General features: G+C 36.0%; 48 protein-coding genes (2 of these 48 only partly in view). 23 read left to right on the top strand and 25 right to left on the bottom strand.

The window, feature by feature from the left end:
- The 4 genes from AC0608_RS04645 to AC0608_RS04630 all read right to left on the bottom strand — a co-directional run.
- Positions 1–644, bottom strand: partial view of a vWA domain-containing protein gene (locus AC0608_RS04645; protein WP_417959129.1) — the 5' portion only. The gene continues 358 nt to the left of window position 1, outside the view; 644 of the gene's 1,002 nt are visible here — the first part of the coding sequence; it begins with the start codon at positions 642–644; its stop codon lies off the left edge, out of view.
- Positions 644–2,275, bottom strand: a complete 1,632-nt coding sequence (locus AC0608_RS04640) for a hypothetical protein (RefSeq protein ID WP_478288291.1) — start codon at positions 2,273–2,275, stop codon at positions 644–646. Before AC0608_RS04640 ends, AC0608_RS04645 begins: the two co-directional genes overlap by 1 nt.
- Before the next feature lie 114 nt (positions 2,276–2,389).
- Entirely contained in the window at positions 2,390–3,253 is an 864-nt protein-coding gene (locus AC0608_RS04635; RefSeq protein WP_478288290.1) for a DUF58 domain-containing protein, read from the bottom strand.
- A gap of 72 nt (positions 3,254–3,325) precedes the next feature.
- On the bottom strand, positions 3,326–4,330 hold the full coding sequence (locus tag AC0608_RS04630) for an AAA family ATPase (protein WP_417998381.1): 1,005 nt from the start codon (positions 4,328–4,330) through the stop codon (positions 3,326–3,328).
- A 212-nt stretch (positions 4,331–4,542) separates the two neighbouring features.
- Between AC0608_RS04630 and AC0608_RS04625 the strand changes: the two genes are divergently transcribed.
- Both AC0608_RS04625 and AC0608_RS04620 read left to right on the top strand, forming a co-directional pair.
- Positions 4,543–5,415, top strand: coding sequence for an aldo/keto reductase (locus AC0608_RS04625; protein ID WP_478288289.1), 873 nt, complete (start codon positions 4,543–4,545; stop codon positions 5,413–5,415).
- Positions 5,416–5,562: 147 nt separating this feature from the next.
- Positions 5,563–6,315 (top strand): SDR family NAD(P)-dependent oxidoreductase, encoded by a 753-nt coding sequence (locus tag AC0608_RS04620; protein ID WP_478288288.1) that lies wholly within the window; start codon positions 5,563–5,565, stop codon positions 6,313–6,315.
- Positions 6,316–6,442: 127 nt separating this feature from the next.
- Here the strand turns inward: AC0608_RS04620 and AC0608_RS04615 are convergent, their stop codons facing one another.
- A complete protein-coding gene (locus AC0608_RS04615) occupies positions 6,443–7,258 on the bottom strand; it encodes a DUF4382 domain-containing protein (RefSeq protein WP_478288287.1) in 816 nt (271 codons plus the stop codon).
- A 111-nt stretch (positions 7,259–7,369) separates the two neighbouring features.
- Between AC0608_RS04615 and AC0608_RS04610 the strand changes: the two genes are divergently transcribed.
- Complete coding sequence (locus tag AC0608_RS04610; RefSeq protein ID WP_478288286.1) at positions 7,370–8,509, top strand: ATP-binding protein; 1,140 nt, start codon at positions 7,370–7,372, stop codon at positions 8,507–8,509.
- 671 nt (positions 8,510–9,180) lie between these two features.
- Positions 9,181–9,906: a metallophosphoesterase family protein gene (locus AC0608_RS04605; protein ID WP_478288285.1), complete on the top strand. Its 726-nt coding sequence runs from the start codon at positions 9,181–9,183 to the stop codon at positions 9,904–9,906.
- Positions 9,907–10,192: 286 nt separating this feature from the next.
- On the opposite strand, the gene amaB is transcribed toward AC0608_RS04605, so the two are convergent.
- From amaB to AC0608_RS04590, 3 genes are all read right to left on the bottom strand, one after another.
- The gene (gene amaB, locus AC0608_RS04600; protein ID WP_417989730.1) at positions 10,193–11,740 is read right to left on the bottom strand and encodes an L-piperidine-6-carboxylate dehydrogenase; all 1,548 of its coding nucleotides are present in this window, start codon (positions 11,738–11,740) and stop codon (positions 10,193–10,195) included.
- A 197-nt stretch (positions 11,741–11,937) separates the two neighbouring features.
- Positions 11,938–12,477, bottom strand: coding sequence for a 3-hydroxyanthranilate 3,4-dioxygenase (locus tag AC0608_RS04595; RefSeq protein ID WP_417959119.1), 540 nt, complete (start codon positions 12,475–12,477; stop codon positions 11,938–11,940).
- 67 nt (positions 12,478–12,544) lie between these two features.
- On the bottom strand, positions 12,545–13,654 hold the full coding sequence (locus AC0608_RS04590; protein WP_478288284.1) for an endonuclease/exonuclease/phosphatase family protein: 1,110 nt from the start codon (positions 13,652–13,654) through the stop codon (positions 12,545–12,547).
- 267 nt (positions 13,655–13,921) lie between these two features.
- Between AC0608_RS04590 and AC0608_RS04585 the strand changes: the two genes are divergently transcribed.
- The 3 genes from AC0608_RS04585 (at position 13,922) to AC0608_RS04575 (ending at position 16,010) form a co-directional block, all read left to right on the top strand.
- Positions 13,922–14,818 carry a S66 peptidase family protein gene (locus AC0608_RS04585; RefSeq protein WP_478288510.1) on the top strand — a complete coding sequence of 299 codons (897 nt, stop codon included), beginning with the start codon at positions 13,922–13,924 and terminating at the stop codon, positions 14,816–14,818.
- A gap of 68 nt (positions 14,819–14,886) precedes the next feature.
- Positions 14,887–15,246 (top strand): YraN family protein, encoded by a 360-nt coding sequence (locus AC0608_RS04580; RefSeq protein ID WP_478288283.1) that lies wholly within the window; start codon positions 14,887–14,889, stop codon positions 15,244–15,246.
- Positions 15,247–15,353: 107 nt separating this feature from the next.
- On the top strand, positions 15,354–16,010 hold the full coding sequence (locus AC0608_RS04575; RefSeq protein ID WP_417959116.1) for an aspartate kinase: 657 nt from the start codon (positions 15,354–15,356) through the stop codon (positions 16,008–16,010).
- Positions 16,011–16,189: 179 nt separating this feature from the next.
- Here AC0608_RS04575 and AC0608_RS04570 read toward each other — a convergent pair whose 3' ends face one another.
- The 4 genes from AC0608_RS04570 to AC0608_RS04555 all read right to left on the bottom strand — a co-directional run bounded on the left by AC0608_RS04570 (position 16,190) and on the right by AC0608_RS04555 (position 22,034).
- Positions 16,190–16,957, bottom strand: a complete 768-nt coding sequence (locus tag AC0608_RS04570) for an SDR family NAD(P)-dependent oxidoreductase (protein WP_478288282.1) — start codon at positions 16,955–16,957, stop codon at positions 16,190–16,192.
- Positions 16,958–17,058: 101 nt separating this feature from the next.
- Entirely contained in the window at positions 17,059–17,988 is a 930-nt protein-coding gene (locus AC0608_RS04565) for a helix-turn-helix domain-containing protein (protein WP_478288281.1), read from the bottom strand.
- Between the two features lie 82 nt (positions 17,989–18,070).
- Positions 18,071–21,436 (bottom strand): transcription-repair coupling factor, encoded by a 3,366-nt coding sequence (gene mfd, locus AC0608_RS04560; protein WP_478288280.1) that lies wholly within the window; start codon positions 21,434–21,436, stop codon positions 18,071–18,073.
- The gene (locus AC0608_RS04555; protein ID WP_478288279.1) at positions 21,429–22,034 is read right to left on the bottom strand and encodes a hypothetical protein; all 606 of its coding nucleotides are present in this window, start codon (positions 22,032–22,034) and stop codon (positions 21,429–21,431) included. Before AC0608_RS04555 ends, mfd begins: the two co-directional genes overlap by 8 nt.
- Before the next feature lie 359 nt (positions 22,035–22,393).
- Between AC0608_RS04555 and AC0608_RS04550 the strand changes: the two genes are divergently transcribed.
- Together AC0608_RS04550 and AC0608_RS04545 are read left to right on the top strand one after the other, a co-directional pair.
- Positions 22,394–23,344 (top strand): L-threonine 3-dehydrogenase, encoded by a 951-nt coding sequence (locus AC0608_RS04550; protein ID WP_478288278.1) that lies wholly within the window; start codon positions 22,394–22,396, stop codon positions 23,342–23,344.
- A 207-nt stretch (positions 23,345–23,551) separates the two neighbouring features.
- Positions 23,552–24,757 carry an NAD(P)/FAD-dependent oxidoreductase gene (locus AC0608_RS04545; RefSeq protein WP_478288277.1) on the top strand — a complete coding sequence of 402 codons (1,206 nt, stop codon included), beginning with the start codon at positions 23,552–23,554 and terminating at the stop codon, positions 24,755–24,757.
- A gap of 73 nt (positions 24,758–24,830) precedes the next feature.
- Here AC0608_RS04545 and AC0608_RS04540 read toward each other — a convergent pair whose 3' ends face one another.
- The 3 genes from AC0608_RS04540 to AC0608_RS04530 form a co-directional block, all read right to left on the bottom strand.
- Positions 24,831–26,705 carry a M1 family metallopeptidase gene (locus AC0608_RS04540; protein ID WP_478288276.1) on the bottom strand — a complete coding sequence of 625 codons (1,875 nt, stop codon included), beginning with the start codon at positions 26,703–26,705 and terminating at the stop codon, positions 24,831–24,833.
- Between the two features lie 60 nt (positions 26,706–26,765).
- Positions 26,766–28,397 carry a S8 family peptidase gene (locus AC0608_RS04535; RefSeq protein ID WP_478288275.1) on the bottom strand — a complete coding sequence of 544 codons (1,632 nt, stop codon included), beginning with the start codon at positions 28,395–28,397 and terminating at the stop codon, positions 26,766–26,768.
- Positions 28,398–28,473: 76 nt separating this feature from the next.
- The gene (locus AC0608_RS04530) at positions 28,474–29,334 is read right to left on the bottom strand and encodes an MBL fold metallo-hydrolase (RefSeq protein WP_417959102.1); all 861 of its coding nucleotides are present in this window, start codon (positions 29,332–29,334) and stop codon (positions 28,474–28,476) included.
- A gap of 169 nt (positions 29,335–29,503) precedes the next feature.
- Between AC0608_RS04530 and AC0608_RS04525 the strand changes: the two genes are divergently transcribed.
- The 5 genes from AC0608_RS04525 (at position 29,504) to sufD (ending at position 34,045) form a co-directional block, all read left to right on the top strand.
- Positions 29,504–29,833: a HesB/IscA family protein gene (locus AC0608_RS04525; protein WP_417959101.1), complete on the top strand. Its 330-nt coding sequence runs from the start codon at positions 29,504–29,506 to the stop codon at positions 29,831–29,833.
- A 79-nt stretch (positions 29,834–29,912) separates the two neighbouring features.
- Positions 29,913–31,361: a Fe-S cluster assembly protein SufB gene (gene sufB, locus AC0608_RS04520; protein WP_478288274.1), complete on the top strand. Its 1,449-nt coding sequence runs from the start codon at positions 29,913–29,915 to the stop codon at positions 31,359–31,361.
- A 7-nt stretch (positions 31,362–31,368) separates the two neighbouring features.
- Positions 31,369–31,857 carry a flavodoxin family protein gene (locus tag AC0608_RS04515; protein WP_478288273.1) on the top strand — a complete coding sequence of 163 codons (489 nt, stop codon included), beginning with the start codon at positions 31,369–31,371 and terminating at the stop codon, positions 31,855–31,857.
- A gap of 36 nt (positions 31,858–31,893) precedes the next feature.
- A complete protein-coding gene (gene sufC / locus AC0608_RS04510) occupies positions 31,894–32,646 on the top strand; it encodes a Fe-S cluster assembly ATPase SufC (protein ID WP_099714056.1) in 753 nt (250 codons plus the stop codon).
- Between the two features lie 82 nt (positions 32,647–32,728).
- Positions 32,729–34,045 carry a Fe-S cluster assembly protein SufD gene (sufD, locus tag AC0608_RS04505; protein ID WP_478288272.1) on the top strand — a complete coding sequence of 439 codons (1,317 nt, stop codon included), beginning with the start codon at positions 32,729–32,731 and terminating at the stop codon, positions 34,043–34,045.
- Between the two features lie 263 nt (positions 34,046–34,308).
- Here sufD and AC0608_RS04500 read toward each other — a convergent pair whose 3' ends face one another.
- Positions 34,309–35,655, bottom strand: a complete 1,347-nt coding sequence (locus AC0608_RS04500) for a serine hydrolase domain-containing protein (protein WP_478288271.1) — start codon at positions 35,653–35,655, stop codon at positions 34,309–34,311.
- Between the two features lie 185 nt (positions 35,656–35,840).
- On the opposite strand from AC0608_RS04500, the gene AC0608_RS04495 reads away from it, so the two are divergent.
- Genes AC0608_RS04495 through AC0608_RS04465 form a run of 7 tightly spaced genes read left to right on the top strand, consistent with a single transcriptional unit; the run spans position 35,841 to position 41,501 of the window.
- Complete coding sequence (locus tag AC0608_RS04495) at positions 35,841–37,055, top strand: aminotransferase class V-fold PLP-dependent enzyme (RefSeq protein WP_478288270.1); 1,215 nt, start codon at positions 35,841–35,843, stop codon at positions 37,053–37,055.
- An 11-nt stretch (positions 37,056–37,066) separates the two neighbouring features.
- The gene (locus AC0608_RS04490; RefSeq protein WP_478288269.1) at positions 37,067–37,501 is read left to right on the top strand and encodes a hypothetical protein; all 435 of its coding nucleotides are present in this window, start codon (positions 37,067–37,069) and stop codon (positions 37,499–37,501) included.
- Positions 37,501–37,920 carry a SufE family protein gene (locus AC0608_RS04485; RefSeq protein ID WP_417959095.1) on the top strand — a complete coding sequence of 140 codons (420 nt, stop codon included), beginning with the start codon at positions 37,501–37,503 and terminating at the stop codon, positions 37,918–37,920. Before AC0608_RS04490 ends, AC0608_RS04485 begins: the two co-directional genes overlap by 1 nt.
- A 4-nt stretch (positions 37,921–37,924) precedes the next feature.
- Entirely contained in the window at positions 37,925–38,248 is a 324-nt protein-coding gene (locus AC0608_RS04480; protein ID WP_417959094.1) for an SUF system Fe-S cluster assembly protein, read from the top strand.
- A gap of 1 nt (position 38,249) precedes the next feature.
- A complete protein-coding gene (locus AC0608_RS04475) occupies positions 38,250–40,082 on the top strand; it encodes an ABC transporter ATP-binding protein (protein WP_478288268.1) in 1,833 nt (610 codons plus the stop codon).
- Between the two features lie 7 nt (positions 40,083–40,089).
- Positions 40,090–40,605 (top strand): DUF2480 family protein, encoded by a 516-nt coding sequence (locus AC0608_RS04470; protein WP_417959092.1) that lies wholly within the window; start codon positions 40,090–40,092, stop codon positions 40,603–40,605.
- Positions 40,606–40,655: 50 nt separating this feature from the next.
- Positions 40,656–41,501: a DUF3078 domain-containing protein gene (locus AC0608_RS04465; protein WP_417959091.1), complete on the top strand. Its 846-nt coding sequence runs from the start codon at positions 40,656–40,658 to the stop codon at positions 41,499–41,501.
- A 191-nt stretch (positions 41,502–41,692) separates the two neighbouring features.
- Here the strand turns inward: AC0608_RS04465 and AC0608_RS04460 are convergent, their stop codons facing one another.
- From AC0608_RS04460 to hflX, 3 genes are all read right to left on the bottom strand, one after another.
- Positions 41,693–42,379, bottom strand: a complete 687-nt coding sequence (locus tag AC0608_RS04460) for a hypothetical protein (RefSeq protein WP_478288267.1) — start codon at positions 42,377–42,379, stop codon at positions 41,693–41,695.
- A complete protein-coding gene (locus tag AC0608_RS04455; RefSeq protein WP_478288266.1) occupies positions 42,372–42,965 on the bottom strand; it encodes a transglycosylase domain-containing protein in 594 nt (197 codons plus the stop codon). Before AC0608_RS04455 ends, AC0608_RS04460 begins: the two co-directional genes overlap by 8 nt.
- Before the next feature lie 343 nt (positions 42,966–43,308).
- Entirely contained in the window at positions 43,309–44,559 is a 1,251-nt protein-coding gene (gene hflX / locus AC0608_RS04450; protein WP_478288265.1) for a GTPase HflX, read from the bottom strand.
- Between the two features lie 238 nt (positions 44,560–44,797).
- On the opposite strand from hflX, the gene susR reads away from it, so the two are divergent.
- Together susR and AC0608_RS04440 are read left to right on the top strand one after the other, a co-directional pair.
- A complete protein-coding gene (susR, locus tag AC0608_RS04445; RefSeq protein WP_478288264.1) occupies positions 44,798–46,444 on the top strand; it encodes a SusR family glycan utilization regulator in 1,647 nt (548 codons plus the stop codon).
- Between the two features lie 304 nt (positions 46,445–46,748).
- Complete coding sequence (locus AC0608_RS04440; protein WP_478288263.1) at positions 46,749–48,866, top strand: glycoside hydrolase family 97 protein; 2,118 nt, start codon at positions 46,749–46,751, stop codon at positions 48,864–48,866.
- Positions 48,867–48,924: 58 nt separating this feature from the next.
- Here the strand turns inward: AC0608_RS04440 and AC0608_RS04435 are convergent, their stop codons facing one another.
- The 6 genes from AC0608_RS04435 to AC0608_RS04410 all read right to left on the bottom strand — a co-directional run.
- Positions 48,925–49,386 carry an FKBP-type peptidyl-prolyl cis-trans isomerase gene (locus AC0608_RS04435; RefSeq protein WP_478288262.1) on the bottom strand — a complete coding sequence of 154 codons (462 nt, stop codon included), beginning with the start codon at positions 49,384–49,386 and terminating at the stop codon, positions 48,925–48,927.
- 60 nt (positions 49,387–49,446) lie between these two features.
- Positions 49,447–50,802: a DUF5689 domain-containing protein gene (locus AC0608_RS04430; protein WP_478288261.1), complete on the bottom strand. Its 1,356-nt coding sequence runs from the start codon at positions 50,800–50,802 to the stop codon at positions 49,447–49,449.
- 10 nt (positions 50,803–50,812) lie between these two features.
- Positions 50,813–53,650 (bottom strand): carboxypeptidase-like regulatory domain-containing protein, encoded by a 2,838-nt coding sequence (locus AC0608_RS04425; protein WP_478288260.1) that lies wholly within the window; start codon positions 53,648–53,650, stop codon positions 50,813–50,815.
- Positions 53,651–54,136: 486 nt separating this feature from the next.
- Entirely contained in the window at positions 54,137–55,348 is a 1,212-nt protein-coding gene (locus AC0608_RS04420) for an MFS transporter (protein WP_478288259.1), read from the bottom strand.
- Between the two features lie 210 nt (positions 55,349–55,558).
- Positions 55,559–56,599: a Gfo/Idh/MocA family oxidoreductase gene (locus tag AC0608_RS04415; RefSeq protein ID WP_478288258.1), complete on the bottom strand. Its 1,041-nt coding sequence runs from the start codon at positions 56,597–56,599 to the stop codon at positions 55,559–55,561.
- Between the two features lie 103 nt (positions 56,600–56,702).
- A protein-coding gene (locus AC0608_RS04410; protein WP_478288257.1) for an NADH:flavin oxidoreductase/NADH oxidase crosses the window boundary here: on the bottom strand, positions 56,703–57,671 show its 3' portion. It continues 102 nt past the right edge of the window; the window shows 969 of its 1,071 coding nt (coding positions 103–1,071); the start codon falls outside the window, past its right edge — the gene reads right to left on this strand; it ends in the stop codon at positions 56,703–56,705.

Raw genomic sequence — 57,671 nt, 5'->3', positions numbered from 1 at the left:
ATATCTGAAGCAGTATCCGGCTCAATGAATCCAGCATTATTCACCCCGTCCGTCATCAGAATAACTACTTTGCTCTTCGCCTTACTGTCCTTTAATCTATTGACAGCGGTAGCTAATCCCATTCCTATTCCTGTCCCGTCTACTAAAACGTTGTCGTATTTAATACTCCTTATGGCATCAAGAATAACTGCTTTATCGCTGGTTACTGGCGTTTTTGTATAGGCTTCTGAAGCATAAACAACAAGGCCAATTCTATCGTTTGGTCTTTCCTCAACAAAATCTGCCGCTAATCTTTTAAGCGCTTGCATTCTATCTGGCTTCAAATCTTTGGCTAGCATACTTCCTGATACGTCTATCGCCATAACAATATCAATTCCTTTGGTCGTTTTTGTTTTATTACTTACATCAACGGTTCTGGGTCTTGCCATAGCAACAATCAAAGAGCATAAAGCCAAAATTCTGAACACATTCAACATCGGCTTCAACTTAGTCAAAGAGGAATTGGAGCCTTTAAATCCTTGCAATGAACTCATTTTTAATGTAGCTGATTGGTGGTTCTTTTTACGAAACAACCATACAACTGCTATTGGGATCAGGAGAAACAGCCAAAAAAACTCTGGGTTTAAAAACGTTATTTTGTCCATTATTTAGTTGCTTGTTTTAATTCGACTGAGTTCAAAACTCGTTCTGATATGGCATTCGCATAGGCGTCCCCTTCTTCATGAAAAAGTAAAATTTGTTGTAATCCACCTTCTTGACTGAACAACAATGCTTCATAATACATTTTTGCACTTGACTTATTGTCCCCGTCAATTTGTGAAAAGGTACCGTATGCTTTTATTCCTTTAACCCCTTCTTTGGTTTCAAACTCTTCTTGCTTGACAATCATATTTTGTGCACCTTGAGATTCTAGAGATTGCAATGCTCCATCCATTGATTTTGCCAAATCAATTTCAGTCTCCTGTTTGTATTTTAATGTAGAAACCATCACGTAAAAACGATCCAGAACACTTCCATAAGCAAAAGATTGCATTTCTTTGATCAAGGCCATGCCTTCTTTAGGTAGGGTTTTAGTCAAGTCTACTCTTTTTAACACTTTTGGAGTTTCAATGATAATTCCCGGATTTCCATAATCACTTTTAACCCATTCGCCATCCAATAGTTCTTTAGTAGGATGCCCAATAACAGTGTCTTTTACATAACTAAATCCTTTAGTGACAATGAAAAAAGTAGTGGTTGCGGCTAATAAAAAAAGAACAACGACCACAGCAGTAACAATACGCTTGTTTCTTTGTTTACGCAATTGAATTTGGATCTGTTTTTGTCTTTGTACCTCGTTCAATAACACATCTTGCTCCGCTGGCACTTCTATTGGAATCGAATTGTCTAATGTCAGAATTGCTTTTTCAATTTTGTTTCGGTCTTCGGTGATTTCAAAATCCAATGGTTTTGATTTGGCAAATTTTACCAAATCGGCTTGCTTCAAAACACGCTCCAAATTTTCGATAATTTCCTGCGAAAGCGTCATTTTCTTTTTTACAGAAGCCGCTCTAAGGCCCTGAATCAATTCCGAAGTAGTGCTTTCCATCGCTGGAATTTCTATGGCTTCTTCAATATAATTTCTGGCAATATCTGTTAATTCACTATAATAGGCTTTGACTTCTCCTTTTTGCCAAAGTTCTTTTTTCTCCAATGTATCCAGCAAACTCGTCGCTCTCTCTATTGGTGTTTTATATATTTCTTCTATTAATTTCTTTTCCTGACGTTTTTTAATAAACCAATAAATAAAAGATCCTATTCCAATAATCAAAGCCCCAATCAACAGGTATTTCCACCAGTCGCCTATTGTATTATCCGCTGGAGCAATATCCTTTATATCAAACATTTTTTGTTTCAAAGTATCCACTTGAACATTTGCCACTTCTACCAACAATGAATCCGTCATAAACGGCTTACTGTCGATAAAAATCTTGATACTTGGAACAACATATCTACCGGAATCAAACTGGGTTAAACCGTATTTTTTGATTAATTCATACCGGCCGTCCATTTTTACAGTATCAATAGGATAAGACTGAATCACCTCTAAAGCACCAAAGTTTTTTAATTTTGGGAAAATTACTTTAGATGAAGTGTCAACAGTAGTTTTTATGGACAGTTTAAATTCGGCACCAATTTTATTTTTAATCGTGTCAATACTTGTAACTACTTGCTTTTGTTGTGCAAAAACAGCCGTAGAAAGCAACAATAATAGTAGGTAAAGTCTAATTTTCATTTTTATATTAAATATTTTTTCCTCACCCCAGCACTCTCCAAAGTAGAGCGAGCCGAATCGTGAAAATTTTAATCCTCTATCATCTCCTCTCTTTCGAGGAGGCCATAAGCGGATTTATCTCGATTTAAAATAACTCAGCAATTTTGTCACATAACTCTCATCAACTCGTGTATTTACAACACCTGATCCTGATTTACTGAATGTTTCTTTGAAATAAATTACTTTATCGTGGTATTGTTTTTCATAATTCATTCGCACTGATTTTGAACCCGTATTTATCAATTCGATTGCTCCTGTTTCGGCATCAAGCATAGAAACCATCCCTAAGTCCAGCATTTTTTCTTCTCGAATGTCGTACACACGAATCCCGGTTATATCGTGTTTCTTGGATGCTATTTTCAAAGTTTGTTCGTAATCGTCTGACATGAAATCAGAGATTACAAACACAATTGCTTTCTTTTTTTGGGTTCCTGATAAAAACTTCAAGGCCTGTGCAATATCTGTTTTACGGCTTTTAGGCTGAAATTCTATCAATTCCCGAATAATCCGCAGCACGTGCGATCGTCCCTTTTTTGGAGGGATATACAATTCAATCTCGTCCGAAAACAAAATCAACCCTATTTTATCATTGTTTTGTGTCGCCGAAAAAGCCATTGTTGCGGCAATCTCCGTGACAATATCTTTCTTGAATTGGTTTTTCGAACCAAAACTTTCAGATCCTGAAATATCTACCATCAACATCATGGTCAATTCCCGTTCCTCCTCAAAAACCTTTACATGCGCTTCGTTGTACCGTGCGGTAACATTCCAATCAATAGCACGAATATCATCGCCGTACTGGTACTGACGCACTTCACTGAACGTCATTCCGCGTCCTTTGAAAGACGTGTGGTATTCCCCCGAAAAGATGTGATCGCTCAATCTTCGGGTTTTGATTTCTATTTTCCGGACTTTCTTTAAAAGGTCTTTTGTATCCATTTGATTGTTGATTGCTGATTAACGATTGCTGATTTCAGATCTAAAATCAGATATCAAAAATCTTAAATCTTTTTAAGGTACTTCTATTTCGTTTACGATTTTGTTAATGATATCAACCGAAGTAATGTTTTCTGCTTCCGCTTCATAAGTAACACCAATTCTGTGACGCAATACATCATGAACTACAGCACGAACATCTTCTGGAATTACATAGCCGCGACGTTTGATAAAAGCGTAACATTTTGCGGCAGTCGCTAAATTAATACTTCCACGTGGTGAGGCTCCAAAACTGATTAATGGTTTTAAATCAGCCAATTTGTATTTCTCCGGGTACCTTGTGGCAAAAATAATATCAAGTATGTATTTTTCTATTTTTTCATCCATGTAAACCTCACGAACCGCTTCTTGAGCACGCAAAATTTGCTCTACTGAAACTACAGGATTTACTTTCTCATAACTTCCTTTTAGGTTCTGACGAATCACCAAACGTTCGTCTTCCATTTTTGGATAATCGATAACTGTTTTCAACATAAAACGATCGACTTGCGCTTCAGGCAATTGGTATGTTCCTTCTTGCTCAATTGGATTTTGCGTAGCTAAAACTAAAAATGGTCTGTCTAATTTAAAAGTAGTATCACCAATGGTCACTTGCTTTTCCTGCATCGCTTCTAACAATGCCGATTGCACTTTGGCTGGAGCACGGTTAATCTCATCAGCAAGAACAAAATTAGCAAAAATAGGACCCTTTTTTATCGAAAATTCATTTTGCTTAATGTTGTAAATCATGGTCCCTACAACATCGGCAGGCAATAAATCAGGTGTAAACTGTATTCTGCTAAAAGATCCGTGTACGGCTTGCGAAAGAGTATTTATGGCTAATGTTTTGGCTAATCCGGGAACTCCTTCCAATAAAATATGTCCCTGACCTAAAAGACCAATTAACAAACGCTCTACCATGTGCTTTTGACCCACAATAACCTTATTCATTTCCATGGTGAGAAGGTCTATAAAAGCACTCTCTCTTTCAATTTTTTCATTGATTGCTCTGATGTCTAAAGTTGCTGTATTATCTTCCATTTTATTGTTTTTATAACCTTAAATTAAATGCCTAAGTTTTGAAGGTGCAAATTGAATTTTTTTTTAGAAGTAAGATGTTAAAAATTGGTTAAAACTTCAATAAAAGTCCTAATTTTAAGGATGTATTGTGATACAATTTTTATATTTTTAAGAACTTTGAAAAAACTACTTTGAAATAGCAGAATTATCAATTTTAATAAAAAATAAAAACAATGAATAAAACAGAATTATCGCCTGTTGTAGCGGGTGTAATGAATTGGGGTATTTGGGATAAAAATCTCAATACTAAAGAAATGGAAAACATGATTAATGTGTGCTTAGAGAATAAAATTACCACTTTCGATCATGCCGATATATATGGAGATTACACCACCGAATCTGATTTTGGAAAAGCCTTTGCCTCGAGTAAAATTGACAGAGAAAAATTGCAATTGATCTCGAAATGTGGCATTCAAATGGTTACGGAAAACCGCATCAATACTATAAAACATTATGAATATTCAAAAGATTACATCATCTGGTCTGTTGAGAATTCCTTGAAAAATTTACAAACTGATTATTTGGATGTTCTTTTACTTCACAGGCCAAGTCCTTTGATGCAAGCCGATGAAATTGCCGAAGCCGTTTTAAAACTAAAATCAGATGGAAAAATTATCGATTTTGGGCTCTCTAATTTTACTGCAACACAAACAGAATTGATTCGTCAGAAAACAACAATTTTATACAATCAAGTCCAATTCTCAGCTACTAACTTCGAACCTATGGTTGACGGAAGTTTTGATTACATGCAAGCCAACAACATCCGTCCCATGTCGTGGAACCCGCTTGGCATCATTTTTAGACAGGATATTCCACAAACTAGACGTTTAAAAAAACTTTTAGCAACCTTAGTTTCAAAATACCATTTAGGTTCTGATACCATTTTACTTTCCTGGATTCTGAAACACCCAGCTCAAGTGATTCCTATTGCCGGAACGGTAAATGTTGCCCGAATTCAATCCCTGATGAAAGCTGTTGAGTTAGAATTGGAGCACGAAGACTGGTTTGCCATTTGGTCAGAAAGCATGGGGAATAATGTCGCTTAAAATTACATTTCAGGCCCCGTGTTCAGTCCAAAATTTTAGATGCAACAACTGCTAAATCTTTTCTATACATCAAAATTAGAAAAAATAAATTTATCGTATTTAATGTTTTTATGAGACATTAATCCTAAATATAATACAATAGAACACATGAATAAAACAGCCTTAATAACTGGTGCCACCAGCGGAATTGGTAAAGCAACAGCACAAATATTAGCTAAAAATAATTATAAAATTATTCTTTGCGGCCGCCGCCAAGACCGATTATCAGCCCTAGAAAAAGAACTTCGGGAAGTTACAGAAGTCCATACTTTATCCTTTGATGTTCGCGATAAAAACGCTGTATTTGAAAGCATCAATTCCTTGCCGGAAGCCTTTTCTAAAATTGATGTCTTAATTAATAATGCCGGCAACGCACACGGGTTAGAGCCCATACAATCTGGAGATTTAGACGATTGGGATGCGATGATTGATATCAATGTAAAAGGGCTATTATATGTTTCGAAAGCCATAATCCCGCAAATGATCGAACGAAAATCAGGTCACATCATCAACATTGGTTCCATTGCCGGGAAAGAAGTATATCCAAATGGGAATGTCTATTGCGCCTCTAAACATGCTGTTGATGCCTTGAATCAAGCGATGCGAATGGACTTGAATCCTTATGGAATTCGAGTAGGTGCCATTAATCCCGGAATGGTACAAACGGAGTTTAGCGAAGTGCGTTTTAAAGGAGATACGGACAGAGCTGCAAATATATATAAAGGTTTTGACGTTTTGCAAGCAGAGGATATTGCTGATATCATCCATTTTGTGGTTTCTAGGCCCTATCACATCAATATTGCTGACTTAGTAGTAATGTGTACTGCTCAAGCATCATCAACAATTGTGAAAAAAAATTAATTTTATAGCCTCTTAGGAATCTCATTAATGGAATCGAAAAATACTTAGAACAACGCGAAATTAATAAAAAGATAAAAGCAGCTGTCAGACAGCTGCTTTTTTTATTAAAATATTATTTAACTACAGCTTAGGGTAATGGCGTAGCGCCCATATCAGTTACTTTGCCATTAATTACTACAACAGCAGAAACCGTTTTCATATACTCCACATTTGCCACTCTATAAGTTAGTTTCACATCATAAGTCCCTGCAGGAATACCATTTAATTGAAACATTCCCTGCTCGTTTGCAAAAGCAGAAACCGTTATGTCACCAACTTTAACGGATGCTGCTAAATCTGTAGCACCTGCCGGAACTATACTTACAGTTCCTTTTATCACACCTGATGTTGCCGTAGTCGATACTCTGATAACTGGGTGCAGATTATAATTTCCTGAAGATCCGGCTTGAACAACAACAGAGTTCTTCACGTCAAAATCTAACATAAACTCGTAGGTCGCACCAGCAACAAGGTCTTGCTTAATTTTTAGTTTTAATCCCGATTGTTGAGCACTTGGAGTTTTCAAATCGTATGTCATACCGTTTTTAACAACCGTATTTCTATCTCCCAAAAGCAATCGCATTTGCCCCAAGTATCCAGATGGAACAGTATTGTCAGCCAATAATACATTTACCCCACCAGTTAACTTCAGCAGATCATATATTCCTGGAGTTATGCTCCCTATGCTAACCCAACCTTTGCTATCATCAGTATCATCGGAGTTTTTTATCAAAACGTCTTTGACATCTACAAATACAGACTGATAATCTCCCGGCGCATCTGCCATTCTAACCTTAATATTTGATGTTCCTGATACATCATTGTTACTGTCGCATCCTGTGAGAAACAATCCCATTGAAGCCATAGCTAAAAACCCAGCTAGGTAAAATTTAATGCTTTTCATATTTTTCAATTATTAAAATTAGTATATTAACAACGCCAAAAAAGTATATAAATTACATAATAAAAATAAAATGTGATTTTCTTACCATCATGTCACATCATTAATAATCAAATGATCAATAAACGCATTCTTATTAAAAACCTGCTCGCTCACAATGATGAGAGTAGTTTTTATGATAAAAAGCGCCAGTTGAATTTGCATACACGGGAGGGTAAAGCTAAGTTTCTGAAACACATTTGTGCGCTGTCCAATTCAAATCCTTCGAACAATTCTTATATTGTTGTGGGTGTCGAAGATCAAGATAACACTATTGTGGGTGATGACTTTTTTGACGACAGTAGGATTCAGAATTTAGTGAATGCATACCTCGAAAATCCTCCCAAAATTCAGTACGAGAATGTCCCTTTTCCCAATTTGCCAAAAGATAAAGTTATTGGCCTAGTAACGGTCAAGCCAAAAAGCAAGACTTCCCACTTCAAAAAAGGAATTCATACAATTCCTGCTCAAAGTGTTTTTATACGGCGAGGCAGTAATACGATGCCAATTGATGGAGAAATCGAAAAGAATTACCAGAATATGGAAACCGTAATTGGCATCGAGAATAATTCTAGAAATAGCATTGAATATACACTCGATGGCGTGATCGATTTCATGAATTTCAGGCACAAGGATATGGCGCCAAAGTACAAAGTATTCAAAGAGTTATTCGTGATTTGCTGGGCAGGAATTGCCAAGAAATCCCGTGAAAAAACCTATCTTTCCCGCGTAGATATTGAACTTATAAACGAACAAATCAAGTTATTCTATTCGGCTCAGGATGTAGTTGAAATCACTTTCGATGAAGACACTTTTACCATTATTGAATACGTTCCGTTAGGCTTGAATGATAAAACGAGCTACTATCCTTTAGAAAAACAAACGATTCATTTTCATGACAATGGGTATTACAAAATAGAAAGAGAAATACTGTTTCAGCCACCGGAATTCAACAAAAAAATGCTGTTCCATATTTACAATGCCAATAATGCTTTGTTAAATAAACTCCAAAAAGGACTTTCGTTATCCGAGCGGGAACACAAAGATTTAGAAAACCTGCCTTCTACCTTCATGATTTGCTACCTCAACGGTTTTGATGAAGCCAAACAAAAATTGATTGACGCCAAGCTGCTTTTGAAACCCTTTGCCCAAGTGTATTTGTCTTTTAAAGAAGCCTTGCGAATTTTAAGAAAAATGAAATATGATGTACAATAATTACATCTATACACAAAAATTTATCCAGTGAAAAAAGCAATATATCAGTATGTATTGTATTTTCGAATGGATTATTTTCAGAAAACGGGATTAACGAGGACCTATTCTTGATTCAAATTACATCATTTGTAATAAGTACATAAAAAACACTATTGACTGCATCTATTTTTAGAAATTTACACTGAATAGCACTATCAAACTTGATCTCAAATTCTTGGGTATTTGTTGTTTTTTTTTGGAAACACAGGTAACCGAAAGAGATAAAAACAATCCCTTCCTCTTGGTTTTAAGCGTTTGTCAGACAAATTAAGAATGACTTGAAATATTTCATTATAGATGCTAAATCAAACTCAACAATTCCTTTAAAACTTGACAGATTATTTTAGCTAACAGCAGCGATAGTGCGAAGATTGCATCCATTGGAAAATAATTTTAGTTTTGTAAAACTAAATTGAAAAATCAAATAAAACAATCACTAAAAACAGTGATATTTTAGCTTTCTGTTAATGCGTTTTTAGTTTCAATTTTAGTAAAATAAGACCCTTTAAAATAGAACACCTTTTTATTTAGTTAAAAAAGCGTAGTTCAGTACTCTTTTACCTAATTTTATAACTTGAAAAATAACACCCCCTTTTCTGTTATTTTTATATTAATAAAAGAACAAAGCATACATGAGAACACTTGTTATAGGCGATATCCACGGTGGGTTGCGCGCACTACACCAAATTATGGAGAGAGCCAACGTTACTAAAAATGACACCCTGATTTTTCTGGGTGATTACGTTGACGGCTGGAGCCAATCCCCTCAGGTACTTGATTTTATTATTGATTTGAAAACCAAACAGAACTGTGTTTGTATTCGCGGAAATCATGATGATTTATTGCTGGAATGGCTTGACGAAAGCAAAGACAATTTGTTGTGGTACAAACATGGGGGCGAAGCAACTGTTTTGGCTTATGAAACTGTTAGTTTAGAAACCAAGAAAAAGCATATTGAATTTCTACAATCGCTAGAAAATTTTTATCTGGACGATCAAAGTCGTCTGTTTGTTCATGCTGGCTTCACCAATATGAACGGTGTCGATTTTGAATATTTTCCCGGACTTTTCTATTGGGACAGAACCTTATGGGAAACGGCTTTGGCATTAAATAAAACCATGAAAACAGATGACATTTTCTACCCAAAGCGCTTTACCTTATACAACGAAATTTATATTGGTCACACGCCCGTTACGCGAATAGGCGAAACAACCCCAATTCAAAAGGCAAATATTTGGAATGTAGATACCGGAGCGGCTTTCAAGGGACCGCTGACTATTATGGATGTTGACAGTAAGGAATTCTGGCAAAGCGAACCTTTGAACCAATTGTATTTTGACGAGAAAGGAAGAAATTAGATGTCCTATTTTCTTTAACCTGTGCAATAAAGCGATCTTTCACTGTTACACTGACACTTGTAAATACTTTAAAAAATAAAAAATAGTCTAAGTCTACTATATTTGTTGGAACATTTTTAATTTTGTTATTGCTGTAGAAAAGATTCCGTTTTTCAATGTGTACCACGGGTTAGATTGCCTTACAAAGGCCATGATGTTTTTTTACTACGTTTCCAAGGAATTTTAATACTAAAAAAGGCAATTTGATATTTTCAAATTGCCTTTTTTAATATGTTATAATTTGTTACTACAAATCAAATTTGATTCCTTGTGCCAATGGCAATTGTGTTCCGTAATTAATGGTATTGGTTTGTCTTCTCATGTAGGCTTTCCAAGCATCAGAACCAGATTCACGTCCACCACCAGTTTCTTTTTCACCTCCAAAAGCGCCCCCTATTTCTGCTCCGGATGTCCCAATATTTACATTGGCAATTCCACAATCAGAACCGGATTGAGATAGGAACAATTCCATTTCTCGCATGCTATTGGTAAAAATAGAGGACGAAAGTCCTTGTGGCACTCCGTTTTGCAACGCAATCGCTTCTTCAATCGTGCTGTATTTCATTACATATAAAATAGGCGCAAACGTTTCTGTTTGAACGATGTCAAAATGATTCTCAGCTTCAATAATACAGGGTCTCACATAGCAACCACTTTCATATCCTACACCTTCAACCAATCCGCCTTCAACGATGATTTTTCCACCTTCTTTTTTGGCACTTTCAATCGCAGTTAGATAATCTTGAACAGCACCTTTATCTATAAGCGGTCCAACGTGATTATTCTCATCCAATGGATTTCCGATTTGCAATTGACCGTACGCATTTTTCAATACGCTTATGGTTTTGTCATACACACTTTCGTGAATGATTAAACGTCTGGTTGAAGTGCAACGTTGTCCTGCTGTTCCTACCGCTCCAAAAACGGCTCCCACCAGTACCATACTGATATCCGCATGTTCCGAAACGATAATAGCATTGTTTCCTCCTAATTCAAGGATGGTATTTCCAAAACGCTCTGCAACGGTTTTTGACACGTGACGTCCTATTCTTGTTGATCCGGTAAATGAAACTAACGAAATTCGTTTATCATTATTGATTAAATCCCCGGATTCGTTTCCAGTTACCAAACAGCTTACGCCTTCTGGAACGTTATTTCTTTTTAAAACTGTTTTGATAATATTTTGACAAGCCACTCCACATAAAGGCACTTTTGAACTTGGTTTCCAAATCGCGACATCACCACAAACCCAAGCAATCATTGCGTTCCAACTCCACACTGCTACCGGAAAATTAAATGCTGAAATGATTCCGACGGTTCCTATTGGATGGTATTGCTCGTACATTCTGTGTAAAGGGCGTTCAGAGTGCATGGTTAACCCGTACAATTGGCGGGATAATCCCACCGCAAAATCACAGATATCAATCATTTCCTGCACTTCACCATATCCTTCTTGAAGACTTTTCCCCATTTCATAGGAAACTAGTTTTCCAAGAGGTTCTTTGAATTTTCTTAATTCATCTCCCATCTGACGAACGATATCCCCTCTTTTAGGAGCGGGAACCATGCGCCATTCTAGAAAAGCTTCCGATGCTTTTTGCATAGCAGTTTCATAATCCTCTTTAGAAGATGTTTTTACTTTTCCAATTAAAGTTCCATCTGCTGGTGAATAACTTTCGATGATTTTTCCGTTGGCAAAATTAGCTGCTCCAGTTGATGTTCCTTCGTTTATGGCTTCAATCCCTAATTGCTTGAGGGCTTCTTTGATTCCGAATTGATCTGCTATTGTTATCATTGTAACTTATTTATTAAAAATTGTTATATTTTTTTACAAATATATTGATTTAACGGGAAATACTAAACATTGCTCCTTTTATTTTACGCTTTTTAGCCCCGATAAAAGTGGCATCCTTTTGTGGCTTTCTTTAAGCCGTAAAAGATAGAACGTATAGCGGGATAGGCTCCTGATCGTAAAATAAATTCAGCATTAAATTATTTTTGGGCAACAAATCTAGGGTCGGTTTCCATTATGGTTCTACATTTTTCGCAGGTTCTCAAGTGTTCTGAATTATAGAAATGTTCAAAATGAGGCAAGAAATCTTTCTCAATATTATGCAGTTCAAAATAGACTTCGTGCAGTTTGTGATTACAAGAATCACAAAACCAAAGCAATCCGTCCGTGAATCCTTGTCCAGCTCTTTTTCGTTCGATGACAAGTCCTATAGAACCTTGGGAACGCACCGGAGAATGTGGCGTTTTAGCAGGATGCAGGTACATATCGCCCGGATGTAATTCCATTTCTTTGCGCTCGCCATCTTCTTGAATAATTATTTTGATCGAGCCTTCGAGCTGGTAAAACAATTCTTCGGTTTCGTTGTAATGGTAGTCTTTTCGGGCGTTTGGACCGGCAACAACCATCACGATATAATCCCCTGATTGAGCATATAAATTTTTGTTACCCACAGGCGGTTTAAGAAGATGACGGTTTTCATCAATCCATTTATTGAGGTTGAAAGGTTTTGCTATTGCCATTTTTTCTAATTTTTGAATGTAAAGTTATGAAATAGGTTTAAATTCCCTACAATGCATTTAATCCTGTTTATATTTTTTCCTTAATTAAATAAATATATACTGGAAAATGGTCGCTAAATCCTATTTCGGTGGTGGAATGTCGCAACGGATAGCCTTTGTATTGTCCGCTGGTTTGTATCAAAAACGATTTGTTGTAAATTCCGGCTTTCCAATATCGAAAACTCGTATAATCGGATTGCAGTAAGGTTTCAGAAACCATTATCTGGTCAAAAACATCCCATGCATCCCGAAATGCGATAGTTCCAAATCCTTTCTTGGCCATTTCTTCGAATGGATTGTAAATCCCAAAAGGAAGTACTTCCGTCTTTTTTGCTTTGGCGCCAAGCCCAATTTTGACACTTTTATTATATGGACCGTCATTCAAATCGCCCAAAATGATCAATTTTGCATTTGAATTTATGCGTTGCAACGAATCGATTATTTTTCGGTTTAATACTCCTGCGGCTTCGCGGAACGGGCTCGATTTTTTCTCGCCACCGGAACGAGATGGCCAGTGATTGACAATAATATTAATTTCCTCGCCGTCCAGAAAGCCTGTTGCCAACAATTGATCTCGGGTATAAACCCGATAATTTTTGGTGCTAATTTGCAATTCATCATCTGTTTTTTCCTCTAAATTTACTTTAGAACTTTCATTTGTATTACCTCCTTCCTTATAAATGTAAAGCGGAATTGTGCTATAACTTGTAGGTTGGAACTTCTTTTTTTGATATAAGAGCGCCACATCGATACCTCTTTTGTCAGGCGAATCAAAATGGATGATTCCGTAATCTTTCTCGATCAGTTTAGGTTGCTTGACTAAATCTTCCAGAACGCCTCTGTTTTCTATTTCGCATCCCCCAATAAATGTGGGCGAATCGGTATTTTCACCTGACCCTATTTCAGCTAAAACGCGCGCTAAGTTCCCTAATTTTTTTTCATATTTATTAAATGTCCAACGCTGTAAACCCTTTGGAGTCCATTCTTCATCAAAAGTGGCAGGGTCATTTATGGTGTCAAAAAGATTCTCGAAATTATAAAATGCGACAGTATGAATGACATATTTTTTTTGTTGTGCATTGGATTTTACACTTGGAAGAAATAAAAATAGAATCGGAATCCAGAACGTAATTCTCATAAGTATCATTTATTTCCAGTCGTTGATCTGATTCGTTTTAGGATCTGTTTATTGTAAAAATAGTCATTTGATGGTAAACTTAAAATTATTTTCTAATTGTCTATCTTTGTTTTTGTCTTTTCAAGACCCCATGATTCCAATTATTTTAGAAAACAATACAACATGACTGCAAACCGATTTACTTTTATACTACGCTATCCTGTTTTATATCAATTTCTATTCTTTATTTTTGTTTTACAATCTTTCAACAGTCAAGCCCAATCACAAATGATCACACCACCACGTTTACAAAAAGGAGATACCGTAGCTATTTTAGCAACAGCTCGTAAAAATACGGATGATAACCTAAAACCCGCCATCGATCTGTTACACAGCTGGGGACTTGAAGTTGTTATTGGTAGCACCATCGGTTTAGACAACAATCAATTAGCCGGAACTGACGAACAGCGCGCAGCCGATTTTCAGCAACAACTAGACAACCCAAATATCAAAGCTATTTGGTGTGTAAAGGGTGGTTATGGTACCGTCAGAATGATTGACTTACTGGATTTTACTGCATTCAAAAAAAATCCGAAATGGATCGTTGGCTTTAGTGATGTCACCGTTTTACACAATCATTTGAATACTATGGGTTACAAATCCATTCATGCAATCATGCCGATAACTGCTCCTAGAGCAACTCCTCAAGCCATCGAAACCCTGAGAATTGCCTTATTTGGTGAAAAATTATCATACGAAATTGATTCATTCTCCATGAACAGACCCGGTAGCGCTACCGGAGAATTGGTGGGTGGGAATTTATCCATTTTGTACAGTTTGTTGGGCTCACCATCCGCGATTGACTGCGTTGATAAAATCTTGTTTATAGAAGATTTAGACGAATACTTGTATCACATTGACCGTATGATGATGAATTTAAGACGAAATGGCTGCCTGGAAAGCATCAAAGGCATTGTTGTGGGTTCCATGACAAAAATGAAAGACAATGACATTCCATGGGGGAAAAACGCCATTGAGATTATCGAGGATGTTACCAAAAAATACACTATTCCTATCTTGTATAATTTTCCAGCTGGTCATATTCAAGACAATAGAGCCCTGATTTTAGGGAATAATGTCACTATTAATGTCAATGAAAAATGCAGTACGCTGGTTTTTGAATAGAGGCAATTTTATTTTTGATTGCAGACGTTTAAAAACTTGAAATCTTAAACTTAAAACAAAATTTTTCAATGGCAGAACACAATGAACTTGGAAAACAGGGAGAAGAAATGGCAGTCGAATTTTTAAAGAAAGACGGCTACACAATTATCGAAACCAACTGGACTTTCCAGAAGGCCGAAATTGACATTCTGGCCCAAAAAGAAAATATACTTGCTGTTGTTGAGGTTAAAACCCGCTCCTCAATTGAGTTTGGATTGCCACAGGATTTTGTGAAGCCTAAAAAAATTCAGCTTCTTGTAAAAGCAGTCGACGCGTTTGTTACCCAAAGAAATTTAGATATTGAAGTCCGTTTTGACATTATTGCAGTTCATAAGGAAGAGAAATCTTTTGTAATTGAGCATATTATAGATGCTTTTTATTATTTTTAATTGCTTTTTATCGATGTTATATTTGTAACAAATTGTTTTTTATTTATATTTGTGTCATATTTACACACTAACTACGCGTACGACTACAACCACTCAAATATTTACTTATGAAAACTGTTTCTTCTATTGTAGAAAATTACATTAAAACAAAGCCTTTTTTGTTGAATGCTTTATCATTAGGCATAATTAATTTGACTTCATTATCCCGAAACATAATGACCGAATTAGAAAGTGAATTTGGAAAGGAAGTGAAACAAGGTGCGGTTGTTATGGCTTTAAAAAGACTAACCGAAGAATTAGACTTCAGGTTAAATCACAAAATCAATAAAGTCATAAAAAACATTGGTGAAATCACCGTTCGTTCTGCATTGACTGATTATACCTTTGCCGCTTCTGACACTGTTTTAAACAAACAAGCCGATTTAATTACTGACATTAATTCTTTTCCGGATATTTTCTATACTTCATCCCGAGGAGTGAATGAAACTAACATCGTAGTAAGCAATAGTATTAATCATCTGGTGGACAAACATTTTGCTAATGAAAAATTGATTCAAAAACTAGACAACCTTGCTTCGATTACGGTGAAATTACCTAAAGAAAATATTGTTGTTCCTGGGATTTACTATTTTATTTTTCAACGTTTGGCCTGGGAAGGAATTATCATTAACGAAGTAATTTCGACTTCAAACGAATTCACTATTTTAGTGAGTGAAGAGCAAGTGGATGTGGCTTTCAAAGTTATTAAGGATCTTAAGAATTAAAAAATCTGATTCTCTAACCTATTACTTTTCTAATTAAAAACACATAGCTCAAGGCAAAACCATTGCAATAAACATCAAAGAAAAAAGTTCGTTGGACTTGAAGTTCAAAAACCTATTTCCTAAAATAAAAAGGGTCTAGTTTTCAATAAACTAAGCCCTTTTTATTTAGGGAAATTTAATTACAAATTCATTCCGCCTGAAACTTCTATACGTTGTCCATTCACCCATCTTGAATCCTCTGTACACAAAAAGGCCACTACACTACCTATATCTTCTGGCAGACCTACTCTTCCTAAAGCTGTCAACGAAGTAATATATTGATTTAGCTGCTGATTATCACGAACCGCACCGCCACCAAAGTCTGTTTCAATAGCACCTGGCGCTATTATATTGACTCTAATTTTTCTTTCGCCCAATTCTTTCGCTTGGTATTTAGTCAATGTTTCCATTGCTCCCTTCATACTCGCATAAGTTGAGTATCCTGGAAATGAAAAACGGGTCAATCCTGATGAAATATTTACAACCCCACCACCATCATTCATTATTTTTAATGCTTTTTGAGTCAAGAAAAAAGGCCCTTTGAATTGAATGTTTACCAAATCATCAAATTGAGCTGTAGTAGTTGTTGCAAAACTTTCATGAAGACTAACACCCGCATTATTAATTAAAAAGTCGAATTTATCAGTACCAAAAGTACCTTTCATAGCGGTTACAACATTTTGAAAAAACAAATCAAAACTAGCCACATCAGCGACATTTAATTGAAGGGCTACAGCTTTTTGCCCCAACTTTTCAATTTCTTTTACTACGGCTTCTGCTTCTGCTTGTTTACTCTTGTAGGATACTATTACGTCAAGCCCTTTTTGGGCGAGTTTTAAAGCCATATCTTTTCCTAAACCTCGGCTTCCTCCGGTAACTAATGCGATTTTATTGTTCTTGATTTCCATGTTTATTATAGTTTTTAATTAATACCACAAAATTAATTTAGAGGCAAAGCTTGTCAATTGTAAATATCAATCCAGAGTTTGCAAAATTCAAATCAATCTCTTCACATCCGAAAAGAGAGAGGTGTCAAAGTTGTTTGCTTTTTGAAAAAATTAGAAAAATGAGCCAATTCTTCGAAACCAAGTGAATACGCAATTTCCGAAATATTCCAATCGGTTTCTTTTAAAAGAATTTTAGCTTCTTTGGTCAATCGATTACTGATTAACTCGGTGGTAGTTTTACCTGTATTCTCTTTTAAAACTTTATTCAAATGATTAACATGAATAGACAATCGAGCGGCAAAATCTTTGGCAGATTTCAATTCCAATCGTTGTCGAGGCGACTCAATGGGGAATTGTCTTTCGAGTAACTCCGCAAATAAAGACGAAACCCTAGCTGCCGAATTGTGTTTAGAATATAAGGCTGTTACAGGTTGTAGTTTCTGTCCAAAGTGTATTAACTCCGCCACATAATTCCGAATCAAATCGTATTTATACACATAATCAGAGTTAATTTCTTTATGTATCTTTTTGAATATCAAATCAATTTCTTCGGCATCCTCATCAGAAAGCTCAAAAACAGGATAACCGTCTGATTTAAAGATAGGGAGTTCGTCTAGCTCAATTCCGCTTTTATCTTTAGTTAGAAATTCGCTAGTAAAAACACAAAAATTTCCGGACTGCTTCGTGTCCTGAGGAACATAATGATAGGGGATTTTTGGCGTAGCAAATAAAAGAGCATTCTTTTCAATATCAATTACTTTATCCGCATATTCCGCTCTGTTTTTTCCTCGGATCAAGCTTATCTTATAATACGCTCTCCGGTCATAAGGCATAAAAGACTTATCCTTTAGTCTTTCGTACAATTCTTTGATGTTGAAAACATTGAAATGACCAATTTCTTTTTGGATTCCATTGGGCAATAATGTACTCGGTTCTGTACCGGAGTCTCCAGAGATTTCTTGGTAGAACTGGTCAATTGATTTTAGTTTCATCGAGAATAAATTTGTAAAAATCAAATATACAAATTTTATAAAACTTTCCGAATTTAGATAGTGGAAGCTTTTATTTCAAAAGCTACTTCCCTAACATCTCCATCAATTCCAAAGCAGTTCTAGTATTCTTCACATTGTCAAAAGTTAACAATAATCGCAAACCAGCTGGCGTTTGTTTTTCTTTCATTTTACAAATAGAACTGTGTTTTTGCACAAACTGCAAAACATCCTGGAAACGCTTTGACTGGTAATAATCCGATTGTTGATCTGAAATAAAATACCCAATCATCTTACCTTGTTTCATCACCAGTTTCTCGATTCCAATACGGGTAGCAATCCACTTGATACGAATACTATTCATTAACGCATTAGCTCGTGGTGGCAAAGGACCAAAACGGTCAATCAATTTATTCTGGAAAACAATCAGTTCTTCTTCGTTTTTCACAGTACCCAATTCATTGTACAAACTCAATCGTTCCGAAACATTATTAATGTATTCATCCGAAAACAACAACTCAAAATCGGTGTCGATTTGCAGGTCTTTCACGTATTCTTTGGTTTCCAAATTATTTTCTTCCGGATACAAATCCTTGAATTCATTTTCTTTCAATTCATCAATAGCCTCGTTCATAATTTTTTGATACGTATCAAAACCAATTTCATTGATAAAACCACTTTGTTCGCCTCCCAATAAATCACCGGCACCCCGAATCTCTAAATCTTTCATGGCAATGTTAAATCCACTTCCCAATTCGCTGAATTGTTCCAAAGCCTGGATTCTTTTCCTCGCATCATCGGTCATGGCGGAATACGGCGGACAGATAAAATAGCAAAACGCTTTCTTGTTGCTACGCCCTACCCGACCGCGCATTTGATGCAAATCAGATAATCCAAAATTATTCGCATTATTGATGAAAATCGTATTCGCATTGGGAACGTCCAAACCACTTTCGATAATGGTGGTCGCCACCAAAACATCAAATTCTCCGTTCATGAAAGCCAACATCAATTCTTCCAGTTTTCGTCCTTCCATTTGGCCGTGACCAATTCCTACTTTGGCATTGGGCACCAAACGCTGAATCATTCCAGCCACTTCCTTAATATTTTCGATACGGTTATTGATAAAGAAAACCTGACCGTTGCGCTGAATTTCATACGAAATCGCATCCCGAATCAACTCTTCACTAAAACCAACTACATTCGTTTCGATAGGATATCTGTTTGGTGGAGGTGTTGTAATTACGGATAAATCGCGTGCAGCCATTAGCGAGAACTGCAACGTTCTCGGTATAGGTGTTGCGGTCAATGTTAGCGTATCTACATTGGCTGCAATGGTTTTGAGTTTGTCTTTTACGTTGACACCAAATTTTTGCTCCTCATCCACAATCAACAATCCCAAGTCTTTGAAAACTACATTTTTGTTTACTAGTTGGTGTGTTCCGATTACAATATCCAGTTTTCCTTCGGCCAATAATTTTAGTGTTTCCGCTTTTTGTTTGGCCGTTCTAAAACGGTTTAAATACCCCACAGAAACCGGCATGTCTTTCAATCGTTCCGTAAAAGTTCTATAATGCTGGTATGCCAAAATAGTTGTAGGAACCAGAATTGCAACTTGTTTGCTGTTATCGACTGCTTTGAAAGCCGCACGAATAGCGACTTCGGTTTTACCAAAACCCACATCACCACAAACCAAGCGGTCCATTGGGCGGTCGCTTTCCATATCCGCTTTTACTTCTGCCGTTGATTTGGTTTGGTCCGGCGTATCCTCGTAAATAAAGGAACTTTCCAGTTCGTTTTGCAAATAACTGTCCGGCGCAAACTGGTATCCTTTTTCGAGTCGTCGCTTGGCATACAGTTGGATCAAATTGAATGCAATGTGTTTGACGCGGGCCTTGGTTTTTTGTTTTAGAATCTTCCAGGCGTTCGAACCCAATTTATAAATTTTGGGTGGCGTTCCATCTTTTCCGTTGTATTTTGAAATTTTGTGTAGCGAATGAATACTCACATACACAATGTCATTATCGGCATACACGAGCTTGATGGCTTCTTGTGTTTTGCCTTCGACTTGTATTTTTTGTAACCCTCCAAAACGCCCAATCCCGTGATCGATGTGTGTCACATAATCCCCTACGGATAAGGTTGTCAGCTCTTTTAAGGTAATATTCTGTTTTTTAGAATAGCCATTTTTAATGCTGAATTTATGATAACGCTCAAAAATTTGATGGTCGGTGTAACAAGTGATTTGGTTTTCTTCGTCAATGAATCCTTGGTACAACGGCAAAACAACGGTATGATATTGCTTGCGGATATTCTCCGAATTGGCCTCGTCCAATGTTTCGAAAATATCATGAAATCGTTTGGCTTGGGCTTCATTGGAACAAAACAAATAGTTTTTGTACCCATTGAAATGATTTTCATTCAGATTGTTCAACAACAAATCAAACTGTTTATTGAAAGACGGTTGCGGCTGAATGTGAAATTCGAATTTTTTGGTAGTTCTAAAAATAGGTTTCGAACTCAATTCTATAATCGAGAAATCCAACGCTCTTTTTATAAACCCCGCTTGATTCAGGAACAATTCTTCAGGTGTAGCTCGTTTTATTTCCTGCGATAATTTTGCGAAAGCTTCCTCGGCTTTGCCAAATTGTTTGTCTAATTGAGATAAAAAATCTTCGGTGTTTTGGATGAAAATTACTGTTTTCTCTGAGATATAATCTAAGAAACTTTCTCTATTTTCCTGAAAAACTTTGTTCTCCACATTTGGAATTATTGTAATTTTTTTCTGTTGTGCAATCGATAATTGGGTCGCAACATCAAAAGTGCGAATACTCTCCACTTCGTCTCCAAAAAACTCAATTCGGTACGGATTATCATTCGAAAAAGAAAACACATCAACAATTCCACCACGAACCGAAAATTCTCCAGGCTCTGTAATGAAATCCACTCTTTTAAATTCATATTCGAACAATACTTCGTTAATAAAATCAATAGAGATTTTGTCACCAACCGATACTTTCAACGTGTTTTTATCCAATTCTTTTCGAGTCACCACTTTTTCGAATAATGCTTCGGGATAGGTGACAATAATGGCCGGTTTTTTACGGGAATTAATTCTGTTCAGGACTTCGGCACGAAGCAAAACGTTCGCATTATCCGTTTCTTCAATTTGGTAGGGTCGGCGGTAGGAACCAGGATAAAACAAAACATCCTGTTCACCAACCAGCTGTTCGAGGTCATTCAAATAATACGCTGCTTCTTCTTTATTGTTTAAAACAATCAAAAAAGGAAGTTCGGATTTCTTAAAAACCGATCGAATTACAAATGAAAGTGCGGAACCCAACAATCCAGAAAAATGTATTTTTACTTGATTATTTTCTAATAAGCGAGCAACAATTTGCTTGGTTTTGGCAGAATTATCGTAGGTATTGTATAAGGCTGTTTTACTCAACGCGTGGTATATTTGGATCTATGATCGGTGTATTAGGAATGGCTCTTGCGGTGTCCATCATTCTTCTTAATTCAGATTCTCCTTCTTCAACTGGAATTTTATTTTTTTCTGTGATCTTATCCATTTGTCTTTGTAAGGAAACCAGTTCTAAATTGATTTCTGAAACCAGTAGTGTCACTTTTTTATCAGGGATATTATCCAGATTAATGAATAAATTCAACAATCGCACCTTGGTGATTAATGTCGAAATTCTACTTTTTATTGGTGGCTTATTATATTCAAAAGGAACATTATCATTTAAAACCATTACTTTTTTAGATAAAGCTTTTGATTTTTGCTGAAAAGCCCTGATATTTTTTTTGGGTTTCTGAGCTAATTCAGCTAAGAAAATTCGCCATTCGTTCCAAGTGGCGATACTTTTTTCTGACGACTCCGTTACTGGCGTATCGTAAAAAACCCAACCTTTCTGAATATTTGTTAATATGACTTCTCTTTTTTGTCTCTCTTTCTTATTTTCGGCAATGCGTTTTTCATTGTCGTTTTTACAGGAAAGCAAAACAAAAATAAGAGAAAAGAAAACCGCTATATTGTATTTCATTTTAATTTCATTGAAGGACAAAGTTACGAAGTAAATTCACAATACCGAATTACCTCTTAAGAATATCAAACGTATCTATTGCGCAACAGCTAAGGCAAAAAGTAAGCTATTCAAAGGGTATACGTTGTTTAAAGCTGACACAAATGTGCAATTAAATTTGACCTGGTAAATTAAACCTTTAATACCTTTCGCCAAATAGAATAATAATTTAATATTACAGAGGCCTATTTTATATTTAAAAAAACAATAATTAAGAAATTTAACTTCGTTTTAATCACTATTTTATGATATTTATAATCATTTTTATTAAAATTATGGTATTTACGAAAACGTTATCTTTGTTTTTTAAATAGACAAAAATGAATACAAAAATATTGATTATAGGCGCTTGCGGACAAATTGGAACGGAGCTTACCCAAAAGTTACGAAAAATATACGGAACAGAAAATGTAATCGCTTCGGATATTCGGAAATTGAATACTGATGTGGTTAATTCAGGTCCATTTGAAGTGGTCAATGCGCTAGATTTTAATCAGATTGAACATCTTGTAGAGATCCACCAAATTGATGAAATCTATTTGATGGCCGCATTATTGTCGGCTACAGCCGAGAAAAACCCTGCATTTGCTTGGGACTTGAATATGAATTCATTGTTTCATGTTTTGAATTTGGCAAAAGCTGGAAAAATAAAAAAAATATTTTGGCCATCCAGCATTGCCGTTTTTGGACCAACAACACCCAAAGAAAATACGCCACAATACACCATCATGGAACCCTCAACAGTGTATGGAATCAGCAAACAAGCCGGCGAAAGATGGTGCGAATACTACCACAATATCTTTGGTGTAGATGTAAGAAGCATTCGTTATCCAGGCTTAATCAGCTGGTCATCACCTCCTGGTGGCGGCACCACGGATTATGCAGTAGATATCTATCACAAAGCGCTTTCGGATAAAACATACGAATGTTTTTTATCCTCAGAAACTAAAATGCCAATGATGTATATGGACGATGCCATTGCTGCTACCATCCAAATTATGCAAGCGCCGGCAGACCAAATAAAAATTCATTCTTCGTATAATTTAGCCGCCATGAGCTTTACACCAACTGAGATTGCTGCCGAAATCAAAAAACACATTCCTGAATTTACCATCACTTATGAGCCTGACTTCCGTCAAAAAATAGCCGACAGTTGGCCAGCAAGTATTGATGATGCTGAAGCCAGAAAAGATTGGGGATGGAAACATGAATTTGATTTGGAGACGATGACTACAGATATGCTTAAAAATTTAAGTATGGAAAAAGCATAATACTCTATTTTATAATGAGGTGGGGGTTTAAAAATTAGAATAGTTTCTGATTTTTAAACCCCTATTTTTTTGGTCAAAAATTAGCAATTTAACTAGAAATGAAGGCGTTTCTAACAGCATCTGTTTCTAATTTTAAAAGAATGCAGTCCCTTATTGAAGAATATTTTAAAAGATTTTTTTACTAAATTTGATTTAAACCGCAGCACTATGAAACTAAAATCAAGCGAACCTTTTTGGTTAGTAAAAAATGGAATCATCAACTCCTATCCTTCCTTAAGAGAAAACTTAGAAACAGAAATACTTATTGTAGGAGGAGGGATTACTGGCAGCCTTATTGCTCATCAATGCATTGCAGATGGCTACAAAACCATGCTGATAGACCGCCGAGAAATTGGTCACGGAAGCACGTCGGCCACGACATCAATGCTACAATACGAAATTGATGTTCCGTTGTACCAGCTTATGGATTTAATTGGCGAAAATGCCGCTGCTGACTGTTATTGGGCGTGTTATAACTCAATTGATGATCTAAAGAAAGTAGTACAACAGGTAAAATCAGATTGTGGATTCAAGAAAAAAGAATCTCTTTATTATGCGGCTGTAAAAAAAGATATTGGTTGGTTAAAAAAAGAATTTGAAGCGCGAAAAAAAATTGGAATACCCGTAAAATGGCTGGAGGCAGATGAAATTGATGAAAAGTATCAACTTAAAAACACACATGGCGGAATCTTATCCGAGCAAGGCGGAAGCATTGATGCTTTTAGATTAGCGCATGATATTCTAGCGCACAATCACGAAAAAGGGCTAAAAATCTTCGATAAGACCGACATAAAAAAAGTCACATACAAACAAAATGGCGTAACGGTTGTAACTGAATATGGAACTACCATTGCCGCAAAAAAAATAATCTATTGCAACGGTTTTGAAAGTACTGAAATTATTAAAGATAATTTTGTGAAATTACTTTCTACTTATGCTATTGTTGGCGAACGATTTGAAGACGACCAATCCTATCTTCACAACACCCTATTTTGGAATACTGCAAAACCATATATCTATATGCGAACTACGGATGATAACAGACTACTTATTGGTGGCGAAGATGAAGATTTTGTCAATGCTAAAAAAAGGGATTCTTTACTCAACGTCAAGTCTGGTAAGCTGACAAAATATCTGCAGAAAATTTTACCAAATTATGATTTCCGGATGGATTTTGTCTGGGCTGGTACTTTTGGTGAGACTAAAGACGGCTTACCTTACATTGGCAAGCATCCCAATTTCCCAAGCACTTATTTTGTTTTGGGTTTTGGTGGAAATGGCATCACATTCTCAGTGATTGGAATGAAACTGGTTTCAGAGATGCTGAAAAACAGGAATCATTCCTTAGCGAAATATTTTAAATTCAGAAGGTAATTACACTGTTTTTTCCATACAAATACACCATTGAAACGCATAAAAAAAGCCCTTTTCAGGGCTTTTAAAAAAATCACTTTAATTCATAGGTATTGTTTTCCTTCTTGATATCGGCCATTAAACCACTAGGATCAATAGTAATTTTCTTGATGGTGTTTTTTGGCTTCGCAATCATGAATTCCATTGTAGGATAAGCCCAAGCCCAATCCCCCAAAACAGTTCGTTTTATTGCTGGATTCGGATTTTCTTTTTCGAAGCTCATCATGCGCAACGGGATGTAAAAACTCTCCTTAGTACCGTCAGTATATTCTACTAACAAATCAATTGGCATTGGCATCCTGCCTATTCGCTCTAATGTTACAATCGCTTTACCTCCGATATCTCTTGGCTCTCTGATGCCGTAATCAATCGTGCTTGTCGTTTTTGTCCAATCCGTCAAGTACCAATCCAGATTTGCTCCAGAAATTCTTTCGGCTGATCTTTTGATGTCATTCGGTGTAGGATGCTTGAATTTAAAATCGCTGTAATATTTTTTCAACGTTTTCATCAGATTTTCTTTTCCAATCAAATACATCAATTGCGTTAAGAATAATTCTCCTTTACTATAAGAAGTAATACTGTAGACTCTGTTTTCATCAAAACGATCAGCATGGGTGGTTTGTGGCAATTCTTTTCCTGAATTAACCATAGAAAAATACCCCGCATACGCTCCCGTAAATGGATTTTCTGCCTTTTTATCAGCGATTTCATTCATTCCTAAATCTTCCAGAAAAGAGGTGAACCCTTCATCCATCCATCCGTGTTTAGATTCATTGGAAGCCAAAACATGTTGAAACCAAGAATGTGCCATTTCGTGAGCCGTTACCCCAAGCAGCCCATCAAAACTGCCTTGTCCCAAAATTAAGGTACACATAGCATACTCCATTCCGCCATCACCTCCCTGAATAACGGAGTATTGCTTGTAAGGATAATCTCCAACCGTTTTATTATAAAAAGCCATTAACTGTACCGTTTTTGGTTGTAGTTTTTTCCAATTTTCAATGTATTGTGGATTGTTTTTATACAAGAAATGCAAGTCTACATTGTTAGGACCCTTAACAACATCATGGATGTAATTTTTATCAGCCGCCCACGTAAAGTCATGTACCATTGGCGCATTAAAATGCCACGTTAACGTTTTAGTTCCCTTTGGAAGAGTCACCACAACTCCTTGATCTTGATATCCATGTCCAATTGTATTTTTATTTTGCAAATACCCTGTACCACCTAAAACGTATGCCGCATCAATGGTAATATTTACATCAAAATTTCCCCAAACTCCGTGAAATTCTCTTGCAATATATGGATCCGCATGCCAACCTTCAAAATCGAATTCAGCCATTTTGGGATACCACTGCGCCATTGACAGTTCTACCCCTTCAGCATTATTTCTTCCGGAACGACGAATTTGTAGGGGAACCTGACCGTCAAAATCTAATTTCAAGGTAGTTTTTGAATGGGGTAAAATTGGCTTAGCCAAAGTGACTTCAAGAATTGTTCCTACTGCTTTTACCGGAATACTTACTCCATCTTGCCTGAAATTAGTTATGTTTAAATACCCCGTTTCGTTAGGTTTTAAATTTTTTATTCGGCTTTCTTTCAAGCCATTAACACCCGTATTGGTTTTGTTAATCATTCTGGCGTCAGGATCTTTTATACTTTGAATTCTGGCGTCCATCTCGCTGCCAGGCTGAAAGGCATTGTTGTATAAATGATAATACACTTTATTTAGCGTATCCGAAGAGTTATTCGTATAAACCAATTCCTGCTTTCCTTTGTACTCATATGTCTTAACATCCATGGTAACGTCCATTTTGTAATCAACATGCTGCTGCCAATAAGAGGTGCTTTGAGCAAATAAATTTGCAAAACTTAAAGTACAAAAAGATAATAAAAGAAGTTTTTTCATATTAGATAAAATAAAAAATGGAAGAACAAAGTGCTCTTCCATTGATGAATATTTGAATTGTTATTTTTTAGACATTTTTTCTGCCATCAGTAAAGCATTGTATGCATTTACGATTTTCCCTGATTTTGACAATGCAGTAAAAGAACGAACATCATTTGCTTTTCCACCTACTACTACATCTGTTGTTATGGCAACTCCTGAATCCATCAAAATATGTTTTACTTGCTGAGCAGATAATTTGGGATAATACGAACGAATCAATGCGGCAACCCCAGCAACGTTTGGCGCAGCCATTGAAGTTCCTTGTAAATACTTGTAGGTATTATTTGGAGTTGTAGCATAGATTTTTACTCCTGGAGCAAAAACGTCTACATTAATTTTTCCAATATTAGAAAAACGAGCCACTACTTTATTCCCATATTCAAAATTTAAAGCTCCAATGGTGATTAAATTATCGGCAAACTCAGTCACTTTATCTTCTGAATCATTAGGGAAGTTTTCAGCAAAATCAATATCTTTTGCATCATTACCTGCTGCATGAACAATTAAAACATCTTTTTTTTCTGCATATTTTATAGCATCATATACCCATTGTTTGTGTGGAGAAAAACTTTTTCCAAAACTTCCGTTAATTACTTTGGCTCCATTATCAACCGCATATCGAATTCCAAGGGCAATATCTTTATCATACTCATCTCCATCCGGCACTGCACGAACGGTAAGAATTTGAACATTATTAGCAACACCATCGCCTCCTAACACATTGTTTCTGCTTTGCGCTACGATTCCTGCTACGTGTGTCCCATGAAGAATTTCGTTCTTATCAGGTCCCATTACATTGTTGTTTCCGTATTTAGTGTCGGTAATATCGTTTGGATTATCTCCTACTACTTTACGGTAATCTGTTTTTAAGTTGTCTCCGTTTATAAGTGCAATCTGATCGTCTAATTGTTTTTGAACCGCCACTTTTAGTTCTGCTATAGGCAAACCATAAGAAAGCATCTGTTGCATGGCCGCTTTGCTTTTTTGTGTTGCTGTTTCTTGTGAAACAATAGCATTTACCTCCTCGATAGTATAGACTTGCTTACCAAAATGCTTCACTAAAGTTGCATCACTAGTTGTAAGGGTCTCTAACATTTGCTCTGAACGTGTTTGCCCCGCTACTGCATCCGCAACTTTTTTGTCATTTAAGGCTTTAGCGGCCTGATACGTCGCTTGATCCACTAAAGTTTTATCTTTGATGATTCTTTCGTATTCCAAATTCTCTTTGGTACTATCCCCCAGAAAATTCCATCCGTGAATATCATCGATGTACCCGTTTTTGTCATCATCAATTCCGTTTCCCGCAATTTCTTTCAAATTGGTCCAAAGCACCGATTTTAAATCCTCATGTTCGATATCTACGCCTGAATCTACAATTCCAACAATAACTGGCACCCCTCTTTTACCTTTCAATAGTTCAGCATACGCCTTGTCAACACTCATCCCAGGAATGGTATCAGTCACTATATCTAAATGACTCCAACGCTTCAAATCATTTTCAGTTATTGGTGCCTTTTTTTTAATGTTTAAAGGAGCGCTTACAGCTACCAGATCCGAATTAGAAATATTTGAAACTTGTCTTGAAGCGCCACAACCTGCTAATGCTAAAAAAGCAAAAGCAGAAATGTAAATGGGTTTAATAGTATTCATCGAAAATGTTTTTTATTAGTTTTAAAATATTTGTCTAAAATAATTTTTTTTGTTACAACCGGAGTTATTATTAACACTATGTTAAGATTTGTTCGCAAGTAAAAACTGCTGCTAGGCGAACCCCTTTTTCGGTTTTCTCTACTGTTATGATTTCATTATGTGCATCGTGTTCTAAAAACAAATAGTAATTATTATCCGCTGCAGCATTCATGAATTTTGATTTTTCGTCTAATGTCAGTAGTGGTCTAGTATCATAGCCCATAACGTAAGGAATAGGAATGTGTCCAGCTGTAGCCAATAAATCCGCGCAAAAAACAATCGTTTTGTCTTTGTATTGAATGTGCGGAATCATCTGTTTTTCCGTATGACCATCTGCAAAGAAGATGCCAAAACCCAATTCTGATGTTGTAAGAAAATCGCCTTCCGGTCTTTGAATGAAATTCAATTGCCCACTTTCCTGCATGGGTAGAATGTTTTCCGACAAGAACGATGCTTTCTCTCTAGGATTGGGCTTCGTAGCCCATTGCCAATGATTTTCATTGCTCCAAAATTTGGCATTTTTAAACGCAGGCTCGTAACCCGTTTTATTTGTATTCCACTGCACACTGCCCCCACAATGATCAAAATGTAAATGCGTCATAAAAACATCAGTGACATCCTCGCGATGAAAACCATATTTAGCCAACGATTTATCCATAGAATGCGTTCCCCAAAGCGAATAATACCCAAAAAACTTCTCTGATTGCTTATTTCCCATCCCGGTATCAATCAAAATCAATTGATCCCCATCTTCAATCAACAAGCACCGTGCGGCAATATCAATTAAATTAGTTGAATCGGCTGGATTGGTTTTATTCCAAATCGTTTTTGGCACAACGCCAAACATAGCACCTCCATCCAATTTAAAATTTCCGGTTTCTATGGGATATAATTTCATGTTTTTTATATTTTTTTGAGAAGTTTCAAAGTTAAGGAATTCAAATCCTTTTACTGGTTGCAAATAGCTTTTTTCTATTTTTGCATTGGTTATAAAAATGTCATCAGTTATGGAAAAAGCATTTTATACACTATCTTTGTGCTTAATTTAGACAAAATCAATATAAGCTATGATAAAAGTTTCTGACACTGCAAGAAAAAAAATCATCGATTTAATGAAAGATGATGGTTTTGACGCAGCAACTGACTACGTAAGAGTCGGTGTAAAAAGCGGCGGATGTTCTGGATTGTCTTATGATTTAAAATTTGATAAAACAAAAAGCGATGACGATAAAATTTTTGTAGACAACAATATCACTATTGCTGTTGAAAAAAAATCTTTTTTGTACTTAGCCGGAACAATATTAGAATTCTCAGGAGGCATTAATGGCAAAGGGTTTGTTTTTAATAATCCAAATGCCAATAGAACTTGTGGATGTGGAGAATCATTTTCACTATAGTCGAAAATCAAAAGTCATAAAGTCGCAAGGCTAAAATGACTTTTCACATTGGACTTTTAAACTTTAAGACTAAAAAAACATGTCAAAATACACTGAAGACGACTTAAAAATCGAACTCGAAAACAAAGAATACGAATACGGATTTTACACCGAATTAGAATCAGAAACGTTTCCTATTGGTTTGAATGAAGATATCGTTCGCGCTATTTCGCACAAAAAAGGAGAGCCACAATGGATGACTGATTGGCGTCTGGAGGCATTCCGTGCTTGGGAACTAATGATAGAGCCAGAGTGGGCTAATGTGCACTATACTAAACCTGATTTTCAGGCCATATCCTATTACTCCGCGCCAAAAGCGGTAGATCCTAATAAAACATTGGATGATGTAGATCCTGAACTTTTAGAAATGTATAAAAAGTTAGGCATCTCTGTCGATGAGCAAAAAATGATGAATAATGTAGCTATGGATATTGTTGTTGATTCCGTTTCGGTAGCAACGACTTTCAAGAAAACATTAGGCGAAAAAGGAATTATCTTTATGAGTATTTCTGAAGCTATCAAAGAGCATCCAGAATTAGTACGTAAATACTTGGGAACCGTTGTACCACAAAAAGATAACTTTTATGCGGCTTTGAATTCAGCCGTTTTCTCTGATGGTTCGTTCTGTTATATTCCAAAAGGCGTTCGTTGCCCAATGGAACTTTCGACATATTTCAGGATCAATCAAGCCGGAACAGGACAATTCGAAAGAACATTATTAGTGGCTGACGAAGGTAGTTATGTGTCCTACTTAGAAGGCTGTACTGCACCAAGTCGTGACGAAAATCAATTGCACGCTGCTGTAGTCGAACTGATCGCTTTAGAAGGCGCCGAAATCAAATATTCTACCGTACAAAACTGGTATCCTGGAAACAAAGAAGGCAAAGGTGGCGTTTATAATTTTGTGACCAAAAGAGGAATCTGTGAGAAAAACGCAAAAATTTCTTGGACTCAAGTAGAAACTGGATCCGCTATAACTTGGAAGTATCCTTCTGTCATTTTAAAAGGAGACAATTCAACAGGAGAATTTTATTCGATTGCTGTAACCAATAATTACCAACAAGCCGATACCGGAACCAAGATGATTCACCTTGGAAGAAACACTAAATCGACCATTATTTCTAAAGGAATTTCTGCTGGAAGATCACAAAATAGTTATCGCGGTTTGGTTAAAATTGGACCAAATGCAGATAATGCCCGAAACTTTTCACAGTGTGATTCCTTATTAATGGGAAATAATTGCGGCGCACATACGTTCCCATATATCGAAAATAAAAATCCATCGGCAAAAATCGAACATGAGGCTACGACAAGTAAAATTGGCGAAGACCAAGTTTTTTATTGCAACCAACGTGGAATACCCACAGAGAAGGCTATTGCCTTAATCGTAAACGGTTTTAGCAAAGAGGTCTTGAATAAGTTACCAATGGAATTCGCAGTGGAAGCACAGAAATTATTAGAAATTTCTCTTGAGGGAAGTGTAGGATAATTTGAGTATGGGAAACACAAAGGTTATTATTGTCGGTTCTTCCAGAAGCAATGGAAATACTTCAAAAATAGTTGCTAAAATTTCCACCCAAATAAATGCTGATGTTATTGATTTAAGAAATTATTCTATTTCCTATTATGATTATGAAAGTGACAATAGAAGCGATGATTTTTTACCTTTAATAACTTCAATTATTGAAAAATATGACACACTAGTTTTTGCAACACCCGTTTACTGGTATGCAATGAGCGGAATAATGAAGGTGTTTTTTGACCGCTTTTCTGATTTAATCAGAATCGAAAAAGAATTAGGCCGGAAATTAAGAGGTAAAAATATGTTTGTAATTTCAAATTCTGATGAGGATGAATTAGATTATGATTTTTATTTACCCTTTCGATTATCTGCGAAATATTTAGGAATAAAATATTTAGGAGAAAAGCATTTGTCCTATCAAACAATAAAAGACCAAGAACATATCAATAGTATTTTAGAATAAAAGAGAATTTAAATCCTTTTAAAATTAAAGAAACAAATGTTAAGTATAAAAAATTTACACGCCTCCATTGGAGACAAAGAAATATTAAAAGGAATCAATCTTGAAGTAAAAGCAGGAGAAATTCACGCGATTATGGGACCAAACGGTGCTGGAAAAAGTACACTGGCTTCCATCATTGCAGGAAACGAAAATTATGAGGTTACTGAAGGCGAAATCTCTTTAGATGGAGAAGATCTTTCGGAACTGGCGCCAGAGGAAAGAGCACACAAAGGTGTGTTTCTTTCGTTTCAATATCCAGTGGAAATTCCAGGCGTTTCGGTAACCAACTTTATGAGAACCGCAATTAATGAAACGCGTAAAGCAAACGGTCAGGAAGAAATGCCTGCCAATGAAATGCTGAAAGTGATTCGCGAGAAATCTGAATTATTAGAAATCGATAGAAAATTTCTTTCTCGTTCTCTAAACGAAGGTTTTTCTGGTGGAGAAAAAAAACGGAATGAAATTTTTCAAATGGCAATGTTGGAACCTAAATTAGCCATTCTTGATGAAACTGATTCTGGACTTGACATTGATGCCTTGCGTATTGTAGCTAATGGAGTCAATAAATTGAAAAGCGACAAAAATGCAATTGTAGTGATCACACACTACCAACGATTACTAGATTATATCGTTCCTGATTTTGTTCACGTATTGTACAATGGGAAAATTGTAAAGTCTGGCGGAAAAGAACTAGCACACGAACTAGAAGAAAAAGGATACGACTGGATTAAACAAGAACAAGAAGCTTAAAATTTTGTTTGAAGTTTAAAGTTTAAAGTTGCCACGAGATAACTTTAAACATTTAAACCTTAAACTTTAAACAATAAAGAAAATGGAATTGAAAGAAAAATTACTATCGTCTTTTATGGCTTTCGAAGAGCGCATTGATGTTCACTCCGAACTACATGATGTGAGAACGGCTGCCATAAAAAACTTTGAAGATAAAGGCTTCCCAACCAAAAAAGAGGAAGCTTGGAAATACACGTCACTAAACGCCATCCTAAAAAATGACTTTACCGTATTTCCTAAACATGAAGGTTTAATTGAATTTGCCGATGTAAGAAAATATTTTTTACATGAAATTGACACCTATAAGGTCGTTTTCATTGACGGCGTTTTCAGCTCGTTCTTATCATCGACTACGCATGAAGGTATAGATGTTTGCTTAATGTCATCCGCATTAACCAAACCAAAATACAAAATGGTGATCGATACTTACTTTAACCAAATTGCAAGCAAAGACGAAAGTTTGACTTCATTGAATACGGCTTTTGCCAATGAGGGAGCGTATATCAATATCCCAAAAAGTAAAGTAGCTGACAAGCCTATTGAAATCATGTATTTCTCTACAGGAAATGAAGCGGCGCTTTTGGTACAACCAAGAAACTTGGTGATTGTTGGTGAGAATTCTCATGTGCAAATTATTGAGCGTCATCAAAGCTTAAATGAAAATCCAGTATTAACGAATTCCGTTACCGAGATTTTTGCTCAAAAAAGTGCTGTTGTAGATTATTATAAAATTCAAAATGACAATTTAGATGCAAATCTTATTGATAACACCTATGTTTCTCAAGAACAAGAAAGCAGTGTGTCGGTAAACACGTTTTCTTTTGGTGGAAACCTGACCCGAAACAACTTGAATTTTTATCATTTTGGAGAAAGAATCGTAAGTTATCTTAACGGAATAACAATAATTGGGGAGAAACAACACGTAGATCATTACACTCTAGTGCAGCACTCTACTCCTAATTGCGAAAGTCATCAAGATTATAAAGGAATCTATTCTGATCGTGCAACTGGTGTGTTCAACGGAAAGATTTTTGTTGAGAGAGAAGCCCAAAAAACAAATGCCTTTCAGAAAAGCAATAACATTTTATTAAGTGACAAAGCGATAATCAATGCAAAACCGCAACTAGAAATTTTTGCTGATGATGTAAAATGTTCCCATGGCTGTACTATTGGACAATTGGATGAAACCGCAATGTTCTACATGCAAGCGCGTGGAATTCCTAAAAAAGAAGCCAAAGCGTTATTAATGTATGCCTTCTCCAATGCGGTAATTGAAAGCATTAAAATACCGGAACTCAAAAAACGAATTACTACGATTATTGCAACTAAATTAGGGGTAAAAATGGGATTCGATTTGTAATTTTTAACCATAAGGTTCACTAATATTTACGCAAAGGGCGCAAGGTTTTTACTAAACTTTGCGCCCTTTGCGGTTAACTTTTTAGTCTCTAACTGCAATAATAAACATTATAATTCCTATAAAAAACAATACAAGACCTCCCAAAAAACAAAATGTATTTATTATTGAGTAACCTAGATTCGTAGAATAACCTAAACCTATTAAAAACCAACCTCCAATTATCATTAAAACTGATTGTAAAACTTTATTCTTTATCATAAAAATTATTTCTTCACACTTTCAATTATCCCACGCAACATCCCGTTAAAATCAAATTCAGGTTCTTCAGTCAAACCCAGTCGCACAATTACTAAATCCAGTGACGGAATAATCGCTACCATCTGACCTTGAAAACCACTGCAGTAATACATATCTCTTGGAACATCGGGAAAATGCGCGCCTGCATTGAGCCAAAAGTGTCCGCCATACCTTCTATTAGAAGTATTGGTGGGAGTTGCAGTATATTTAGCCCAACTTTCGTTAAAAATTTGTTCCCCGTTCCAGTTGCCTTTGTGCAAATACAACAATCCAAATTTTGACCAATCTCTAGTTGTTGCCCAACCATAGGATGACCCCACATAATTCCCGGCCATATCCGTTTCGACAACCATCGAGTTCATCCCTATTTTATCAATCAAAGCAGCATACCAAAAATCTAAGTATTCTTGATGCGTTTTGAATTGCTTGCGCAAAATCCCAGAAAGTAAATTTGTCGTTCCTGAAGAATAATTCCAATGCGTATTGGGTTGAAAGGTCGCCGGTTTAACCAGTTGTTCCCGTGACATGTCTTCGGCTTGAAAAAGCATTTTAGTGGCATCACAAATTTTATCATATTGCTCATCCCACTCCAAACCAGAATTCATGTGCAATAGATCATTTGTAGTGATAATTTTGCGTTTGTCATTTTGCCATTCCGCAATGGGAGCGGGTTTATAGATGTCGAATTTTCCTTGTTTTTGAAGAATTCCAAATAAGGCACTCGTAATACTTTTGGTCATCGACCAGCCCAGTAATTTACTGTTTTTATCGAAACCAGTGTCGTATTTTTCGGCAATGATTTTATCTTTATAAAGCACCAAAAGCGAACGCGTTCTTTTTTTAATTTGTCCATTTGCATCAAAAGCATTGGCCACAGCTATATTCAATTTAGTATAATCAACATTTGCAAAAACGGTGTCTTTGAGTTCCTTGCTTCCATGTGGAAAAGGTAAATTGTTATTCAACTTTGTTCTTTTAGGAACTAAATACGGTTTTGTAACATCAAAAGCATCGTTGATTAAAGTAGCGCCCAAACCTTCTCGATAAATAGCTTTTCGCTCTTTCAAACCATAAACCGAAGCCACTGCAAATCTTCTGCTTTCTTCAATTTTATTTTTGGCTAAATCAATCATATCGATATCATTGTCCCCTTTCTCCATCATTCCCTGTGAACGATTGTCAATAAAATGTCCCGAAGCGATACTTTTGGCTGAAAAACCAGAAATTAAATCCAGTTTTGGATAAGTCGTGAATCCAAAATAAGAAACACCAATGAGAATGGCTAAACCAAATAATCTGAAAAAAATTTTCATATAGAATTAATTTGGAGCAATTTAACAAAAAACAATTAGAAAAATTGGAAGCATTAAGACATGGAGAAAAATAAGTTTTAAAACTAAACCTAATTCCGCAATGCTTTGATTATATTAACAAGTGTTTGCAGAAAATTCGCTTCAATTTTAGTACTTTTGTATTTAGAAAAATTCTAAATAAAGAAATGTTAGATATAAATAAAATCAGAGCTGATTTTCCTATTCTTTCTCAGAAAGTAAACGGAAAACCATTAGTTTATTTCGACAACGGAGCTACTTCGCAAAAACCACAAGTGGTGATTGAAGCTATTTCAAAATACTATCAGGAAATTAACGCCAATATTCATCGTGGCGTTCATACGTTGAGTCAATTAGCCACGGACGCCTATGAAACTTCTCGAGGTAAAATTCAACATCATATCAATGCCAAGTTTGCTCACGAAGTCCTCTTTACTTCGGGTACAACGCATGGAATTAACTTAGTGACCAACGGATTTGCTTCGATTTTAAAACCCGGTGATGAGGTTTTAGTTTCGGCATTGGAACACCATAGTAATATTGTGCCTTGGCAAATGTTGTGCGAAAAAACTGGTGCTACTTTGCGCGTAATTCCTATGAATGAAGAGGGCGAACTGATAATGTCTGAATACGACAAATTACTTTCGGATAAAACTAAAATCGTAACCGTAAATCATATTTCAAATGCGCTTGGAACAGTCAATCCTATCAAATACATGATTGACAAAGCACATGCGGTTGGCGCCGCAATTTTGATTGATGGAGCGCAAGCCGTTCCACATTTGAAACCCGACGTACAGGAATTAGATTGTGATTTTTATGCTTTTTCAGGACATAAAATGTGTGGCCCTACGGGAACTGGAATTTTATACGGAAAAGAAGTCTGGTTAAATAAATTGCCACCTTACCAAGGTGGAGGTGAAATGATTAAGGATGTAACTTTTGAGAAAACAACGTATGCTGATTTACCTCATAAATTTGAGGCAGGAACACCAAATATAGCTGGTGGAATTGTACTAGGAACAGCTGTAGATTATATGAATGAAGTTGGTTTTGAAAACATTCAACAACAGGAGTTAGAATTACTTGAGTATGGAACAAAACGTTTATTAGAAATTGAAGGTTTGAAAATTTTTGGCACAGCCAAAGAAAAAACTTCCGTAATTTCGTTTAATATTGAAGGCATTCACCCGTATGATATTGGCACCATAATTGACAAATTAGGGATTGCAGTAAGAACAGGACATCATTGCGCGCAACCCATCATGACATTCTTTTGTATACCAGGAACGATACGAGCATCATTCTCTTTTTACAATACCAAAGAAGAGATTGACAGTATGGTGCAAGCGATTAAAAAAGCGCAACTCATGTTGTCATAAAAAATAACATTATGAAGATTCTATCACTATTATTCTTGACTATTTTCCTAGGCAACGGTTGCGATAGTGCCAAAGCCCAAGATATTGAAACTGTTGTTATTGAATACACGGCCAATACCAGAGGCTTTTATCAAAAAATAACAATCAAAAATAAAATGGTAACTGTTTCAAAAGACAGGGAGGGAAACGACAAACCAGTACCGACAAAAATATCAGATGTTAACTGGAAAGAATTAGTCACGTGCTTTAAAACCGTTCCATTAGATACTTTGGGTAAATTAAAAGCACCTACTAATAAACGTTTTTATGACGGTGCAGCAATTGGTAATTTGAAAATTATCGTTAAAGATAAAATCTATGGGACAACCGGTTTTGACCATGGTTTTCCACCAAAAGAAATTAAAAAATTTATTAATATAATAACTTCATTAGTTAAAAAAGAATAATGAAAATTAAAGAAATACAAAAAGAAATCGTTGACGAGTTTTCTATGTTTGACGACTGGATGGAGCGCTATGAATACATTATCGAACTAGGGAAAAAACTTCCTTTAATAAAAGAAGAATTCAAAACAGAAAACAACCTGATTAAAGGCTGCCAATCGAAAGTTTGGCTGCAAGGGGAGAAAAAAGACGATGCAATCGTTTTCACCGCCGATAGCGATGCCATTTTGACCAAAGGAATTATTGCCATTTTGATACGTACTTTTTCAAATCAAAAAGCAGCTGATATCCTGGAAGCCGACATGAATTTTATAGACGAAATAGGTTTAAAAGAGCATTTATCCCCAACTCGTGCTAACGGATTAGTATCGATGATAAAAAATATAAAAATGTATGCTTTGGCATTCAACACACAAAACTAGAACAATGGAACAACAAATAGACACTGCCGAATTAGGAGAATCAATCGTGAAAATATTAAAAACAATTTACGATCCCGAGATTCCTGTAGATATTTACGAATTAGGATTGATTTATGACGTAATGGTAAACACCGATTATGAAGTAAAAATCCTGATGACGCTTACTTCCCCAAACTGTCCCGTTGCGGAAAGTTTACCCCGAGAAGTCGAAGACAAAGTAAAATCATTAGAGAATGTAAAAGACGCTGAAGTAGAAATTACTTTTGATCCGCCTTGGAGCAAAGATTTAATGAGCGAAGAAGCAAAATTAGAATTGGGAATGCTATAAAATGGCGCGGAATCAACCAAAATCTTTAAACGATCAAAAAATTGGATTAAAATCTTCTTTTGATTCGCTTTTTTTTATTCCCCGCTTTTTTAAAGAAATTTGGCGTACTAACAAAACGTTATTCTTGACATCAGCTTTTTGCAGACTCGTTGCGGCTTTGTTGCCTGTTGCAATTTTATGGGTTGGAAAACTCATTTTTGATGCCATCATCCAAATTACAACACATGGCGAAAAGGATTATACTGCGCTTTGGCATTCTGTAGCAATAGAATTTATTCTTGTCGTATTATCTGATTTGGTAAGTCGTGCCATCTCACTTACAGACGGAATTCTTGGAGATCAGTACAATATCAACAGTTCGATTAAAATCATCAAAAAGACTAATGAAATCGATATTAGTCTGCTGGAAAATTCTGAATTTTACGACAAGCTTGACCGAGCAAGAACGCAAACTGCCGGTCGTGTCGATTTAATGTCGAATGTTTTAGGTCAGGCGCAAACTACTATTTCCATCTTTTCGCTTGTGATAGGATTGATTTATTTTGAACCTTATTTAATTGTCTTATTAATTTTAAGCATTTTTCCATCCTTTATTAATGAAGTCCGTTTCAGCCAACAACAATATTCGCTGGCTAGAAGCTGGACTTCTGAAAGAAGGGAATTGGATTACCTTAGATTTATTGGCGCCAATGATAAAACGGCAAAGGAAATTAAGCTTTTTGGATTAACTGGCTTTCTAGTAGAAAGATTTGAAACCCTTGCAACGCGCTATTTTAAATTAAATAAATCGCTCGTTGTAAAACGTTCCAGTTACGGGTTTTTATTTAATGTTTTAGGATCAATTAGCTACTATGCAGCGTATGTTTTTATAATTTACAGAGTCCTTTCGGGCGGAATTACACTGGGTGAATTAACTTTTTTATCCGGGAGTTTCAATCGTTTAATGAGTAGTCTGCGCGATTTTTTTTCAAAATTTACTCGGATATCCGAAAGCGCTTTATATCTGAAAGATTATTTTGATTTTCTTGACATTTCATCTGAATATAAGAATAAAAACGAGGTTCCGTTGCCAGAAAAAATCAAAACCGGATTTGAATTTAAAAACGTTTATTTTGCGTATCCGGAATCTGATAATCAAATATTAAAGGACATTAGTTTTGATATAAAAGTAGGAGAAAAAATAGCATTCGTTGGACAGAATGGTGCCGGAAAAACAACACTGACCAAATTACTGCTTCGGTTTTATGAGCCAACATCGGGTGAAATTTTGCTTGACGGCATCAATATAAACCAATATAATAAGGCCGCTTATCAGGAGTATTTTGGAGTCCTTTTTCAGGATTTTTTCAAATATGAATTTTCAGTGAAAGAAAATATTGCTATCGGAAAAATTGATGAAATTAATAATTACGAACGAATACAAAAAGCGGCTGAATTGAGTTTGGCCACCGACGTTATTTCTGAATTAAAGTATGGCTACGAGCAGCAACTAGGAAAACGATTTGCCAAAGGTCAGGAACTATCCGGCGGACAATGGCAAAAAATTGCGTTGGCACGGGCATATATGAAAAACGCTGAGGTTATGATTCTAGACGAGCCCACATCGGCACTGGATGCCAAAGCCGAAAGCGAAGTTTTTGAACGGTTTATAGGATTAATAAAAGATAAAACAAGTGTGATAATTTCTCATAGATTTAGCACAGTGAGACAAGCAGACCGCATTTTAGTCTTACAAGAAGGTAAGATCATAGAATCAGGAACGCATAATGAGTTAATGGAAAACAATAAATTATATGCCCAACTGTTCACACTGCAGGCTGAAGGCTATCTATAAAAATAGTATGGAACATGAAATTATAAATAAAGTTGCCAATAGTATTTTGGAAGTTTTCGATCTCGAAGATTATTATCCAAAAGGAATTCGCACACAAATAGATCTTTCACAATGGCTTTTAGAAGGGTTTTTATTGAGAGAGCAAGAATTTAGAGCAGCTCTGAAAAGTCATGATTGGTCACAATATCAAGATCAGTATGTTGCTATTCATTGCAGTACCGATGCCATAGTTCCAGCTTGGAGTTCTATTTTAGTGGCCATTCAATTAGCCCCATTTGCAAAGAAAATAATCAATGGTACTGTAGAAGATTTAGATGCTTCTCTTTATGAAGAATTGTTGCCTAAAATTGATTATTCGGTTTATAAAAATAAGCCCGTTATTATAAAAGGATGCTCTAGAAAACCAGTTCCTATGCGAGCTTATGTGCTAGCCGCACAGTATCTGTATCCCTTTGCACGAAGCATTATGTATGGTGAAGCATGTGCTGCCGTTCCATTGTATAAAGCACATAAGAAAGAGTAGTTTATTTATGTTTATTTTGTACTTTTAAAGTAGAATTTAAATCTAAAGCCATGAAAAAAATCGTATTTTCTTTAGTGTTGCTCCTAGTTGCGAATTTCGTTAAGGCACAGGAAACTACAAATGACACTATAAAACTTTGGACAAAAAAAGGGAATATTTCTTTGCTTTTTAATCAGACTGCTTTCAATAGTAAATGGTTGGGCGGTGGGACTTCAAACCTTGCCGGAAATTTTGGACTGAATTATGATTTCAATTATAAAAATGGAGCTGTGATTTGGGACAATAAATTCATAGCCGCTTACGGATTAACCAAAGTAACCGGTTCAAAAATATCAAAGACAGATGACCGGTTAGAATTGAATTCCCTTTGGGGTAAGAAAGCCAAAGGAGATTGGAATTACTCGCTTTTTTTTAATTTCAAAACACAAATGGATGTTGGTAATGATAACAACGGCACTACCATTTCTCATTTTTTCTCCCCTGCTTATTTCCAATTTGGACCCGGAATGTGGTGGAAAAAAAGCAATAATTTAAGCGTTAATTTTTCTCCAGCTACCGCAAAATTAATTTTAGTTCACCCACATTTTACTGATTTCGGCTCTTCTTTTGGAGTATTGCAAGGCGATAGTTCCCGACTTGAATTTGGGGCCAGCATTTCAGCTTATTATAAATTCAATGTAATGGCTAATATTTCTGTTGAAAACCGATTGAATTTATACTCCAATTATTTAGACCAACCAGAGAATATTGATGTTGATTATCAAATGAACATTCTCATGAGAATCAACAAATACATAACGGCCAATTTGGCCTTACAAGGAATATACGATCACAACACAATCAAAGCGGTACAAGTACGAGAAGTATTTGGATTAGGTGTTAATTATGGTTTTTAAAGACCCATTTTATAAAAAAAGACTTTTAGAAATTGCTAAAGGTCTTTTTTTTATTCTGTAGTGGATTGAAATAGCTTTTTTTAGTGATTCGGGTTACAAACGCAATAATTTTTATTTTCGTTTGAGTAGGTACTCATCGCAGGCGAGCACCAGAGAACATGCACAGACGAGTGCCAGTGGGGATAATGTTTTTATAGACTTTTCAATATATATTCTGTATTCAACTTTAATTGATTTAAAAATAATTGTTCATTCTTATAAACTCTCAACGATGCTTTAGAGCTATCAATCCCATGAATTTCGTTCAACTTAAATGAAATTAAAAAAAGACAATTATTAATTTTCATTGTCAATGGGAATATGCTTCTATTGGGTATCTTATAGGTATCAATAAATCCTCTATTCAAGTTCTTTCGAACAATTGTTAGATTATCATTCCAATATTTTTTCTCACTTTCTTTAGGGACAAGATTTTGATTTTCATATTGATCTGCCCACAAATTGAATTCAATTTTTAATTTATTAAATAGAGCTTCATTAAATATTGTAAAATCTAAATCACTTTTACCAGAAAATGGTTTTCCATAATCAGGGTTGGGACTTATTGAAAAACCAGTCTTTGCACTGCCAATTAGTTTTATATCTGCATTTTCTAACTCAAGTTCTTGTGCCAGATATTGAATTATTTGTTGATACAATATCGGAACACTCTTAAAAATATATGGGTTGTTATTAATGATAAAATGACTTAGAAACGATTTTTTTTCTAAAGGTTCAAGTTCAAAATATGTTGATAAAAAACTATCTGGCGATGAATAGACTTCATCAATTTTTAGTGCTTTCTCCGAAAGTTGCAAATATGATCTGATATTACCCATGAATTTTTAATAATTTATAATTTGAATGTTTTTCATATAATTTTAAAAGATACTTTTTTCTATTTTCAATCAATTTTAACCTAGTACTCATTTTGGTGGACTCCGGGTATTTAAGGCGTGATACTATTTCAGCACAAATATTATCATTTATATAATCACCTTTTTTTAGATTGAATTTTTTTAAAATTTTATCTAGTCCTTTAAAGTCTGTGCCATAATAAGCTATATTTAAATAGGTAAGAGCAATTGTTTTTTTGTCAATAAACAACTTTAAGGCAAAAGCAAGGCAAATCTCTCTTAATTTCCTAGATAGTGATTTTTCATACTTTCCTATAATAGTTCTAACTAGTTGCTGTTCTATAGTGCTTGCACCTTCCTGTTTTTTATATAAAATTCGATTTTTAAAGGCTCTAATTATTGCAATTATATCAAAACCAACATGATATTTGTAGCGGTGGTCTTCTGCTGATATTAAATAATCTATAAGTTTATTTATTGAAACATCATCCTTAATAATTTCGATTTTTATAGTCTCATTAGATATAATTTCTTTTAACTTATTCCAATCTTTTCTGTATGATTGCATCAATTTACTCATTTCTAATAATATTACCCTACTGGTTTATATATGTGACAAAATCGTACTAAAGCATCCAAAATTGGATAGATCGGCATATTAATTATAACACAATATTCATTCTCAAATATATTAAATTTTTCTTACAAAAATTGCAAAAAATTGCAATGGCAATCACCACCAAAGCCCACATGAAGGATGACAGCAGAAATCCTTTTATGCAGCGCAGCGAAGTAAAGATTGTAGCGAACAGCCTGATGCAGCCACAACGCAGAGAAAGCTGGGACATGCCCAAAAAAAATCCCTCTTGAAAATGTCAAAAGGGATTGGTGTATTTGTCTTTTAGAGAAAATTATTCGATTTCTTCCTCGTCTTTATCTTCTTTCTCCACCGCGTCTTTATAATCCGGATATAAAAACTTATTGTACGGAAAACGGGTGATATGAATGTGTCGTACCGCTTCATAAACACGTTCTCTGAATTCCTCGAAATTTTCTTTGTTAGTAGCCGAGATAAACAACGCATTTTGCTCACCCACTCTACTCATCCAAGTTGATTTCCATTCTTCAAGCGTGTAATGTTTTGGCGTTTTTTCGGTCATTAAATCATCTTCATCAATGGTCAAATGCTTGTAAGCATCGATTTTATTGAAAACCATAATAACGGGTTTGTCATTGGCTTTAATGTCCAATAGAGTTTGATTTACCGATGCAATATGATCTTCAAATTCAGGATGCGAAATATCAACTACGTGCAATAATAAATCAGCTTCACGAACCTCATCCAGCGTACTTTTGAAAGAATCAACCAATTGTGTTGGCAATTTTCTGATAAATCCTACGGTATCCGAAAGTAAGAAAGGCAGGTTTTTGATGACTACTTTTCGAACGGTGGTATCCAAAGTGGCAAAAAGTTTGTTTTCTACAAAAACATCACTTTTCCCGACAGCATTCATTAAAGTTGATTTCCCAACATTGGTATACCCAACCAAAGCTACACGAACCATTGCGCCCCGATTGCCACGTTGGGTTCCCATTTGCTTGTCAATACTTTTTATTTTTTCTTTCAATAACGCAATTCGATCACGAACAATACGCCTGTCGGTTTCGATCTCCGTTTCTCCTGGTCCACGCATTCCAATTCCTCCTTTTTGACGCTCCAAGTGCGTCCACATTCCGGAAAGTCTTGGTAATAAATATTGACATTGTGCTAATTCTACTTGCGTTCTGGCATACGAAGTCTCGGCACGTTGCGCAAAAATATCCAAGATAAGGTGCGTTCTGTCCAGAATTTTACATTCTGTAATGATTCTAGATATATTTTTTTGCTGTGAAGGCGATAATTCATCATCAAATACCAAAGTTGAAATCTCATTTTCTTTAACAAAAAGATGAATCTCTTCAATTTTTCCCGTACCAACGAACGTCTTGGGATTGGGACGCTCCATCTTTTGCGAAAAGCGTTTCACCACGCGACCACCAGCGGTAAAAGTCAAAAACTCTAATTCGTCAAGATATTCACGTAGTTTCTCTTCACTTTGGTTTTGAGTTACAATACCAACTATAGCCGTTTTTTCGAAATTTATTGTTTCTTTTTCTAACATGTCTTTGAATAAGCTACAAATTTAATGATTTGTCAGGGACTTATGGAGTTCTAGGTTTATAAAAAATTAGAAGCCGTGAATAATGATAGTTTTTGGATACAACCGAAAATCAGTCCAAAGAAGTACAAAAACAAATTAACGATTTGCTGTTATTTTGAAAACTCTTACTTTAGCATTTCATACTTTTGAACTTCCTTTGGATTTTTAATTATTTTTACACCCATATAATTCCATTGAAATGAATCGCGTTTTGAAATTCCTTATTGCATTCCTATTTCCTGCTTTTCTTTTTGCCCAAAATAATTCGGAAGAATTGCTGAAAAAATTGGATCAAACGATAGTGGATTATGCTTTTTATTCCAATAAAAAAGAGCGCGAGATAAACAAACTCAAAGAATTGTTGTCAAACTCTTCAACTGAAATTCAAAAATACAATACATATGGGAAATTATATGTTGAGTATAAATCGTATCAGTCGGATTCAGCGTTGGTTTACGCTCGAAGGAGTTTTCAAATTGCTACGAAACTAAAGGATAGCCAAAAGAGTAATCATGCGCGATTAAGTTTAGCCTCTATCATGGGAACATTAGGGATGTACAAGGAAGCAACCGATATTCTTAACCGAATCAATATTAATACTTCGCCTGATCTTAAAGGCTATTATTATACCGTAAACAGTGTGGTTTATGGCTACATGTCAGATTATGCGGCTTCACCTCAGGAAAAAGAAAAGTATTTACTACTAACCAAAAAACACCGTGATTCCTCCTTAATTTGTTATGCACCGCAATCAGGCGCTTATGTTATGGCAAAATCAAGTACGCTTCTTGATGCCGGGAAACACGATGAAACGCTGACTTTATTACTGAACTATTTTCCAAATATTGCGCACAACAGTCCAGATAAAGCGGTTATTGCCTATATTATATCGCAGGCGTATCGCCAAAAAAAAGACGCTACGCTGGAGAAAAAATGGCTGACCATTTCTGCTATTTCTGATTTGCAGTTGGCCAAAAAAGAATATATATCGTTGCGTTCCTTGGCTTTTCTAATGTATGAAAAAGGTGATATTGACCACGCATATACATACATCAAACGCTCCCTCGAAGATGCTCTTTTTTGTAACGCCCGACTGAGAACTTATGAAATATCAAAGATGCTGCCCATTATCAACGAGGCGTATCAAAAACAAAATGAAACCAATCAATTTCAATTGGTACTGTTTTTAACAAGTGCCAGTATATTATCCATATTCTTGTTGGCTGTGCTTTTTTTACTTTTTAAACAAATGAAAAAATTGTCTAAAGCAAAACAGGATTTGGGTTTAGCTAACGGCAAACTTTCGGAATTAAATACAGAATTAAAAACCTTCAATGAAACGTTAAACGAGACCAATTATACGCTGACAGAAGCCAATCTTTTAAAAGAAATATACATTGGCCGCTATATGGATCAGTGCTCCGATTATATCGGAAAATTAGACGAATACCGCCGAAAATTGAATGTCATGGCTACAACAGGAAAAATGAACGACCTTATTAGTGCCGTAAAATCAAAACAGTTTGTCGAAAATGAGCTTAAGGAATTTTATAGCAATTTTGACAAAACGTTCTTGCAACTCTTTCCTAACTTCATACCAGAATTCAGCGCTTTATTGATTGATAACGAAGTAACACAATTAAAGGAAGGCGAACTGCTGAATACGGAACTAAGAATCTTCGCCCTCATTCGTTTGGGCATTAAGGACAGCGCAAAAATTTCAACTTTCCTCCGGTATTCGGTATCCACCATTTACAATTACCGTTCGCAACTTAAAAACAAAGCAGCTGGTCCACGAGAAGATTTTGAAGCTAAAATAATGCGAATAGGAACAAATTTAAAATAGCAAAATTCTTTTTTCAAGGGAATCTTAAAGTCTAAAACAATCTTAGCACCCATTTTTTAATTAAAAAAACACTACTTTTTTTAAGTTCTAAATTTACATAAAACAAACATATTCAGTATCTTGCGTATAAAAAATTAAGGCTCTATCTACTTTTTTAGAATGACAAAAATATGTAATGCGAAAAGCGTATACTTTTACTTTCTCGAAGTCGGGAAAAATTTGGTTTTTTCAATAAATCGATTTCGTAAAAATCATGTTCTATTACCAAATCTGAAAAATTAATTTATCAAATTCTATTTAAAAAATGAAGCAATTTCTTTTCACAGCCCTTGCGTGGCTCGCGTTTTTTAGCCCTGCAAAATCGCAGCAGTTAAAATCACCAAACGGAAAATTTGTAATGGAATTCTCCTTACAAAAGGACGGAACTCCAAGCTACAGTTTAACTTACAAAAATAAAGCCGTTGTAAAACCAAGTAAATTGGGTATTGAATTAAAAAACGACAAAAAATCGTTGTTAAATGATTTTACTGTTGTTGATACAAAAACTACAACTTTTGATGAAAATTGGAAACCCGTTTGGGGAGAAGTTGCCTCCATTCGCAATCATTATAACGAATTGGCAGTAACCTTAAATCAAAAAGAAACGGACAGACAAATTGTTATTCGTTTTCGTTTGTTTGACGATGGCTTAGGATTTCGTTATGAATTCCCTTCACAAAAAAACCTTACTTATTTTGTAATCAAAGAAGAAAGAACCCAGTTTGCTATGGCGGGTGATCATACTGCGTTTTGGATTCCGGGGGATTATGACACTCAAGAATACGATTACACCACATCAAAATTATCTGAAATTAGAGGCTTGTCAGAAAAAGCAACTACCGCAAATGTTTCTCAAAAGTCTTTTTCTACAACAGGAGTTCAAACTTCGCTAATGCTGAAAACAGCGGATGGATTGTATATCAATTTACACGAAGCGGCATTAATCAATTATTCCTGTATGCATTTGAATCTAGATGATAAAAACATGGTTTTTGAATCTTGGTTAACACCAGATGCCAAAGGCGACAAAGGATACATGCAGGCTCCAAATCATTCGCCTTGGCGTACCATCATTGTTAGTGATGATGCAAGAGAAATTCTGGCTTCAAAAATGACATTAAACTTGAATAACCCTAATAAAATTGAGGATACTTCCTGGATAAAACCCGTTAAATATGTAGGTGTTTGGTGGGAAATGATTGCAGGAAAAAGCTCATGGGCGTACACGGATGAATTTCCTACGGTACAACTTGGCGTTTCTGATTTTGCAAAAGCGAAGCCAAATGGAAAACACGGTGCTACTAACACTAATGTAAAAAAATACATTGATTTTGCAGCTAAACACGGTTTTGATGCCGTTTTAGTCGAAGGCTGGAATGAAGGTTGGGAAGACTGGTTTGGACACTCCAAAGATTATGTTTTTGATTTTCTGACTCCATACCCAGATTTTGATGTCAAAGGATTGCATGAATACGCCAAATCAAAAGGCATTAAAATGATTATGCACCACGAGACTTCTGGTTCGGTACGCAACTACGAGCGCCACATGGACAAAGCGTATCAGTTTATGAAAGACAATGGATATGACGCTGTAAAAAGTGGTTATGTAGGAGATATTATGCCAAGAGGCGAAAACCACTACAGCCAATGGATTGTCAATCATTACCAATATGCTTTAGAAAAAGCAGCCGAGTATAAAATTATGTTGAATGCGCACGAGGCGGTTCGTCCAACAGGAATTGCCAGAACCTATCCTAATTTAATTGGTAATGAAGCGGCAAGAGGAACTGAATACCAAGCTTTTGGAGGTTCTAAACCCAATCACGTAACGGTATTGCCATTCACCCGTTTAGTGGGTGGACCGATGGATTATACTCCGGGTATTTTCGAAATGGATTTAAACAAATTGAATCCGGATAATAATTCTCATGTCAACAGTACGATTGCGAATCAATTGGCATTGTACGTAACAATGTACAGCCCATTACAAATGGCAGCTGATACACCGGAAAATTACGATCGCTTTCCTGATGCTTTTCAGTTTATCAAAGATGTTGCAGTAGATTGGTCTGATAGCAAATACCTTGAAGCAGAACCAGGACAATATGTGACCGTTGCGCGTAAAGCAAAAGTGACTAACAATTGGTTTATCGGTAATGTAAACGGCGATACTTCTCGTACCTCAACGATAAAATTTGATTTCTTGGAAAAAGGAAAAAAATATGTAGCCACCATTTACGCAGATGCCAAGGATGCACATTATAAAACCAATCCGCAAGCCTATACGATTCGTAAAATGACGGTGACCAATAAATCAAAACTGGCACAACTCAGTGCTCCGGGTGGAGGTTATGCGATAAGCATCGTTGAAATCAAAAAATAAATAACTAAAAAAGGCTGTCCAAATAGAGAGCCTTTTTTGATTTTATAATAGTCTTAAACTAATTTACTTTAATCAGTTTGACATTGAAAATAAGAACAGAGCCTCCTGGAATTGGTCCGCTACCGTTGCTTCCATAACCCAGATGAGAAGGAATCAAAAGAACTCCGTTGCCACCTTCTTTAAAAAAGGGAACACCTTCTGTCCAACCTTTTATAACTTGATTCAATCCAAAAGAAATACCTTCTGCTTTACTTTCATCAAAAACATTTCCATTAGTAAAATACCCTTTGTACGCTACCGTAACATTAGAGGAGGCTGTTGGTTGAGCGCCAGTTCCTGCTTCACTAACCACATAATACAAACCTGAATCGGTTTTTGTGGCAGTTAATTTATTTTTGGCAATATAATCCACGATTTCTTTTTCATTTTGAACCGTGTAATCAACAGGTTTAGATGCTTCATTATCCGATAAACAAGAAACAAATAATAAAGAAACTAATGCTAATAAAGTAGATTTCATAATTTAATTTAAATGTTAAGGCTGCAAATATAGTAATTCAAGTAAAGCCTTTTATAAAAATCATTTTACACCAAAAATCTGGACGTCATCTACCTGAAAAGCACCATCCAAAGCTAGGTTTTTTCCGGAACCGGTATACTTAAAAGCAAGGTTGATCTTACCTTTATAAGAAGACAAATCTACTCCACCACTTCCTATAAATTGATGCCAAGGCGTTGCTTGTTTGGGCAGATTAATAACGAGCGGAATCCAAGTGGCAGTTGTTACGTTCAATCCGTCAAAATTAGTAGAAATATACACTTCCAGAGAATTCAACTGGGAATCGACGTCTAAATGATGCTGGGCCGTTCTAAAAGTCAAGACTTCTTTCGTGTGAACGTCCATATCTATTTTTGGCGAAATCAGCCAAGCCACATTAGAAGCTACTTTTGTTCCTGAAATATTAAATTCGGCGTACCCGTTTCCGGAATAGACTATGCCTTTCCAGAAAAGGGCTCCTTTCTCCACCATATTGAACCATCCTGGCAGACTTAAGTTCGATTTGTCAACTACCGTTTCAAAATCTTCAGAGAAGAACGGAACCTCTCTACTTCCCGTCATCACCACATCTTTTTCGGAACGCGGTAATAATTGGTAATCCGTTCCATATTTCGTTAAAATTCCCCTCACTCTTCCACTTCCGTTGGGAACTACTTTACTTGAAAAATCAGAAAAACTACTGGTTCTAAAATAGATTTTATTTCCCAACTTATCCATTAAACCCCAATTTGTCGCTCCACCCACATTATTGGTTTCTTCAAAATAATGACGTCCTATTGCACCCGCTGTAAATTGAACATCGGACACTTCGACCAAGGTATTCAAATTCGAATCATTCAACAATTCGGACATTGTTAAGGACCGAATCAAAACCGCTTCCTTTACCGTTGTACAAGAAGCCTTGAGCACTTTTTTATATTCATTTTGTGAAAGGCGCCCTACTCCACCTTCATTATAGGAATTCACAAATAGGCTCCCAAGGCGCATGCCACCAAACGAGATATCCGTATATTGGTCCTTCAGCTTAATATATACTTTATTGCCCAATCGGTAATCAATGTACAAATTTGTAGCATCTATGGGTACACTAAATCCCTGGGCTGGTGTTGTGGCTGTTGCCAAAGTTTGAAAAGAAATCGACTTAAAAAAATTTCCCGATTCATCGCTGGAAACTACATACGCCTCAATAACATCATCGTACTTGTATTGCGTTACAATGGCATTTGCAGTAGCGCGCACTTCGCTGATGGTTGTATTAGTCACTAAATCCGGTTGTGTACAAATAAGTTTTGGAGCAGCAACCTCATCCGTTACACAACTACCAAATGTGATTGTCAACAGCAATAATAAAAAGGATTTGTAAAATGCTAGTTTCATTTGCTTTAATTTATAGATTGATATAAAGATTTACGAAATACGTTCTGCCGTATCCGTAGAAATATTTTGGACCAAAAGAAGGTGTGCCGCTGGAAACATCTTGATTGATTTGCCTGAAATTAGCATTTCGGGCTTGTTCGTAGCCACCGGTTTTATAGGAAACATCAAGTACGTTATTGATACTGGCAAAAATCCCAACATTCTTTCCATAAATGCGCCATGATTTTCCACCCACGAGATTTAATAACATTGTAGGGTCAAATTCTTCTTGTTTTAATAGTGTTGCTGCCCGTTCTTCCGTAGCCTCCGGAAAATTAAAACCGCTTGCGGGATTTTTATAAAATATTTCGGTTCTGGAAATGGGAGAAACATCACTATAACTATTGGTGAGGTAATTTACATTAGCACTAATCCACCAATATTTTGGATCTCGATATTCAATTCCCACGGAATAGGCGCGTTGTGGCATTCCTGCTTGTTTGTAATTTTTGAGTGCAGCCTTTCCAAAATCAAAAACAGGTCTAGTGTTTTCTAAGGAAGCCTCGGCATCATTTGTCAACGTCACTTTTGGATTACTGTCAAAAGTATATTCGCCAAAAGCCGCTGAAAAAGTAGTTTTAAAAGTTTGGCTTAATTGATATTCTAAACTAAATTCGGCACCAATATTCTTCTTATTCAGCTGAGTTAAGGTTTGACTGACAAAAGCATCGGTGTTTAAATAACCCGCTCCGTCATCAAAAATTCCCTCAGCATAAAAAAAGGAAATTTGAGTCGCGTTTTTAATTAGCGCATAATAGGCCGTCAATCGGGCTTTCAGTTTTGGGGAGCGATAGACATAACTGGCGTCCAAACTGCTAATATTCTCACTTTCGAGTCCGTCTACAATCGAATTATTCAGTCGGGAATTAGCAAACGTATTTCTCAAAGAAGGTGCTTTGGTCAAATGTGCCGCATTAAAAGTCATCAACTGTTTGCCGGATATTTTGAAGTTGATTCCGGCTTTGAAGCCAAAATTTTCGAAGACCGCCTTTTCACTTTGCCCGAAGGAATTGGTTTCGTAGATTCCGTTTTTGTACAAACCTTCTCTTTGATAATTGGCAGTTGAAAAATTCTGAGCCAAATAAAAATCTACTTTATTGTAGCTAAATTTAAATTGGGTAAACGCTTCTAAAGTAGTAGCAAAATAATTATAGTTGTATCCGTACGTATCTCCAACAACTACTTGACGGTCGGGATGATTCAAATCAGACTGAGATTGATTTCCGCTGTAAAAAGCGTCGATGTCTTCAAAATGAGAACCGCCAAGCAAGTCCAACAATTTTTGAGAATTATGTGATTTCAATTTTTTGAATGATGCTCCGGCATTCAGATAAATATTTTCTGACAGTTGCGCACTCAAATTTGTTGTGGCAACCGCCATTTGGTCTTCTACTTGATCTTCGTATAAAACGTACTTACTTTTTTCAGGTTCATAACCCGTAATCGTTCCATTGGAATCAAAAACTGGCTTTTGATTGGCTTGATAAAGTGCCGTCCAATCAATTTGCGAATTTGCTAAAAATTTTGCTTTGCTTTTGGCTGCATTTTCATAATCTGGAGTAAATGCTCCCGAAAATTCTCCGTTATCCGGTGCATAAAGGGAACTGTAATAACTGGGCAAATTTCGATAATAGGTTGGATCCGGACTATTCGCATTTTGATAATCGATGTTGCTATTGGCAATTTTTCCAAATTGATACATCACACTAGAATTCAGATTGGTCTTATCATTAATTTTATAATAATGATTCAACATTATCGTTGGTTCTGCAATGGTTTTCATACGGGCATTCCTTTTTTTACCGCCTTGAAAACCCCAATACGAATTGTATTTTACGTTTGTCAATTGCGTAACTTCGGCAGTGTTCGGAGAATTTTTGGCTCTGGAATTGGGTGTGTACAGTGCCGTTAAGTTGAAGGAATGCTTTTCGGTTACCTTTTTTTCGAGGCTTATAAAAAAGGAATTCGCATCATAATTTGTCCCTTCAAAATAGCCTTCTTGCGCCCAGCGCTTGCCTACCGAGACCACAAAAGCCCAACCACGGGCATTCATCCCGGAAGCATGCGTTGCCATGGTACGCCAGCTGTAATTGGTATTGGTTGTTGAAAATGAGATTCGGGAACCGGATCTGTAAATTGAAGCCCGTGTGTTAATTTCTTGAGTACCTAAAATTCCACCAAACGTATAATCCGAAGGCGCTGTTCCGAGTGTAAATTCCTGATTGCGTAGCGCATCATTTAATCCGCCCCACTCCCCCCATTGGGGTCTTCCATCATAAATTTTATTCATGGAAACCCCATTGATCATCATCGTGGAGTGCTCGCTGTCTAATCCGCGGACTCTAAAACGGGCTTGTCCCCAATTGAAGGCGGCGGCTTGTAAAAAAGCATCCCGGGAGGATTGCAACAACCCGGAGGTACTTTCGGAACTGCTGTTATCCTCGCCAAAATCACTTTCGATAAGTGTTATTATACTATTTTGCTGTTCTGTAGATTGGTCTTCTTCTAAAATTATAGTTCCTAAATCTAGCATTTGTCCTTGAGTAATTGCTAGAGGATATAGGGACTCTTTGAATCCCTGACTGTGTATCAGAAGCAATATATTTCCAGATGGAACTGCATCAAAACTAAAATTTCCATCTACCGTAGTAAGTTGCATACGATTCGTATTCTGAATACTAATCACTACAAACCCCAACGGATTTTGCGTTTTGGAATCGATGACTTTACCAAAAAATCCCGTGTTATTTTGTGCTATAACGCATCCTATTTGAACGATAAAGAAAAAACAGATGTGAAATTTATTCATATATTTAAATGATGATGATGGTATATCGGTACTGAAATTTGGGTCGATAGGATTTTATTTCCTAGCGAAAAGTTCCACCGTTAAAATTCCTTTACGGTGGAACTAAAAGCATAGAAAGCGTCATCCGAAATGGGACAACAACTTGAAAATAATTAAAATGAATTTTGGAAAAATGGGACGTAAATCCCAAGAGGAATACTTATAAAAAGTGGTATTTGAAATTCTTGATGCTTTATAAATTCTTTATTGAAAGAATAATAATATTAAATATACAAAAAAAATAACATTCAGGTAATTTTAAATAAAAATTTTCTTATAAAATAAAAAAGAAATTATTAGCCCCGATAGAAGCAAGTATCCTTTTTATAAACGCTTTATATTCATAGTTTGGACTTCGAATTAGGTTGCGTTTAAAAAAAGATACTGCGCAGAGCGGGAAGATCTGTTGTTCGGAAAACGAAATGTAGTGCTCCTAAAAACTTCTATTTATTCGATTGCTTTAATTCGGGAAACCATTAATGCGATAAGAATCCCAAAAATACCGATGAATGCGAATGAAAATCTGAGGCTTGATAACTCCGCGATGTAACCAATAATAGGTGGTCCCATAAGAAAACCCAAAAAACTGACACTAGAAACCGTAGTTAGCGCCACGCTAGGAGAAACGTTTGGATTTTTTCCGGCAACGCTGTATACTGTAGGTACTATCGTGGAAACTCCTAATCCGACAAACATAAACGCAATGGTTGCTGGGATTACAAACGGGAAAAATACCGCTGTAAAAAGTCCTGCAGAAATCATGACACCACTAATTTGCAAGACCGTTTTTCGACCAAATTTATGAATAAGACCATCTCCTAAGAATCGTCCTCCTGCCATCATAATCATAAAGGAAGTATATCCTAAAATAACTAATGGACCGGGAGCTTTGATGACATCTTTGAAATACACACCACTCCAGTCAAACATAACCCCTTCGCTGGCCATACAACAAAAACCAATGATGCCTAGCCAAACTAAACCACTATCCGGTTTCGAAAATAATTTCTTCTTTTCGGCCTGAATGGTTTCCTTTGCTTTAATTAAAAATTTATAGTTAAAAGCCATCATCAAAAGAACGATTACGGCAACAATGAGAAAATGAGTGTAAGGGGTCAGCTCAAAAGCTAACATTCCCAATCCTACCAGAGCACCCGTGAATCCTGCAAAACTCCACATCCCATGAAAAGAGGACATAATCGTTTTCTTAAAAAGGACTTCGGTATAAACACCTTGCGTATTTACAGCAATATTAGATAAATTTCCAAAAATTCCAAAGACGAATAAGCCTAAGGACAATTGCCAAGCCTGAACAGCCAGGCCCAAATTTGTCAAACTAAAAACATAAAATAACAGTGAAAACAGTAAGATTTTGTGACTACCAAAACGAGTTACTAATTTTCCTGAAAAAGGCATGATGACTAATTGTCCTAATGGTAAGGCAAATAATATAGTTCCTAAATCACCTTCACTCAACTGTAAAGCGGTTTTAATATCCGGAATTCGGCTAGCCCAAGTGGCAAAACACAAACCCATTCCAAAATAGAACGTAGAAACCGCCCAACGAATTCGATTCAAATAGGTAATTTTAGCATTTTTATACGTTTTCTTGTATTTCGCTTTAGTTTTAAATCGGGATATAAAATGGAGATCAATCAAGATGGTTGAATTTGTTGTTTAATGCTCAAAAATACAAAATGCAAGGTTCATTATGTCAAATCAACACAGTTCTCTGAAAAATACAACGTTATTGTTGATAAGAAATCCAGAATATTGGATTTCTTATCAACAATAACGTGAAACTTTATAGCGTCATTCTTTAACTCTTTATACAGACACCTTAAAAATTTAAAAAAATCAGGAATTCCCCTATATCTCAATTACTTGCTTTTGAGCACTGCTTTGTATAGCGGCTTCAATAATTTGCATAACTCGAATACCATCAGCTGCAGTTACCGGTTCAATAGTATTATTAGTAATTGAATTATAAACACCATCAAAAAAATCATAATAATTCCCTTGAAGTGTGGGTATAATTTCTTGAACAATTACACCCTCAATTTCCGTATGTAAAAGCCCCCGTTTTTCAATAGATTCCGTTCCCCAAGCCTCTAAGTTTGGTTTCATTCCCAATTTTAATTCGTCTTCCTGTACATCCCCACGCGGTTTTAAAAACGATCCTTTTTTACCATGAATGACATACGCCGGAATGGCTTCTCGGACAAAAAAACCGGCTTTCAATCGGACACGAAAATTAGAGTAATACAATAAAACATCAATATAATCATCAACTAAAGAATGTGCTCTAGTAATGCGAATATCCGCAAAAACAGATTGAGGCGAACCAAATAAACACAAGGCCTGATCAATTAAATGAGGGCCTAAATCTTTCAGAATTCCGGCACCGGGATTAGCCGTTTCTTTGTGTTGCTTTGGACTCAAAACTGGGTTGTAACGATCAAAATGAAATTCCACTTCCACAATATCACCCAGTAGTTTATCTAAAATTATTTTTTGTACGGTTTTAAAATCGCTGTCCCATCTTCTATTTTGAAAAACAGCCAATTGCAATCCTTTTTCTCTTGCCAAGGCAGCTAATTCCTGGGCCTGCGCAACGGTTGTCGTGAATGCTTTTTCTACAATAGCATGTTTTCCAGCCAGCAAAACCTTTTTAGTATATTCATAATGAGTTTCCACCGGCGTATTGACTACTACCAAATCAACATCCTCTTCTAATAATTCCTCTATTGTGGCATAGCTTTTCAGTGAAGGATAATCCTGATGGATTACTTTTTTGCTTCTTTCCCAAGAACCAAGCAGTTCAAATCCAGGATGAAAATTTAAAAAAGGAGCATGAAATACTTTTCCTGACATTCCATAGGAAAGCAAAGCAGTTTTAATTTTTTGCATAGTATTATTTTATAAAATACGAATTTATACTTTTTAATCTTAAAACTTATATTCGAATTTTAACCCCAAAAGGAATATAAATTCATTGAAGAGATAGGCTTTGTTATTTAAGTTTAGCCCTTTCATATTGTTTTGGCCATTGGATATCCGCCTGAAGTTCCTCGGCAAATTTCAATCCCAAATTTGGATTTCTAAGGGATTCTCTAGCGAATAATACTAAATCGGCTTTACCTGAAGCAACAATTTCCTCGGCTTGAGCGACTTCGGTAATTAAACCAACTGCGCCAGTGAGGATTCCGGTATCCTTTTTTATGCTTTCCGCAAAAGGAACTTGGTACTTTGGACCCAACGGAATTTGTTGGTGCGAGACTAATCCACCCGAAGAAACATCTATTAAATCCACTCCTTTTTCTTGTAATATTTTCGAAAGCTGTACCGATTCCTCCAAGTTCCATCCGCCTTCTGCCCAATCTGTAGCCGAAATTCTAACAAATAAAGGTAAGTTTTCGGGCCATTCTGATTGAACAGATTCTACTACATCAAGTGTCAAACGGATTCGATTTTCGAAACTTCCACCGTATTCATCCGTTCTAAAATTGGACAAAGGCGAAAGAAACTGATGCAACAAATAACCATGTGCTGCATGGATTTCCATCACCTGAAAACCCGCTTGAACCGCTCTTTTTGTGGCTGATTTAAAGTCGGAAATAACTTTTTGAATTCCACTTTCATCTAATACAACAGGTGGTTCCTCTGTATGGTGATACGCAACAGCGCTTGGCGCTACAGTTTCCCAACCGCCTTGGGTATCGTCTAACTTTTTTCCTCCTTCCCAGGGAGCAGCGGCACTTGCTTTTCTTCCAGCATGGGCCAATTGGACTCCTGGAACCGATTTTTGATTGACAATAAAACGATTAATTTGCTGCATTTTTTCAATTTGTTCGTCTTTCCAAAGTCCTAAATCACCTGGAGAAATTCTGCCTTCGGGAGAAACTGAAGTCGCTTCCTGAATGATTAATCCCGCTCCTCCTGAAGCACGGCTGCCTAAATGTACCAGGTGCCAGTCATTGGC

The sequence above is a fragment of the Flavobacterium sp. GNP008 genome (assembly GCF_056428965.1).
This window is presented reverse-complemented; position numbering and strand designations above follow the sequence as displayed.

Bases quoted from the DNA above. Each gene is read 5' to 3' on its own strand.
- AC0608_RS04640 (WP_478288291.1), bottom strand. From the start codon at position 2,275: ATGAAAATTAGACTTTACCTACTATTATTGTTGCTTTCTACGGCTGTT.
- AC0608_RS04635 (WP_478288290.1), bottom strand. From the start codon at position 3,253: ATGGATACAAAAGACCTTTTAAAGAAAGTCCGGAAAATAGAAATCAAA.
- AC0608_RS04630 (WP_417998381.1), bottom strand. From the start codon at position 4,330: ATGGAAGATAATACAGCAACTTTAGACATCAGAGCAATCAATGAAAAA.
- AC0608_RS04625 (WP_478288289.1), top strand. From the start codon at position 4,543: ATGAATAAAACAGAATTATCGCCTGTTGTAGCGGGTGTAATGAATTGG.
- AC0608_RS04620 (WP_478288288.1), top strand. From the start codon at position 5,563: ATGAATAAAACAGCCTTAATAACTGGTGCCACCAGCGGAATTGGTAAA.
- AC0608_RS04615 (WP_478288287.1), bottom strand. From the start codon at position 7,258: ATGAAAAGCATTAAATTTTACCTAGCTGGGTTTTTAGCTATGGCTTCA.
- AC0608_RS04610 (WP_478288286.1), top strand. From the start codon at position 7,370: ATGATCAATAAACGCATTCTTATTAAAAACCTGCTCGCTCACAATGAT.
- AC0608_RS04605 (WP_478288285.1), top strand. From the start codon at position 9,181: ATGAGAACACTTGTTATAGGCGATATCCACGGTGGGTTGCGCGCACTA.
- amaB (WP_417989730.1), bottom strand. From the start codon at position 11,740: ATGATAACAATAGCAGATCAATTCGGAATCAAAGAAGCCCTCAAGCAA.
- AC0608_RS04595 (WP_417959119.1), bottom strand. From the start codon at position 12,477: ATGGCAATAGCAAAACCTTTCAACCTCAATAAATGGATTGATGAAAAC.
- AC0608_RS04590 (WP_478288284.1), bottom strand. From the start codon at position 13,654: ATGAGAATTACGTTCTGGATTCCGATTCTATTTTTATTTCTTCCAAGT.
- AC0608_RS04585 (WP_478288510.1), top strand. From the start codon at position 13,922: ATGATCACACCACCACGTTTACAAAAAGGAGATACCGTAGCTATTTTA.
- AC0608_RS04580 (WP_478288283.1), top strand. From the start codon at position 14,887: ATGGCAGAACACAATGAACTTGGAAAACAGGGAGAAGAAATGGCAGTC.
- AC0608_RS04575 (WP_417959116.1), top strand. From the start codon at position 15,354: ATGAAAACTGTTTCTTCTATTGTAGAAAATTACATTAAAACAAAGCCT.
- AC0608_RS04570 (WP_478288282.1), bottom strand. From the start codon at position 16,957: ATGGAAATCAAGAACAATAAAATCGCATTAGTTACCGGAGGAAGCCGA.
- AC0608_RS04565 (WP_478288281.1), bottom strand. From the start codon at position 17,988: ATGAAACTAAAATCAATTGACCAGTTCTACCAAGAAATCTCTGGAGAC.
- AC0608_RS04555 (WP_478288279.1), bottom strand. From the start codon at position 22,034: ATGAAATACAATATAGCGGTTTTCTTTTCTCTTATTTTTGTTTTGCTT.
- AC0608_RS04550 (WP_478288278.1), top strand. From the start codon at position 22,394: ATGAATACAAAAATATTGATTATAGGCGCTTGCGGACAAATTGGAACG.
- AC0608_RS04545 (WP_478288277.1), top strand. From the start codon at position 23,552: ATGAAACTAAAATCAAGCGAACCTTTTTGGTTAGTAAAAAATGGAATC.
- AC0608_RS04540 (WP_478288276.1), bottom strand. From the start codon at position 26,705: ATGAAAAAACTTCTTTTATTATCTTTTTGTACTTTAAGTTTTGCAAAT.
- AC0608_RS04535 (WP_478288275.1), bottom strand. From the start codon at position 28,397: ATGAATACTATTAAACCCATTTACATTTCTGCTTTTGCTTTTTTAGCA.
- AC0608_RS04530 (WP_417959102.1), bottom strand. From the start codon at position 29,334: ATGAAATTATATCCCATAGAAACCGGAAATTTTAAATTGGATGGAGGT.
- AC0608_RS04525 (WP_417959101.1), top strand. From the start codon at position 29,504: ATGATAAAAGTTTCTGACACTGCAAGAAAAAAAATCATCGATTTAATG.
- sufB (WP_478288274.1), top strand. From the start codon at position 29,913: ATGTCAAAATACACTGAAGACGACTTAAAAATCGAACTCGAAAACAAA.
- AC0608_RS04515 (WP_478288273.1), top strand. From the start codon at position 31,369: ATGGGAAACACAAAGGTTATTATTGTCGGTTCTTCCAGAAGCAATGGA.
- sufC (WP_099714056.1), top strand. From the start codon at position 31,894: ATGTTAAGTATAAAAAATTTACACGCCTCCATTGGAGACAAAGAAATA.
- sufD (WP_478288272.1), top strand. From the start codon at position 32,729: ATGGAATTGAAAGAAAAATTACTATCGTCTTTTATGGCTTTCGAAGAG.
- AC0608_RS04500 (WP_478288271.1), bottom strand. From the start codon at position 35,655: ATGAAAATTTTTTTCAGATTATTTGGTTTAGCCATTCTCATTGGTGTT.
- AC0608_RS04495 (WP_478288270.1), top strand. From the start codon at position 35,841: ATGTTAGATATAAATAAAATCAGAGCTGATTTTCCTATTCTTTCTCAG.
- AC0608_RS04490 (WP_478288269.1), top strand. From the start codon at position 37,067: ATGAAGATTCTATCACTATTATTCTTGACTATTTTCCTAGGCAACGGT.
- AC0608_RS04485 (WP_417959095.1), top strand. From the start codon at position 37,501: ATGAAAATTAAAGAAATACAAAAAGAAATCGTTGACGAGTTTTCTATG.
- AC0608_RS04480 (WP_417959094.1), top strand. From the start codon at position 37,925: ATGGAACAACAAATAGACACTGCCGAATTAGGAGAATCAATCGTGAAA.
- AC0608_RS04475 (WP_478288268.1), top strand. From the start codon at position 38,250: ATGGCGCGGAATCAACCAAAATCTTTAAACGATCAAAAAATTGGATTA.
- AC0608_RS04470 (WP_417959092.1), top strand. From the start codon at position 40,090: ATGGAACATGAAATTATAAATAAAGTTGCCAATAGTATTTTGGAAGTT.
- AC0608_RS04465 (WP_417959091.1), top strand. From the start codon at position 40,656: ATGAAAAAAATCGTATTTTCTTTAGTGTTGCTCCTAGTTGCGAATTTC.
- AC0608_RS04460 (WP_478288267.1), bottom strand. From the start codon at position 42,379: ATGGGTAATATCAGATCATATTTGCAACTTTCGGAGAAAGCACTAAAA.
- AC0608_RS04455 (WP_478288266.1), bottom strand. From the start codon at position 42,965: ATGCAATCATACAGAAAAGATTGGAATAAGTTAAAAGAAATTATATCT.
- hflX (WP_478288265.1), bottom strand. From the start codon at position 44,559: ATGTTAGAAAAAGAAACAATAAATTTCGAAAAAACGGCTATAGTTGGT.
- susR (WP_478288264.1), top strand. From the start codon at position 44,798: ATGAATCGCGTTTTGAAATTCCTTATTGCATTCCTATTTCCTGCTTTT.
- AC0608_RS04440 (WP_478288263.1), top strand. From the start codon at position 46,749: ATGAAGCAATTTCTTTTCACAGCCCTTGCGTGGCTCGCGTTTTTTAGC.
- AC0608_RS04435 (WP_478288262.1), bottom strand. From the start codon at position 49,386: ATGAAATCTACTTTATTAGCATTAGTTTCTTTATTATTTGTTTCTTGT.
- AC0608_RS04430 (WP_478288261.1), bottom strand. From the start codon at position 50,802: ATGAAACTAGCATTTTACAAATCCTTTTTATTATTGCTGTTGACAATC.
- AC0608_RS04425 (WP_478288260.1), bottom strand. From the start codon at position 53,650: ATGAATAAATTTCACATCTGTTTTTTCTTTATCGTTCAAATAGGATGC.
- AC0608_RS04415 (WP_478288258.1), bottom strand. From the start codon at position 56,599: ATGCAAAAAATTAAAACTGCTTTGCTTTCCTATGGAATGTCAGGAAAA.